Origin of the sequence: Sphingomonas sp. T1, assembly GCF_902506585.1 — a bacterium.
GTDB lineage: Bacteria > Pseudomonadota > Alphaproteobacteria > Sphingomonadales > Sphingomonadaceae > Sphingomonas > Sphingomonas aerolata.
On the sequence record NZ_LR733875.1, the window covers coordinates 2,601,154 to 2,658,824 of the forward strand.

Annotated in this window: 45 protein-coding genes and 2 tRNA genes (2 of these 47 only partly in view); 21 read left to right on the plus strand and 26 right to left on the minus strand. The window is 67.7% G+C overall.

Annotation, left to right across the window (positions count from 1 at the left end; genetic code table 11):
* Positions 1-2,307, plus strand: partial view of an ATP-dependent DNA helicase gene (locus tag GV027_RS11750; RefSeq protein ID WP_236559191.1) — the 3' portion only. The gene continues 423 nt to the left of window position 1, outside the view; 2,307 of the gene's 2,730 nt are visible here — the last part of the coding sequence; its start codon lies off the left edge, out of view; the stop codon is at positions 2,305-2,307.
* Positions 2,308-2,317: 10 nt separating this feature from the next.
* Complete coding sequence (locus GV027_RS11755) at positions 2,318-2,857, plus strand: SixA phosphatase family protein (protein WP_031396398.1); 540 nt, start codon at positions 2,318-2,320, stop codon at positions 2,855-2,857.
* An 18-nt stretch (positions 2,858-2,875) separates the two neighbouring features.
* On the opposite strand, the gene GV027_RS11760 is transcribed toward GV027_RS11755, so the two are convergent.
* On the minus strand, positions 2,876-3,400 hold the full coding sequence (locus GV027_RS11760) for a YceD family protein (RefSeq protein WP_159511986.1): 525 nt from the start codon (positions 3,398-3,400) through the stop codon (positions 2,876-2,878).
* Positions 3,397-3,903: a ubiquinol-cytochrome C chaperone family protein gene (locus tag GV027_RS11765; RefSeq protein WP_107931007.1), complete on the minus strand. Its 507-nt coding sequence runs from the start codon at positions 3,901-3,903 to the stop codon at positions 3,397-3,399. The genes GV027_RS11760 and GV027_RS11765 overlap by 4 nt, the downstream gene beginning before the upstream one ends.
* A gap of 129 nt (positions 3,904-4,032) precedes the next feature.
* On the opposite strand from GV027_RS11765, the gene GV027_RS11770 reads away from it, so the two are divergent.
* The 4 genes from GV027_RS11770 to GV027_RS11785 are packed head-to-tail and all read left to right on the plus strand — an operon-like array spanning position 4,033 to position 8,449.
* The gene (locus GV027_RS11770; RefSeq protein WP_031396395.1) at positions 4,033-4,542 is read left to right on the plus strand and encodes an outer membrane protein assembly factor BamE; all 510 of its coding nucleotides are present in this window, start codon (positions 4,033-4,035) and stop codon (positions 4,540-4,542) included.
* Between the two features lie 57 nt (positions 4,543-4,599).
* Positions 4,600-6,174 carry a lysine--tRNA ligase gene (locus GV027_RS11775; protein WP_159511987.1) on the plus strand — a complete coding sequence of 525 codons (1,575 nt, stop codon included), beginning with the start codon at positions 4,600-4,602 and terminating at the stop codon, positions 6,172-6,174.
* Positions 6,175-6,198: 24 nt separating this feature from the next.
* Positions 6,199-7,203: a histone deacetylase family protein gene (locus GV027_RS11780; protein ID WP_159511988.1), complete on the plus strand. Its 1,005-nt coding sequence runs from the start codon at positions 6,199-6,201 to the stop codon at positions 7,201-7,203.
* Positions 7,175-8,449, plus strand: coding sequence for an MFS transporter (locus tag GV027_RS11785; protein ID WP_159511989.1), 1,275 nt, complete (start codon positions 7,175-7,177; stop codon positions 8,447-8,449). Before GV027_RS11780 ends, GV027_RS11785 begins: the two co-directional genes overlap by 29 nt.
* Positions 8,450-8,452: 3 nt before the next feature.
* Here GV027_RS11785 and GV027_RS11790 read toward each other — a convergent pair whose 3' ends face one another.
* The 3 genes from GV027_RS11790 to gluQRS are packed head-to-tail and all read right to left on the minus strand — an operon-like array spanning position 8,453 to position 11,405.
* Entirely contained in the window at positions 8,453-9,691 is a 1,239-nt protein-coding gene (locus tag GV027_RS11790) for a dipeptidase (protein ID WP_159511990.1), read from the minus strand.
* Between the two features lie 41 nt (positions 9,692-9,732).
* Positions 9,733-10,488, minus strand: coding sequence for an energy transducer TonB (locus GV027_RS11795; protein WP_159511991.1), 756 nt, complete (start codon positions 10,486-10,488; stop codon positions 9,733-9,735).
* A complete protein-coding gene (gluQRS, locus tag GV027_RS11800; RefSeq protein ID WP_159511992.1) occupies positions 10,401-11,405 on the minus strand; it encodes a tRNA glutamyl-Q(34) synthetase GluQRS in 1,005 nt (334 codons plus the stop codon). The genes GV027_RS11795 and gluQRS overlap by 88 nt, the downstream gene beginning before the upstream one ends.
* 74 nt (positions 11,406-11,479) lie before the next feature.
* On the opposite strand from gluQRS, the gene GV027_RS11805 reads away from it, so the two are divergent.
* From GV027_RS11805 to ppc, 3 genes are all read left to right on the plus strand, one after another.
* Positions 11,480-12,046, plus strand: coding sequence for an HNH endonuclease (locus tag GV027_RS11805; RefSeq protein WP_031440448.1), 567 nt, complete (start codon positions 11,480-11,482; stop codon positions 12,044-12,046).
* A gap of 37 nt (positions 12,047-12,083) precedes the next feature.
* Positions 12,084-12,461, plus strand: a complete 378-nt coding sequence (locus GV027_RS11810; RefSeq protein WP_056409745.1) for an EF-hand domain-containing protein — start codon at positions 12,084-12,086, stop codon at positions 12,459-12,461.
* A gap of 105 nt (positions 12,462-12,566) precedes the next feature.
* Entirely contained in the window at positions 12,567-15,260 is a 2,694-nt protein-coding gene (ppc, locus tag GV027_RS11815) for a phosphoenolpyruvate carboxylase (protein ID WP_159511993.1), read from the plus strand.
* Positions 15,261-15,354: 94 nt separating this feature from the next.
* Here ppc and GV027_RS11820 read toward each other — a convergent pair whose 3' ends face one another.
* The 3 genes from GV027_RS11820 to GV027_RS11830 all read right to left on the minus strand — a co-directional run bounded on the left by GV027_RS11820 (position 15,355) and on the right by GV027_RS11830 (position 18,632).
* On the minus strand, positions 15,355-15,753 hold the full coding sequence (locus tag GV027_RS11820) for an acyl-CoA thioesterase (protein WP_201302615.1): 399 nt from the start codon (positions 15,751-15,753) through the stop codon (positions 15,355-15,357).
* Entirely contained in the window at positions 15,750-16,313 is a 564-nt protein-coding gene (locus tag GV027_RS11825) for a DedA family protein (protein WP_159511995.1), read from the minus strand. The genes GV027_RS11820 and GV027_RS11825 overlap by 4 nt, the downstream gene beginning before the upstream one ends.
* 231 nt (positions 16,314-16,544) lie before the next feature.
* Positions 16,545-18,632 (minus strand): S9 family peptidase, encoded by a 2,088-nt coding sequence (locus GV027_RS11830; protein ID WP_236559192.1) that lies wholly within the window; start codon positions 18,630-18,632, stop codon positions 16,545-16,547.
* Between the two features lie 258 nt (positions 18,633-18,890).
* On the opposite strand from GV027_RS11830, the gene GV027_RS11835 reads away from it, so the two are divergent.
* On the plus strand, positions 18,891-20,702 hold the full coding sequence (locus tag GV027_RS11835; protein WP_159511997.1) for an aminopeptidase P family protein: 1,812 nt from the start codon (positions 18,891-18,893) through the stop codon (positions 20,700-20,702).
* A gap of 5 nt (positions 20,703-20,707) precedes the next feature.
* On the opposite strand, the gene GV027_RS21255 is transcribed toward GV027_RS11835, so the two are convergent.
* Positions 20,708-20,857, minus strand: a complete 150-nt coding sequence (locus GV027_RS21255) for a hypothetical protein (RefSeq protein ID WP_201302616.1) — start codon at positions 20,855-20,857, stop codon at positions 20,708-20,710.
* Between the two features lie 89 nt (positions 20,858-20,946).
* Between GV027_RS21255 and GV027_RS11840 the strand changes: the two genes are divergently transcribed.
* Positions 20,947-21,021 (plus strand) — tRNA-Thr (locus tag GV027_RS11840).
* A gap of 204 nt (positions 21,022-21,225) precedes the next feature.
* Positions 21,226-23,211, plus strand: coding sequence for a beta-N-acetylhexosaminidase family protein (locus GV027_RS11845; protein ID WP_236559193.1), 1,986 nt, complete (start codon positions 21,226-21,228; stop codon positions 23,209-23,211).
* A gap of 25 nt (positions 23,212-23,236) precedes the next feature.
* Here GV027_RS11845 and mdoH read toward each other — a convergent pair whose 3' ends face one another.
* The 3 genes from mdoH to GV027_RS11860 form a co-directional block, all read right to left on the minus strand.
* Positions 23,237-25,105 (minus strand): glucans biosynthesis glucosyltransferase MdoH, encoded by a 1,869-nt coding sequence (gene mdoH / locus GV027_RS11850; RefSeq protein ID WP_159511999.1) that lies wholly within the window; start codon positions 25,103-25,105, stop codon positions 23,237-23,239.
* 3 nt (positions 25,106-25,108) lie between these two features.
* Positions 25,109-26,656 carry a glucan biosynthesis protein gene (locus GV027_RS11855; RefSeq protein ID WP_159512000.1) on the minus strand — a complete coding sequence of 516 codons (1,548 nt, stop codon included), beginning with the start codon at positions 26,654-26,656 and terminating at the stop codon, positions 25,109-25,111.
* Between the two features lie 113 nt (positions 26,657-26,769).
* Positions 26,770-27,345, minus strand: coding sequence for a TetR/AcrR family transcriptional regulator (locus GV027_RS11860; protein ID WP_320466530.1), 576 nt, complete (start codon positions 27,343-27,345; stop codon positions 26,770-26,772).
* Positions 27,346-27,473: 128 nt separating this feature from the next.
* On the opposite strand from GV027_RS11860, the gene GV027_RS11865 reads away from it, so the two are divergent.
* From GV027_RS11865 to GV027_RS11875, 3 genes are read left to right on the plus strand one after another with little or no spacing between them, the layout of a single operon-like run.
* A complete protein-coding gene (locus GV027_RS11865; RefSeq protein ID WP_031395481.1) occupies positions 27,474-28,676 on the plus strand; it encodes an efflux RND transporter periplasmic adaptor subunit in 1,203 nt (400 codons plus the stop codon).
* Between the two features lie 6 nt (positions 28,677-28,682).
* Positions 28,683-31,880, plus strand: a complete 3,198-nt coding sequence (locus GV027_RS11870) for an efflux RND transporter permease subunit (RefSeq protein ID WP_159512001.1) — start codon at positions 28,683-28,685, stop codon at positions 31,878-31,880.
* A 4-nt stretch (positions 31,881-31,884) separates the two neighbouring features.
* The gene (locus GV027_RS11875; protein ID WP_159512002.1) at positions 31,885-33,366 is read left to right on the plus strand and encodes an efflux transporter outer membrane subunit; all 1,482 of its coding nucleotides are present in this window, start codon (positions 31,885-31,887) and stop codon (positions 33,364-33,366) included.
* Positions 33,367-33,434: 68 nt separating this feature from the next.
* Here GV027_RS11875 and GV027_RS11880 read toward each other — a convergent pair whose 3' ends face one another.
* On the minus strand, positions 33,435-34,058 hold the full coding sequence (locus GV027_RS11880; RefSeq protein ID WP_056672933.1) for an NADPH-dependent FMN reductase: 624 nt from the start codon (positions 34,056-34,058) through the stop codon (positions 33,435-33,437).
* Positions 34,059-34,179: 121 nt separating this feature from the next.
* Between GV027_RS11880 and GV027_RS11885 the strand changes: the two genes are divergently transcribed.
* The 3 genes from GV027_RS11885 (at position 34,180) to GV027_RS11895 (ending at position 38,416) form a co-directional block, all read left to right on the plus strand.
* The gene (locus GV027_RS11885; RefSeq protein WP_159512003.1) at positions 34,180-36,369 is read left to right on the plus strand and encodes a transglycosylase domain-containing protein; all 2,190 of its coding nucleotides are present in this window, start codon (positions 34,180-34,182) and stop codon (positions 36,367-36,369) included.
* A 116-nt stretch (positions 36,370-36,485) separates the two neighbouring features.
* Positions 36,486-37,487 carry a threonine aldolase family protein gene (locus GV027_RS11890; protein ID WP_159512004.1) on the plus strand — a complete coding sequence of 334 codons (1,002 nt, stop codon included), beginning with the start codon at positions 36,486-36,488 and terminating at the stop codon, positions 37,485-37,487.
* Positions 37,484-38,416: a DMT family transporter gene (locus GV027_RS11895; RefSeq protein WP_159512005.1), complete on the plus strand. Its 933-nt coding sequence runs from the start codon at positions 37,484-37,486 to the stop codon at positions 38,414-38,416. The genes GV027_RS11890 and GV027_RS11895 overlap by 4 nt, the downstream gene beginning before the upstream one ends.
* Here the strand turns inward: GV027_RS11895 and GV027_RS11900 are convergent.
* Together GV027_RS11900 and GV027_RS11905 are read right to left on the minus strand one after the other, a co-directional pair.
* Complete coding sequence (locus tag GV027_RS11900; protein WP_159512006.1) at positions 38,329-39,165, minus strand: NAD(P)-dependent oxidoreductase; 837 nt, start codon at positions 39,163-39,165, stop codon at positions 38,329-38,331. The genes GV027_RS11895 and GV027_RS11900 overlap by 88 nt on opposite strands.
* Positions 39,162-40,916 (minus strand): M28 family metallopeptidase, encoded by a 1,755-nt coding sequence (locus GV027_RS11905; RefSeq protein ID WP_159512007.1) that lies wholly within the window; start codon positions 40,914-40,916, stop codon positions 39,162-39,164. The genes GV027_RS11900 and GV027_RS11905 overlap by 4 nt, the downstream gene beginning before the upstream one ends.
* A 119-nt stretch (positions 40,917-41,035) precedes the next feature.
* Between GV027_RS11905 and pepN the strand changes: the two genes are divergently transcribed.
* Positions 41,036-43,648 (plus strand): aminopeptidase N, encoded by a 2,613-nt coding sequence (pepN, locus tag GV027_RS11910; protein ID WP_159512008.1) that lies wholly within the window; start codon positions 41,036-41,038, stop codon positions 43,646-43,648.
* A 34-nt stretch (positions 43,649-43,682) separates the two neighbouring features.
* Here pepN and GV027_RS11915 read toward each other — a convergent pair whose 3' ends face one another.
* The 8 genes from GV027_RS11915 to GV027_RS11950 all read right to left on the minus strand — a co-directional run bounded on the left by GV027_RS11915 (position 43,683) and on the right by GV027_RS11950 (position 53,755).
* On the minus strand, positions 43,683-44,027 hold the full coding sequence (locus tag GV027_RS11915) for a tRNA-binding protein (RefSeq protein WP_159512009.1): 345 nt from the start codon (positions 44,025-44,027) through the stop codon (positions 43,683-43,685).
* Positions 44,028-44,029: 2 nt separating this feature from the next.
* Positions 44,030-44,704 (minus strand): glutathione S-transferase family protein, encoded by a 675-nt coding sequence (locus GV027_RS11920; protein ID WP_031396481.1) that lies wholly within the window; start codon positions 44,702-44,704, stop codon positions 44,030-44,032.
* Positions 44,705-45,032: 328 nt separating this feature from the next.
* Positions 45,033-49,541 carry a glutamate synthase large subunit gene (gene gltB / locus GV027_RS11925; RefSeq protein ID WP_159512010.1) on the minus strand — a complete coding sequence of 1,503 codons (4,509 nt, stop codon included), beginning with the start codon at positions 49,539-49,541 and terminating at the stop codon, positions 45,033-45,035.
* The gene (locus tag GV027_RS11930; protein WP_031396483.1) at positions 49,538-50,011 is read right to left on the minus strand and encodes a HepT-like ribonuclease domain-containing protein; all 474 of its coding nucleotides are present in this window, start codon (positions 50,009-50,011) and stop codon (positions 49,538-49,540) included. The genes gltB and GV027_RS11930 overlap by 4 nt, the downstream gene beginning before the upstream one ends.
* A complete protein-coding gene (locus tag GV027_RS11935) occupies positions 50,008-50,304 on the minus strand; it encodes a nucleotidyltransferase domain-containing protein (RefSeq protein ID WP_031396484.1) in 297 nt (98 codons plus the stop codon). Before GV027_RS11935 ends, GV027_RS11930 begins: the two co-directional genes overlap by 4 nt.
* Entirely contained in the window at positions 50,301-51,743 is a 1,443-nt protein-coding gene (locus tag GV027_RS11940; RefSeq protein ID WP_159512011.1) for an NAD(P)-dependent oxidoreductase, read from the minus strand. Before GV027_RS11940 ends, GV027_RS11935 begins: the two co-directional genes overlap by 4 nt.
* Before the next feature lie 152 nt (positions 51,744-51,895).
* Positions 51,896-52,705, minus strand: coding sequence for an undecaprenyl-diphosphate phosphatase (locus GV027_RS11945; RefSeq protein WP_031441542.1), 810 nt, complete (start codon positions 52,703-52,705; stop codon positions 51,896-51,898).
* Positions 52,706-52,777: 72 nt separating this feature from the next.
* Positions 52,778-53,755 carry a complex I NDUFA9 subunit family protein gene (locus tag GV027_RS11950; protein WP_159512012.1) on the minus strand — a complete coding sequence of 326 codons (978 nt, stop codon included), beginning with the start codon at positions 53,753-53,755 and terminating at the stop codon, positions 52,778-52,780.
* Between the two features lie 102 nt (positions 53,756-53,857).
* Between GV027_RS11950 and GV027_RS11955 the strand changes: the two genes are divergently transcribed.
* Both GV027_RS11955 and GV027_RS11960 read left to right on the plus strand, forming a co-directional pair.
* Positions 53,858-53,944 (plus strand) — tRNA-Leu (locus tag GV027_RS11955).
* Between the two features lie 585 nt (positions 53,945-54,529).
* Positions 54,530-55,021 carry a MucR family transcriptional regulator gene (locus tag GV027_RS11960; protein WP_031394198.1) on the plus strand — a complete coding sequence of 164 codons (492 nt, stop codon included), beginning with the start codon at positions 54,530-54,532 and terminating at the stop codon, positions 55,019-55,021.
* A 137-nt stretch (positions 55,022-55,158) separates the two neighbouring features.
* Here the strand turns inward: GV027_RS11960 and GV027_RS11965 are convergent, their stop codons facing one another.
* From GV027_RS11965 to GV027_RS11975, 3 genes are all read right to left on the minus strand, one after another.
* Positions 55,159-56,061 carry a flagellar motor protein MotB gene (locus tag GV027_RS11965; RefSeq protein ID WP_031441540.1) on the minus strand — a complete coding sequence of 301 codons (903 nt, stop codon included), beginning with the start codon at positions 56,059-56,061 and terminating at the stop codon, positions 55,159-55,161.
* A gap of 1 nt (position 56,062) precedes the next feature.
* On the minus strand, positions 56,063-56,926 hold the full coding sequence (motA, locus tag GV027_RS11970; protein WP_031394196.1) for a flagellar motor stator protein MotA: 864 nt from the start codon (positions 56,924-56,926) through the stop codon (positions 56,063-56,065).
* Positions 56,927-57,037: 111 nt separating this feature from the next.
* Positions 57,038-57,671 carry the 3' portion of a flagellin N-terminal helical domain-containing protein gene (locus GV027_RS11975; protein ID WP_159512013.1) on the minus strand. The gene runs 260 nt beyond the window's last position, so the window shows 634 of its 894 coding nt (coding positions 261-894); its start codon lies off the right edge, out of view; the stop codon is at positions 57,038-57,040.

A 57,671-nucleotide genomic window follows, 5' to 3' on the forward strand; every position in this document is an offset into this window, starting at 1 on the left:
GAACGGCTGGCCAAGCCGGCGGTCAACGAACGCTGGCTGTTTTCGAAACTGCCCGAATGGGAGGAGCAGGCCCCGCGCCCCGCGCCACGGACGATCGCGATCGAGCCCGGCGATGCCGAGGCGCGGCTCGACGACCTGACCGGGCATGGCGCGGAGGAACGACCGGGGCAGCGCGCCTATGCCGCCGCGGCGACGGCCGCGTTCGCGCCGCGGGCGGTGCGCGATTCGCCCAATCTGGTGCTGGCGGAGGCGGGGACCGGGATCGGCAAGACGCTCGGCTATCTCGCCCCCGCCTCGATCTGGGCGGAAAAGGCGGGCGGCGCGGTCTGGATCTCGACCTACACCAAGGCGCTGCAGCGCCAGCTGGGACGCGAGACAGAACGGCTCTTTCCCGATCCCGCGGTCCGCCGGACCAAGGTCGTCACGCGCAAGGGGCGTGAGAATTATCTCTGCCTGCTGAACCTTGAGGACGCGTTGCAGGGCGGCTTTGCGGGGCGGGCGGCGGTGCTCGCGCAGCTCGTCGCGCGCTGGGCCGCGTATAGCGCGGACGGCGACATGGTCGGCGGCGACCTGCCCGGCTGGCTGCCGACGCTGTTCCGGCGCAACGGATCGACCGCATTGACCGACCGGCGTGGCGAGTGCGTCTATGCCGGCTGCCCGCATTACCGCAAATGCTTCATCGAACGTGCGGCACGCGCCTCGACCGATGCCGACATCGTCATCGCCAACCATGCGCTGGTGATGGTCAATGCGGCGCGCGGACGCGAACTCGCGACGCGACCGACACGCTATGTGTTCGACGAGGGGCATCACATCTTCGACGCCGCCGATTCGATGTTCGCGACCGCGCTGACCGGCGGCGAGACGATCGAACTGCGCCGCTGGATCATCGGTCCCGAGGGCAGCAGCCGGGGGCGGCGGCGCGGACTGGCCGCACGCCTGTCCGATCTCGCCAGCTATGACGAGGCAGGCAATCGCGCGATCGGCGAGGCGGTGGCCGCGGCCGGCGCGCTGGCGAGCGAGGGCTGGCTGCAGCGGATCGGCGAAGGCGCGCCGTTCGGACCGATCGAGGAGCTGCTCGCCGCGGTGCGCGGACTGACCTATGCGCGCGCCGAACAGCCGGGCGATGCGGGCTATGGGCTGGAGACCGAACTCGCCGAACCCGATCCGACGCTGATCGAGGCCGCTGCGCCCGCCGCCGCCGCGCTCGACGCGCTGGTGCGCCCGCTGGTCACGCTCGGCCGGCGGCTCGAGGCGGTGCTGAGCGAGGCCCCCGACTGGCTCGACGGGCCGGCGCGCGCACGCGTGGAGGGCGCGATCGCGTCGATCGGGTGGCGCGCGGAGACGGTGGCGGCCTGGCTTTCATTGCTGGCGCGCGTCGGCGGGCCCGCGGATGCCGATTTCGTCGACTGGCTCGCGGTCGACCGGGTCGAGGGACGCGAATTCGATATCGGGCTGCACCGCCGCTGGCTCGACCCGACCCGGCCCTTTGCGGAGGTCGTGCTGAAACCCGCGCATGGCGCATTGGTCACGTCGGCGACGCTGACCGGGGGCGGCAGCGCGGAGGAAGGCTGGCAGATCGCCGAGGCGCGCAGCGGCGCACCGCATCTCACCCGCCCGGCCGCGCGGTTCGCCGCGCTCAGCCCGTTCGACTATGCGACGCAGGCCGAGGTGCTGATCGTCACCGACGTCAAGCGCGGCGATGTGGGCGCGCTGGCCAACGCCTATGCCCGACTGATCGTCGCCTCGCGCGGCGGGACGCTCGGGCTGTTCACCGCGATCCGCCGGTTGCGCGGCGTGCATGGCCGGATCGCCGACCGGCTGGCGCGCGAAGGGCTGCCGCTGCTCGCGCAGCATGTCGATCCGATCGATACCGGCACATTGGTCGATATCTTCCGCGATGACCCGGGCGCGTCGCTGCTCGGCACCGATGCACTGCGCGACGGGGTCGACGTGCCCGGCGAATCGCTGCGGCTGGTGGTGATGGAGGGCGTGCCCTGGCCCAAGCCGACCGTGCTGCATGCCGCGCGACGGCTTGCCGGCGGCGGTGCCGTATATGACGACCGGCTGATCCGCGCGCGGCTGGCGCAGGCGTTCGGCCGGCTGATCCGGCGTGCGGACGATTCGGGCGCGTTCGTCATGCTGTCCGCGGCGATGCCGTCGCGGCTGCTCAGCGCGTTCCCGCCCGGTGTGCCGGTGACGCGCGTGACGCTCGACGAAGCGGTGACCCGAGTCGCGGCACGGCTTTCCTCGCGCGCCGCCTTGAGGCATGAGGCGGGCGAACCGGCCCGAGGACCCTTATCATGACGCCCGAGCCATGAAGACGCTGACGCTGCTGCGCCATGCCAAGTCGGGCTGGGACGACACGGTCTCGCGCGATTTCGACCGGCCGCTGAACGCCAAGGGCCGCCGCGCCGCGACGATCATCGGGCGGCAGATGCGCACGCTGTCGCTCGCGTTCGACCATGTCGTCGCCTCGCCCGCGGTCCGTGTCGTCGAGACGCTCGACGAGATCGTCGCGGGCTATGGACGCACGCTGGCACCCGACTGGGACCGGCGACTGTATCTGGCGTCGGCGGGGACGATTCTCGACCTCGTCCGCGATCTGCCGCGCGGCGTCGATCGCGCGCTGGTGATCGGGCATAATCCGGGGCTTGAGGATCTCGTCCTGTTGCTGACCCCAGACGTGACCCACCCGTTCCGCGACGCGGTCGAGGACAAATATCCGACCGCAAGTCTTGCCGAGCTGCAGTTCGACATCGACGACTGGGACGATCTGACGAGCGGATCGGCGCGGTTCACCCGCTTCGTCCGGCCGCGCGATCTCGATCCGACGCTGGGGCCCGACGCGGACTGACGCGTCGGGCCGGACTCGTCAGCCCTTGCCCTCGAGCTGGGCCTTCAGCCCCGAAAACGCGTTGACCGGCTGATATTCATCTTCGCTGATCACCCCGGCGGCGCGCAGTGCGGCCGCGGCATTGGGGCCGCGGGGAAAGGGATCGAGCGCGAGCGCGAGCGTCTCGGCCGCCGCTTCCCCCAGATCGACCGCACCGCCATCGATCGGCACAGTGTCGAGCGCATCGTCCGACAATTCGATCTCGCCGTCGACCGCGCCGAAATCATCAACGAAGCGCAGCGCGACGGGTTCGTCGATCGTCGCGGTGAGCGGTTCGTCGGTCACCGAACAGGCCTGCACGACCTTTGCCGTCACATGTCCCTTGGCGACGATCCCACTCGTATCGCGTCGGATCGTGAAGTGCGCCTCGAGCAAGTCGACGGACAGGATCGCAAACCGTGCGGCAAGCTTGCGGCGTTCCTCGGGCGTTGCGGCGAAGGTCACGCTGCGATCGCGCTCGCCAATCGTGTCGAGTCGCTCGGGGCGGCTGAATTCGGGGGTCATGGCAGCTCTCCGGCGAGTAAGGTTGATAGCGGGACACCGGCGAGTGCGGCGTGGAAGTCGGTGAGTGCCGTGCGGACATGCGCGAGCGCGGGGGGCGCGGGCGGATCACCGCGATAGAGGTTGCGGACCAGCGGTCCGTCGAGATCACCGGCCGCGAGCCCGTCGCGATAGGCACCAAGCCGCCCGCCGAGCATGCTCATCATCCGGCCGATATGCTTGCCGACGATGATGTCGCCGATCCCGAGCTCACGAAGCTGCCCGTCCATGTCGTCGACGAAGCGTTCCGCGAGTCGCGCGGCGGGCTCACCACCCGATGGCTCCGATTCCATCCGCAGCATGACGAGCGCGAGCACCGCGGCGATCATGTCGAAGCGGCCGTCGACCGTGTCGGGCACCTGCCCGTCGCGATACCAGTGCTCCGCGCGCGCGCGCTGCACGACCGCGGTATAAAGTGGCAGCGCCTCGTCGTGCTTCTCGCCCAATAGCCTGCCGAACCAGCCCAAATCCTGTCGCCTTCCCGTCGCCAATGCGCGGCGGCTTGTTTGCCTGCGCAACCTCGCATATCGAGGCGATCCGCGGCCGATGCAATCGTGCTGCCGCCAGTATCGCGTGACCCCGCCCCGGGAGAGTATATGAGCGTCCTTTCATTCCGCCTGACACGCCGTACGGCCAGCGTCGCGGCGCTCGCGCTCGTCGGCCTGACGAGCGCAGGCTGCACGCAGCTTCGCTCGCATCAGGGCTATGTGGTCGATGTCGACCTCGTCAACTCGGTCCAGCCTGGCGTCGACAACCGTCAGTCGGTGCTCCAGACGCTCGGCAAGCCGACGCTCGCGGGACAGTTCGACCAGGGCGACTGGTATTATCTGGCGCGCGACAGCCGCAACCTGGCGTTCCGCAACCCGCGCCCGAACGCGCAGATCACGCTGCAGATCAGCTTCGACCAGCAGGGCACCGTCACCGCGATCCGTCGCGGCGGGCTCGATCAGGTCGCGTCGATCAGCCCCGATGGCAAGACGACGCCGACGCTGGGTCGCCAGCGCGGCTTCTTCCAGGATCTGTTCGGCAATATCGGCTCGGTCGGTGCCCCCGGCACGGGCGGCGGCGGTGGCGCCAATACGGGTACGGGCCGCACGCGGCCCTAACGCTACCGGGCGGTCGCGGACTTTGCAGACTCGTACCTTCGCGCTAGGGCGCGGGGCATGACCGACGAGCTCCGCACCGCCGCCCTGGAATCCAAAGCCTGGCCGTATGAGGAGGCGCGCAAACTCCTCAAGCGCTATCCGCAGGGCAAGCAGGGCGCGCCGATCCTGTTCGAAACCGGCTATGGCCCGTCGGGCCTGCCGCATATCGGCACATTCAACGAAGTGCTGCGCACGACGATGGTGCGCAACGCCTTCCATGCACTGAGCGATACGCCGACCCGGCTGATTGCGTTTTCGGACGACATGGACGGGTTGCGCAAGGTGCCCGACAACGTCCCCAATGGCGACATGCTGCGCGAGCATCTCGGCAAGCCGCTGACCCAGATCCCCGATCCGTTCGGCACGCATTCGAGCTTTGCCGCGCATAACAACGCGATTCTGCGCGAATTCCTCGATCGCTACGGCTTCGATTACGAGTTCGCGTCGTCGACTGACTATTACACGAGCGGGCGTTTCGACGAGGCGCTGAAGGGGGTGCTGCGGCATTTCCAGGGCATCCAGGACGTGATGCTGCCGACGCTCCGCGCCGAGCGCCGCGCGACCTATTCACCGGTGCTGCCGATCTCGCCCACCAGCGGCATCGTGCTGCAGGTGCCGATCGAGGTGATCGATGCCGAGGCGGGCCTGATCGCGTTCGACGATGAAGGCCAACGCATCGAGCAGTCGGTGCTGGGCGGCAAGGCCAAGCTCCAGTGGAAGGTCGACTGGGCGATGCGCTGGGTCGCGCTCGGCGTCGATTACGAGATGGCGGGCAAGGACCTGATCGATTCGGTGACCCAGTCGTCGAAGATCGCGCGCGTACTCGGCGGCCGCCCGCCCGAGGGCTTCAACTACGAGATGTTCCTCGACGAGAATGGCGAGAAGATCTCGAAGTCCAAGGGCAATGGCCTCAGCCTCGACCAGTGGCTGACCTATGGCCCGCAGGAATCGCTGGCGTTCTACGCGTATCGCGAGCCGAAGAAGGCGAAGTCGTTGCATATGGGCGTGATCCCGCGCGCGGTGGACGAATATTGGCAGTTCCGCGGCAATTATGCCGGCCAGGACCTGAAGCAGAAGCTCGGCAATCCGGTGCATCACATCCATGACGGCAAGCTCCCCGAGGGCGAGTTGCCGGTGACGTTCGGGCTGCTGCTCAACCTCGTCGGCGTGATGGGCGATGCGAGCAAGGCGCAGGTCTGGGGCTATCTGGCGAACTATGTCCCCGATGCGTCGGCGGAGAGCTATCCCGAGCTCGACAAGCTGATCGACCATGCGCTGGCGTACGGCCGCGATTTTGTCGCGCCGACGCTCAAGCGGCGTGCGCCCGAAGGGGTCGAGATCGCGGCGCTCGAACGGCTCGATGCCGAACTCGCCGCGCTGCCCGCCGATGCGAGCGCGGAGGATGTGCAGAACATCGTCTACGAGATCGGCAAGACCGGCGGGTTCGAGACCCTGCGCGACTGGTTCAAGGCGCTGTACGAGACGCTGCTCGGCTCCGAACAGGGACCGCGGATGGGCAGTTTCATCGCGCTGTACGGGATCGACAATTCGCGCAAGCTGATCGCGGAGGCGCTCGCCCGCCCCGCTGCCTGACATCTCTGACAAGGTAACAGACCGATGCGCATGTTCTTCGACGATCGGCAGCGGGCGCATGCGCCGACGCAGGAGCTGCACAATGGCGGCTTCACGGCCTATGCGGAGATGCCCGCGCGGGTCGATGCGATCCTGGCGGCGCTGGGGCCGGTCGAGACACCGGCAGATCGCGGCGAGACGGCGATCCTCGCGGTGCATTCGCCGGCCTATGTCGCGTTCCTGAAGGACGCGGCGCGTTTGTGGCGCGAGGCGGGGCGAATGGGCGATGCGATACCTTATGCGTTTCCGATTCGCGGGCGGCGACCGCTCGACCTGACGCGGATCGATGCGCTGATCGGGGCGCACAGCTTCGATGCGACGACGCCGATCACCCCCGACAGCTGGGCCGCCTCCTATGGCAGCGCGCAGTCCGCGCTGGCCGCGACGCACGCGGTGCTGGAGGGCGACGGCGCGGCGTTCGCACTGTGCCGGCCGCCCGGCCATCATGCGGGCGCGGACTATTGCGGCGGCTATTGCCATCTCAACACCGCGGCGATCGCGGCACAGGCGGCGCGCGACGCGGGTGTCGCACGCGTCGCGATCCTCGACATCGACTATCATCACGGCAACGGCACGCAGGACATCTTCTACGACCGCGGCGATGTGTTCTACGCCTCGGTCCATGCCGATCCCCGGACCGACTATCCGTTCTTCTGGGGGCATGCGGACGAGACGGGGGATGGCGACGGTCGCGGTGCGACGCTCAACCTGCCTTTGCCCCACGGCACGACGATCGACGCGTTTCGCGCAGCGCAGACGACCGCGCTCGACGCGATCGCGGCGTTCGATCCCGGGCTGCTCGTCGTCAGCTTCGGCGCCGATACGTGGGAGGGGGATCCGATCTCGCACTTTTCGCTGACCACGCCCGATTATGCGGTGCTCGCGCGCGATATCGCGGCGCGCGGCTGGCCGACTGCGATCGTCATGGAGGGCGGCTATGCGGTCGATGCGCTCGGCCACAATGTCGACAGCTTCCTGCGGGGATTCTGACATTTCAGGGACGGGGATCGCGGCGGGCACGCCGGCCTATCGGGGGCTGACGCTGGCGATGTTGTTCGCGGGGTTCTCGACCTTCTCGCTGCTCTATTCGGTGCAGCCCTTGCTGCCGTCGTTCGCCGCGCAGTTCGGGCTGAGCGCGGAGGCGGCGTCGCTTGCGGTCTCGCTCGCGACGGGGCCGCTCGCGATCGGAATCCTGTTCGCAGGCCTTGTGTCCGACCGGCTCGGGCGGCGGCCGCTGATGATCGCGGCGATGTTTGCAGCGGGTGCACTGACGCTCGCGACCGCGCTGGTGCCGGGGTGGAGCGGGTTGCTCGTGCTGCGCTTCCTGACCGGGCTCGCGCTCGCTGGAGTGCCGGCGGTGGCGATGGCCTATGTCGCCGAGGAGGTCGATTCGGCGTCGGTGGGCGGTGCGATGGGGCTGTATATCGCGGGCAGCGCGATTGGCGGGATGGGCGGGCGGCTGGTCGCGAGCCTGGTTGCCGATTTCGGCGGCTGGCGGTTCGCGATCGCCGCGGTCGGGGTCGCGGGGCTGGCGATGGCCGAAGCGTTTCGCCGGCTCGCCCCGCCGTCGCGCAACTTCCATCCCAGCGCGGGCCGCCCGGCGGCGCTGGTCCGCGATGCGCGCGCGCTGTTCGCGGACCGGGCGATGCCGCTGCTGTATCTCGAGGCGTTCCTGCTGATGGGGGTGTTCGTCACCGTCTACAATTATGCAGGATTCCGGCTGATGGGGCCGCCTTACGGGCTCAGCCAGTCGGCGGTCGGCGCGGTGTTCCTGCTCTATGTCCTCGGGTCGATCAGCTCGGCGCGGTTCGGGACGCTCGCCGGCAGGCTGGGGCGGCGGACGATCTTCTGGGTGCCGGTGGTGGTGCTGATCGGCGGTGTCGCGCTGACCGCGATGCAGCCGCTGGCGCTGGTGATCGCCGGGATCGCGGTGGTGACGATCGGCTTTTTCGGCGCGCATTCGATCGCGAGCGCGTGGGTCGGGCGGCGGGCACAGAGCGTCGCGGGCGGTGGCGCGCGCGGGCAGGCGGCTGCGTTCTATCTTTTCTTCTATTATATGGGGTCGAGCGTGCTGGGCTCGGCGGGCGGGTTCGCGTGGACGCATGCCGGCTGGCCCGGCGTGACGGGCTTTTGCCTGGTCGTTGGCGGTGCGGCGCTGGCGATCGGCCTGAGGCTGCGCGCGGTGCCACCATTGCGGATCGAGCCGGTGGCAGCACCGCGGATGCCGGTGCCCTGAACCTCAGCGCGAGGCGATATCGATCGCGTCGCCCGGCGGCAGCGCGGACAGCGACCGCGCGACCGCGTCGGTGGCATCCATGACGCGGAGCATGTTGCCGCCAGCGAGCCTGGCCATGTCGGCATCGCTCCAGCCGCGGCGCGCGAGTTCGGCGAACAGCAGCAGATAGCCGTCGACGCCCGTCATCCCCTCGGGCCCGGTACCGTTGATGCCGTCATAATCGCCGCCGAGGCCGACATGATCGCGGCCAGCCACCCGCGCGATATGCTCGACATGATCCGCAACGGTCGCGGCGGTGACACGCGGTTCGGGATGGTCGCGATCCCAGGCAAGCAGCGGACCGGGCGCGCGGGCGCCATAGATGTTGGCGGGCACGTACTCGCGCTTGGCAAAAGCGGTCCGGTCGGCATCCCAGGCCCGCCACGCGGTTGAGACGAAGGCGGGGTAGAAATTGACCATGACGATCCCGCCGTTCGCGCCGATCGCGGCGAGCAGGTCGTCAGGAATGTCGCGCGGTGCGTCGGTCAGCGCGCGGGCGCTGGAATGCGAGGCCATCACCGGTGCCCTGGCGACGGCGAGGACTGCGCGCATCGTCGCGTCGGAGACGTGGCTGACATCGACGATCATGCCGATCCGGTTCATCTCGGCGACGACCGCGCGGCCGAAATCGGTGAGCCCGTTCGCGCGCGGCGCATCGGTCGAACTGTCCGCCCAGTTCAGGCTCTTGCCGTGCGTCAGCGTCATGTAACCGACGCCGAGCGCGCGGTACTGGCGCAGCACGGAGAGGCGCCCGTCGATCTGGTGCCCGCCCTCGACCCCGATCAGCGACGCGATCCGCCCCGCCTTCTCGATCCGGCGAATATCGGCGGCGCTGGTCGCGCGTTCGAGCGCGGCAGGGTTCGCGGCGACGAACCGGCGGACGATGTCGATCTGTTCGAGCGTCATCTCGACCGCGCGCGGACCGGTCGTGTCGGCGGGGATCCACACCGACCAGAATTGCGCGCCGACGCGGCCCTTGCGCAGGCGGGGAATGTCCGTCTGAAGCGGGCGCGTGTCCTTGGCGAGATCGAGCGATTCGACTCTGGCGCCGTGCACGTCACGGATTTCCCAGGCGAGGTCGTTATGGCCGTCGATCACCGGGGTTTTCCGGAGCACCCGGTCGACGCGCGCGGCGATACGCGGATCGGGGGCGACGGGCACCGCGCTTGCCTGTGCGGCGATCAGGAGCAGGGCGGTGATCATGCCGCGCCATCGTGCCCGCCGCGTCGGGCGGCGGCAAGGGATCAGTCGTCGTCCTCGGGGGGGCCGAGTTCGTTGACCCATTCCTGATTGTGGACGACGGTCGAGCGGACCGGGCGCCCTGCGGCATCGAGCCAGGGGCGATAGCGAAAGCGCAGCTTGATCAGCCGGCAGGTGGTCGCGTCGAGCACTGCATTGCCGCTCGAGCGCGTGATGCTGCACCCGGTGACGCGGCCGTTCGTCTCGACGGTGTAGCGGACACCGACCACGCCACCCGCGCCGATGATCGCCTCCGCATTGGGGAAGTCCCTGTTCCGGAACCGCCCCTTCAACAGCCGCGGCGGGCTCTCGTCACCGCCATCGCCGTCGCCGTCGCCATAACGGCCGCTGCCCGTACCGTTGCCCTCACCGCCCGCGCCGGTGCCGGGCCCCGGGACCGGCGCGGCGCCGGTCGTCGCCGCACTGCCGACGCCGGGCTTGAGCGCGGCGACGATCGGCGGCGGGATGACGGGTGGGACGATCGGGATGGGCGCGACGAGTTCGGTCGCCTTTGACCGGAAATTGGCGGGTGATGCGGCGCCTTCGGGCCGGTGGCTCTTCGCCGGGCGGGGTACGACTTTTTCTAATGGCGGCGGCGGGGGCGGCGGCCCGACCGCGAAGGTCTTGAGCGCGTCGGGGATCGCCGACGGGAGGCTGACGCCGAGGCCGAGGATCAGCGCATAGCCCAATGCTGCACACAGGGCAGCGGCGCCGGCGGCGGACAGGATCCGGTCGCGCGGATGGGATTGGACGCCGTACATGGTTGATATCTGGGGAGGATGGCGCGGGGCGGCAAGCGTTCGGGCCGCGGCGCTGTCCGGGGGTCCCCCGCCAGCATTGCCCGCACCCCCGCCGCAACCGCGAGCCCGTCCTCCCCCCGTTCGCGCATCGCCGCGAGCGAGGGCGCGCCGGTGCGCTTGGCCAGCCGCGCGCCATCCGCCCCCAGCATCAGCGGATGATGGTGATAACGCGGCGTCGGCAGCCCGAGCAGCGCCTGCAACAGCCGGTGCACGTCGGTCGCCGCGAACAGGTCGTCGCCGCGCACCACGTCGGTGACGCCCTGCGCCGCATCGTCGAGCGTCACCGCGAGATGATAGCTGGCGGGCGCATCCTTGCGTGCGAGCACCACATCGCCCTGCGCCACCGGGTCGGCACGCACCCTCCCCGCCCGCGCATCCACCCAGTCGAGCGGTCCCGTGACGCTAAGCGCCGCCGCCATGTCGAGCCGCCAGCAATGCGCCTCCCCCATCCGCGCCGCGACCTCGGCGGGCGCCAGCCGCCGGCACGTTCCCGGATAGACCGCGCCCTCGCCCTCATGCGGCGCCGACAGGCTCGCCGCGATCTCCGCGCGCGTACAGAAACACGGATAGAGCAGCCCGCGCGCGTTCAATCCGCCGAGTGCGGCCTGATAGGATGCGAGCCGCGCCGACTGGTAGGACAGATCGTCCCAGTCCAGCCCCAGCCAGCGCAGATCCTCCACGATTCCCGCGACATGCTCGGGCCGGCTGCGGCCCATGTCGATATCCTCGATCCGCAGCAGGAACCGCCCGCCCCGCGCCCGCGCAAAGTCGTGCGCGCGGATCGCCGACAGCGCGTGGCCAAGGTGCAGCCGCCCGGTCGGACTGGGCGCGAACCGCGTCGTGACGAATTCCGCGCTGTTCACTGGACTTGACCCCATGTCCCGCGCCGTGCTGTCATGACCCTGTCATGCCGGTGCGCGAAAGCGCGTCCGGGACTTTTGTGGGAGGAGCCGTGTTTCACCCCGACCTGATACGCCACCCGGATGGATGTCCGGCGCTCGTGCTCAACGCCGATTATACGCCGCTCTCCTATTATCCGCTCAGCGTCTGGCCCTGGCAGACCGCCGTGAAGGCCGTCTTCCTCGATCGCGTCGATATCGTCGCCAATTACGAACGCGAGGTGCGCAGCGCGAGCTTCGCGCTCAAGCTCCCGTCGGTGATCGCGCTCAAGCAATTCGTCAAACCGTCGCAATTTCCCGCCTTCACCCGTTTCAACCTGTTCCTGCGCGACAAGTTCACCTGCCAATATTGCGGCAAGCTGCGCGATCTCACCTTCGACCATGTCATTCCCCGCGCGCAAGGCGGGCGGACCACCTGGGAAAATGTCGTCACCGCCTGTGCGCCGTGCAACCTCAAAAAGGGCGGGCGCACCCCGCGTCAGGCGGCGATGCCGCTCCATCTCGAGCCGATCCGCCCGACCAACTGGCATCTGCACGAACATGGCCGCAGCTTCCCGCCGAATTATTTGCACGAAACCTGGCATGATTGGCTCTACTGGGACATTGAACTCGAAGCGTGACCGTCCGGCCGCGCAGCATTGTGCGGGAGACGGGTCGATGCGGGTGATGATGGGTGTGATCGCGGCGGGACTGATCGTCGCAGGGTGCGGCGACAAGGACGCGCAGCGCGCAGAGGCGGATGCCGGCGCGGTCGGCTTCGTCCCCCCCTCGGTCACCTCGCGGCTCGATTTCGGCGCCAGCATGGAACGGCGCTTCCGCACGCTCGACCGCAACGCCGATGATCGCATCACCAAGGACGAGCTGCCCTCCCCCAATGCGCGGATCAAGGCGTTCGACCGCAACAAGGACGGCGTGATCACCGAAGTCGAGTGGAGCGAGGGCACGTTGCGATGGTTCGACCGGATGGACCTGAACCACGACGGCACCGTCACCTCCGAAGAGCGCGCCGAAGCCCGCAAGCGCGAGGGGCGGTGATCGCCTGTAACTTTATGTCCTGACCGCACGCCTTCAGGCGCGGATTTCATCGCCGATTGCGGGTTCGGCGGTTGACCTGATCCCTGTCGCAGCGCAGCAAGGCGCATGGCCAGTCTTCCCGCAATCGCGAACAATTCCGACATCCGTTTCCTCGGCACGCTGCTCGGCGACGTCATCCGCAGCTATGGCGGGCCGCGTCTGTTCGAGGCGACCGAGACGATCCGCAAGGCCTCGGTCGAGCGTCACCGCGGCCTCGCCGAGGGACGGACCGACGATCATGCCGCGGTCGATCTCAGCCTCGAAAAGCTCAGCCTCGACGAGACGCTCGATTTCGTCCGCGGCTTCATGCTGTTCTCGATGCTCGCCAATCTCGCCGAGGACCGGCAGGGGATCGCGGCAGAGCATGGCGCCGACCTCGCCTCCGCGATTGCGCAGCTCGAAGCCGAGGGGATCGACCGGACGCAGGTCCGCGCGCTGCTCGACCATGCGCTGATCGTCCCCGTGCTCACCGCGCACCCGACCGAGGTGCGGCGCAAGAGCATGATCGACCACCGCAACCGCATCGCCGAGCTGCTCGCGCTGCGCGATGCGGGTCGCGACACCACCCCCGATGGCGACCGGGTCGACGACGCGATCCTGCGCCAGATCGCATTGCTGTGGCAGACGCGCGTGCTGCGCCGCGACCGGCTCTACGTCACCGACGAGGTCGATACCGCGCTCAGCTATCTGCGCGACGTCTTCCTCCCCGCCTTGCCCGCGCTCTATCAGCGCTGGGACCGCGCGCTCGGCGAACGCACGCCAAGCTTCCTCAAGCCCGGCAGCTGGATCGGCGGCGACCGCGACGGCAACCCCTATGTCACCGCCGATTCGCTCAAGACCGCGCTCGCCCGCGCGAGCGAGGCGGTGCTCGGCTATTATTGCCAGGCGGTCCACGCGCTCGGCGCCGAGCTGTCGATCTCGACCGAGCACGCCGTCGCCGACCCCGCGGTCGAGGCGCTGGCTGCGGCAAGCGGCGACGACGCCACCAGCCGCGCCGACGAACCCTATCGCCGCGCCTTGTCGGGGATCTATGCGCGCCTCGCCGCGACGCAGCAGAAACTGACCGGCAAGGCCGCGCCGCGCCCCGGCCGCCTCACCGGCGCCCCCTATGCGAGCCCCGCCGATCTGCGCGCCGATCTCGTCACGCTCGCGCACGGGCTCGGCACCGCGCTCAAGACCGGCGGCGCGCTCGGCCGGCTGATCCGCGCGGTCGAGACGTTCGGCTTCCACCTCGCCACGCTCGACCTGCGCCAGAACAGCGCGGTCCACGAGCGCGTCGTCGCCGAACTGCTCAAGGTGTCGGGCGTCGAGCCGGACTATCTCGCGCTCGACGAGGACGCGCGCGTCGCGCTGCTCCGCCGCGAACTTGCCAATGCGCGTCCGCTCACCACCCGCTTTGCCGCCTATAGCGACGAGACCGCGGGCGAGCTCGCCATCCTCCAGGCCGCCGCCGACGCGCATGCCGCCTATGGCCCCGCCTGCATCACCAACTACATCGTCTCGATGGCGCAGTCGGTCAGCGACCTGCTCGAGGTGAATTTGCTGCTCAAGGAGGTCGGGCTCTACCGCCCCGGCGACACGCCGACCGCCGCGATCATGGCGGTGCCGCTGTTCGAGACGATCGGCGATCTCGAGGCCGCGCCCGCGGTCATGACCGCCTGGTTCGCGCTGCCCGAGATCGCGACGATCGCCAAGGCGCGCGGTCATCAGGAGGTGATGATCGGCTATTCGGACAGCAACAAGGATGGCGGCTACCTCACCTCCACCTGGCAATTGTCCAAGGCCTCGACCGCGCTCAGGCCCGTGTTCGAGCAGGCAGGCGTCGGCATGCAGCTGTTCCACGGCCGTGGCGGCGCGGTCGGGCGCGGCGGCGGCTCGGCCTTCGCGGCGATCCGCGCCCAGCCCGGTGGCACCGTGCAGGGCCGCATCCGCATCACCGAACAGGGCGAGGTGATCGCTGCCAAATACGGCACGCGCGACGCCGCGATGACCAATCTCGAGGCGATCGCCTCGGCGACCCTGCTCGCCAGCCTCGAACCCGAACGCCTGTCGACCGCCGACACCACGCGCTTCTGCGCCGCGATGGACTGGCTCAGCGACACCGCGTTCCACAGCTATCGCGACCTCGTCTACGGCACTGTCGGCGGCGACGAGCGCGGCTTTCGCACCTTTTTCCGCCAGATGACGCCGATCGCCGAGATCGCCGGGCTCAAGATCGGCAGCCGTCCCGCCAGCCGCACCAAGTCCGACCGGATCGAGGATCTGCGCGCCATCCCCTGGGTGTTCAGCTGGGCGCAGGCGCGCGTCATGCTCCCCGGCTGGTACGGCGTCGGCCAGGCGCTCGCCGGGTTCGACGACAAGGCGCTGCTGCGCGACATGGCGCAGGGCTGGCCGCTCTTCGCCTCCGCGCTCGCCAATCTGGAGATGGTGCTGGCCAAGTCCGACATGGCGATCGCCGCACGCTATGCCGGGCTGGTCGAGGATCCGGCGCTGCGCGACACCGTCTTCGGCCGGATCCGCGACGGCTGGCAGCAGACGCATGACGGGCTGCTCGACGCGACCGGCCAGTCGCGCCTGCTCGAGAAGCACCCCGCGCTCGAGGCGTCGATCCGCCTCCGCCTGCCCTATATCGAGCCGCTCAACCTGCTCCAGATCGAACTCATCAAACGCCGCCGCGCCGGCGAAGAGGATGCCCGTATCGGCGAAGGCATCCTCCTCTCGATCAACGCGATCGCCACCGGCCTGAGAAACTCAGGCTAATCTCCCTCTCCCCCCGGGGGAGAGGGAAGGGGCCCGCGGCCCTTGCCGCGGGAAGGGTGAGGGCCAGTGAGGCCAAAACCCTCACCCAAAATCCTCAGTCCGCCCCATCAAAGAACGGCGCGGCTATCTCCGGCCGCACCCGCAACAACCGCCCGCTCGCCCGGTCGAGCAGCGCCCAGGTCGTCACCGCGTCCAGCTTCACGCGCCCGTCGTCGCCGACGAACCGCACATGCCGGTCGAACCGCGCGCCCTTCGGCCCGCCCTCAACCCAGGTCTCGCCGGTCACCGTCTCGCCCGCGACCACGCTGCCGCGATAGTCGATCTCGTGCCGCGTCACGACCCATACATAGGCGGCCTTGTGCTCGGCGGGCGCGACCGCCTCCCAGTGCGCGGTCGCGATCCGCTGGATCCACTGGACCCAGACCGCATTGTTGACGTGCCCCAGCTCGTCGATATCCGCCTCGGCCGCGGTGATCGTCATCGTGAAGGTCATGCGCTGCGCTCCCGCCATTTTCGCCACGCGAACCAGCCGCCGCCGACCGCCAGCAGCGCCGCCGCGCCGAACAGGATCAGCCGCCCGGTGTCGATCCGCCCCAGCATCTCCTCGATGACGTTGCCGAACGCATCGCCGATCGCGCTGAACACACAGCCCCACACGATCGCCGCGGCGAGGTTCACCGCCAGGAACAGGCGCTGCGAAATCCGGCTCGTCCCGATCGCGATCGGGCTGACCGTGCGGATCCCGTAGACGAAGCGATAGGCGAAGATGAACCGCCGCGGATAGCGTTCGAGCAGGTCGATCGCGCGCGCATAGGCCGACCGCCGCCGGATCGCCGCAACGGGGCGCGATTCGCGGAAATACCGCCCGCCCGCAAAGAACAGCTGGTCCGCAACGAACGACCCGATCACCGCCGCCGCCATCGCGCCCGCCAGCGACACCAGCCCCTGATGCGCCAGCACCCCGCCCGTCACGACCGCCGCCTCCCCCTCGACCCCTGCCCCGAGAAAAATCGCCACGACGCCATAGCGCGCCACCAACGCCTCGATCGTCACGCGGCAAGCGACCTTTGTTCACGCGAAGGCGCGAAGGCGCGAAGATAAGGAGTTTTCACGCGGAGGCGCGGAGGACGCAGAGCAGAAAAGCACGACATTCCAACTATCTCCGCGCCTCCGCGCCTCCGCGCGAACCAATCTTCTTCGCGCCTTCGCGCGAATCAGCCTTCTTCGCGCCTTCGCGCCATCGCGTGAACACCCGCTTCTCGGCGGCGTCACGCGACCTAGGTCTCACCCAGCCACGCCCAATTGCCACAGCACGAACGCATGCTCCTCCGCCGCCTCGCGCAGCGATTCGAACCGGCCCGACTTGCCGCCATGCCCCGCGCCCATGTTCGTCTTGAGCAACAGGACATTGTCGTCGGTCTTCATCAGCCGCAGCTTGGCCGCCCATTTCGCCGGCTCCCAATAGGTCACGCGCGGATCGTTCAGCCCGCCGCTGATGAACATAGGCGGATAGGCCTGCGCCTTGACGTTGTCGTACGGCGAATAGGAGCGGATCAGCGCGAACGCCGCCGGATCCTCGATCGGATTGCCCCATTCGGGCCATTCCCCCGGCGTCAGCGGCAGCTCGGCGTCGAGCATCGTGTTGAGCACGTCGACAAACGGCACGTCGGCGATCACCGGGCCCCAGAGCTCGGGGTCGGAATTGACCACCGCCCCCATCAGCTCGCCACCCGCCGACCGCCCCGCGATCGCGATCCGCCCCGCCGAGGTCCACTTCGCGTCGACCAGCGCCTTTGCGACGTCGACGAAATCGTTGAACGTGTTCTCGCGCTTCTCCAGCTTGCCGTCGAGATACCATTGCTGGCCAAGGTCATCGCCGCCGCGGATGTGCGCGATCGCATAGGCAAAGCCGCGATCGAGCAGGCTCATCCGCCCGGTCGAGAAGCCCGGCGGGATCGCATAGCCGTAAGCGCCATAGGCATAGAGGAACACCGGCGCCGACCCGTCCCGCACGAACCCCGCCGGATAGACGATCGACACCGGAATCTCGGTCCCGTCGCGCGCGGTGATCTTCAGCCGCTCGGTCGCGTATTTCGCCGCGTCGTAACCGCTCGGGATCTCCTGCACCTTGAGCATCGTCCGCTCACCGGTATCGACGTCATAGTCGTACACCGTCCCCGGCGTGACCATCGACTCATAGCCGAGCCGCAGCACGGTCATGTCATATTCGGGATTATCGCCGAGCCCGGCGACATAGCTCGCCTCGGGAAACTCGATCCGCTTCCCCTCGGTCGGCGTCTCGTACCGGTGGATCGCGATCTGATCGAGCCCGTCCTCGCGCCCGTCGACCACGAAGAAGTCCTGATAGCACTCCACCCCGGTCATGTAGAAGGTCGGGCTGGCCGGGATCAGCTCGGTCCACGCGCCCGGCTCCTCGACCAGCGCGGTACACAGGCGGAAGTTGGGATCGACGTCGTTGGTGTGGATGAACAGCGTCCCGTCATGCTCGTCGACGTCATATTCGCGGCCCACTTTCCGCGCGGACACCAGGATCGGTACCGCCAGCGGCTCGTGCGCGGGCAGCAGGTAGATCTCGCTCGTCACATGGTCGCTCGTCGCGATCACGATCCACTTGCGCGAACTCGTCTCGCCGACGCCGACGCGGAAGCCCTCGTCCTCCTCGTGGAACAGCACGACGTCGTCGCTGATCGGCGTCCCCAGCCGGTGGAACCGCGCATTGTCGGTCCGCCACTGCTCGTTCGCCAGACCGTAGAGGAAGCCTGCATCGTCCGCGGTCCACACGATCTCGCTCAGCATGCCGGGGATGACGTCGGGCAGATGCTCGCCGGTGTTCAGGTCCTTGACCCGGACCTCGAACCGCTCGCTGCCATTGTCGTCGATCGCATAGGCGAGATAGCGCCCGTCATTGCTGACCGAGAACGCGCCGAGCCGGAAATATTCATGCCCCTCGGCCAGCGCCGGCTCGTCGAGCAGCAGCTCGTCGTCACCGCCCGCAACGGGCTTGCGCCACCATTTCTTGTACTGGCCGCCGGTCTCGTAGGCGGTCCAGTAAAGCCAGTCGCCGTCCTTTTGCGGGACCGAGGATTCGTCCTCCTTGATCCGCGCCTTCATCTCTTCGTACAAAGTGTCGGTCAGCGCCTTGTGCGGCGCCATCTGCGCCTCGAAATAGGCGTTCTCGGCGGCGAGATACGCCAGCACGTCCGCGTCATCGACCTCGGGATATTTGGGATCCTTCAGCCACGCATAGGGATCCTCGATCGTCACGCCATGCGCGGTAAAGCTGTGCGGCCGCTGCTCGGCACGCGGCGGTACGGAGGGGGTCTCGGGCGAAGCGATAGCAGGGGAATTCATGGTCATCCCCCCTGTTACCGCCCCGACGACCGGAAGCCAACGCACCACGCCCCCTCCCCGCAAGCAAACCCCGCTGTCCTACACGCCGCGTTTCTGTCACAATACGCGCCATGCCCCTCCCAAGGCCCTGTCCCGGCCCCAATCGCCCGCACACGCCCCGCCCGCGCGGCACCCGACAGGCACGCTGGACCTGACAACGCCGCATTTTTTGCTGCCAGCGTCTCAACATTCACAACATTCAGATCGACGAAAGCCCCGATGACCCGATCCAGCCCGACCCGACTCACCGCCCTGCGCGCCCATCTCGATGCCGCCGGCCTCGACGGCTTCGTCGTGCCGCTGACCGACGAGCATATGAGCGAATATGTCGGCGGCTATGCGCAGCGGCTCGGCTGGCTGACCGGCTTCCAGGGCTCGGCGGGCAGCGCCGCGGTGCTCGCCGACCGCGCCGCGATCTTCACCGATGGCCGCTACACGCTCCAGGTCCGCGAACAGGTCGATGGCGATCACTGGGAATACGCCCCCGTGCCGCAGACCAGTGTTGCCGCCTGGCTCGGCACCCACGTCGCCGAGGGCGCGCGGATCGGCTATGACGCGTGGCTGCACACCAGCGCCTGGGTCGCCGAAGCCAGCGCGATCCTCGCCGATCGCGGGGCTGAGCTCGTCGCGGTCGACGCCAACCCGATCGACGCGATCTGGACCGACCGCCCCGCGCCCTCGCCCGCCAGGATCACCATCCAGCCGGACACGTTCGCCGGCGCCTCGTCCGCCGAGAAGCGCGCGCGGATCGCCGACTGGCTCGCCGAACAGCGCGCCGACGCGGTCGTGCTGTCCGCGCTCGATTCGATCGCCTGGACGCTCAACATCCGCGGCGACGACGTCAGCCACACCCCCGTCGCGCTCAGCTATGCGATCGTCGGCGCCGACGGGACCACCGACCTGTTCGTCGCACCCGAAAAGCTCGACGACACCGTCCGCCAGCATCTCGGCAACGCGGTCCGCGTCCATAACCGCGCCGCGTTCCAGCCCGCGCTGCGCGACTTCGCAGGCAAGCGCGTCGCCGCCGACCCCGAACGCGCGGTCGCCGCGATTTCCGACGCACTGACCGCCGGCGGCGCCAAGGTGCTCGCGCTGCGCGATCCCGTCGTGCTCGCCAAGGCGCTCAAGAACCCGGTCGAGATCGCCGGCCACCGCGCCGCTTCGGTCCGCGACGGCGCCGCGCTCGCACGCTTCCTGCGCTGGGTCGAGACCGACTGCGCCGACGGCAGCCAGACCGAATTGTCCGCGACCGCGAAGCTGCTCGCCTTCCGCGAGGCGACCGGGCTGCTGAAGGACACCTCGTTCGACACGATCTCGGCGACCGGCGCGCACGGCGCCAGCCCGCACTACCACTGCACCGAGGAGTCGAACGTCCCCCTCGAGCCTGGCCAGCTCTATCTGGTCGATTCGGGCGGGCAATATGCCGACGGCACCACCGACGTGACGCGCGTCATGCCGATCGGCGCGCTGGCACCCGAACAGGGCAGGGAGATCCGCGACCGCTTCACCCGCGTGCTCAAGGGCCATATCGCGATCGCGACCGCGGTCTTCCCCGACGGCACGCTCGGCGGCCAGATCGACGCGTTCGCACGGCGTCCGCTCTGGGAGGCGGGGCTCGATTTCGCACACGGCACCGGCCACGGCATCGGCGCCTATCTGGCGGTGCACGAGGGGCCACAGCGGATCGCCTCGCCCAACTACCCCGGCGGCGCGGCGATGGAGCCGCTGCGTGCGGGCATGATGCTGTCGAACGAGCCCGGCTATTACAAGGCCGGCGAATACGGCATCCGGATAGAGAATCTGCTGCTGATCGAACCGCGCACGATTCCCGGCGCGGACCGCGCGATGCTCGGTTTCGAGACGCTGACCTTCTGCCCGATCGAGCGCACGCTGATCGAGCCGTCGCTGCTCACCCACCCCGAGCTCGCGTGGCTGAACGCCTATCACGCGGAGGTGCTGGACACGCTCTCGCCCGAAATGACCGGCGACGACCTCGCCTGGCTTCAGGCAAAATGCGCGCCGATCGGCTGACCGCCTCAGTCCACAGGCGGCTCGTCCGTAGGGGGAGCCGCGGCGGGCTCGACCGCCGCGGCACGCGCCTGCGCCTTGCGACGGCGCAGATTCTCGCGCAGCGCGGCGGCCATGCGGGCTGCTTTTTCCGCCGCTTTTTCATCGTTCGATTGCATAATAACGCCCTACATCGTCGCGCGACGCCTTGACAATCGCCCCGCCCTCGTCTCTTAGCCCCACTCCGCCGACAGCGATGTCGACGAGTGCTGCCGTAGCTCAGTGGTAGAGCGCATCCTTGGTAAGGCTGAGGTCGTGAGTTCAATCCTCACCGGCAGCACCAGCTTTTTTCATCCGACCGCCGCGTGGACCCGACGTCCCGCCGGCCCTGCGATAGGGGCCCAAGGTCGGTCACCCCATCCTGACCAAAGTCTGTCGGCAATGGCCGCCATGGCAGCGACGCCTTGCCGTGACGCCGTCCTGTGCCTAAACCGCTCTCATAATACCAATGAAATACCGGAGAGCTGTTATGACGCGATGCATGGCCATGACGGGGACGTACGCGGCCCTGATCGCGACGGGCTTGGCGACCACGGTCTCCGCGCAGGGTGCCGCGCAGCCGGTGACGATGCCCGCCATCTTCCCCGCGCCGACGTCGGTCGCGCTTCAGGCCGGCACGATAACGCTCGGCCGATCGGTGGTGCTCGTCGCCCCCGCCGGCACCGACGGTGACAGCGTCGCGCTGGTCCGCGAGATCCTGCGTGCCGCCGGAGTCACGACGATCACGACCGCGCGGCGGCTGCCCGCCGCCCCCGATCGCCCGCACATCCTGCTCGGCACCGGCGACACCGCGATCGTCCGCGACGCGCTCGCCCGCGCCGGTACCGTCCGCGACACGCATCCCGAAGGCTATACGATCGCCACGCTCGCGGCGGGCAGCAGCGGCATCATCACGCTGGCGGGCCAGGACGCGGACGGACTGTTCCACGCCGTCCAGACGTTCCGCCAGCTCGCGGCACGCCCCGTCCTCCCCGCGCTGGTGATCCAGGATCATCCCGCGATGCCGATGCGCGGCACGATCGAGGGCTTTTACGGCAAGCCCTGGACGATGGCGGACCGGACGAAGCATCTCGAATTCCTCGCCACCGTCAAGGCGAACACTTATGTCTACAGCCCCAAGGACGATCCCTATGCGCGCGACCGCTGGCGCGAGGCCTATCCCGCGGCAACTTTGTCCGCGCTCGGCACGCTGGTCGCGACCGCACGGCGCAATCATGTCGATTTCGTCTATGCGGTCTCGCCGGGCCCGTCAGTGTGCTTCTCAGACCCCGCCGATGCTCAGGCGCTCGAACGCAAGTTCGCCGCGCTGCGATCGATCGGCGTCCACAGCTTCTATGTCGCGCTCGACGACATCGAATATACCAAGTGGAATTGCGAGCGGGACAAGGCCAGTTTCGGACCATCGGGCGCCGAAGCCGCAGGCATCGCGCAATCGCGCCTGCTGAACGCGGTCCAGGCTGATCTCGTCGCGAAGGATCCGTCGTCGCGACCGCTGATCATGGTGCCGACCGAATATTACGACGCGAAGGAAACCCCTTACAAGGCGGCGCTGCGCAAATATCTCGATCCCCGCGTCGTGGTGCAGTGGACCGGCACCGATGTCGTCCCGCCCGCGATCTCGATCGCCGATGCGAAGACCGCTACCAAGGCCTTTGGGCGCAAGACGCTGCTGTGGGACAATTATCCGGTCAACGATTATGCCCAGACCACCGGGCGGCTGCTGCTCGCGCCCTATGCGCGGCGCGAGGCGGGGCTGGCGGGCGAACTGACGGGGATCCTGTCGAACCCGATGAACCAGGAGGCGCCGAGCCGCGTCGCGGTGACCGGCGTTGCTGCGTTCGGCTGGAACGACAAGGACTATGACGCGGACCGCACGTGGCAATTCGCCGCCCGCGAGCTGGCGGGCGGCGATCCGCGCGCGACCGCGGCGCTGCTGAGCTTCTTCGATACGCAGCACCTCGCCCCGACCTTCGGCAGCCAACCCTGGCAGCCCCAGGCGCCCAGGCTCAAGGCGCAGCTCGACGCCATCCGCCTCGCGCTGGCGGAGGGCGACGCGGCGGCCCGCGGTCTCGCGCTCGCCGATCTGGCCAAGGCGGCCGATACGCTAGCGGCGGCCCCAGACACGATCCGCTCGGGCACGATCGATCCGGGCTTTGCGGACCAGGCACGCCCCTGGCTCGATGCGATGCAGCTCTGGGGCCGCGCGTTGCAGATGACCGCCGCCGGGCTCGACGCCGCAAACCGCGACGGCGCGGCCGCCCCCGGCTATTTCGCCGAAGCGCGCCGTCTCGCCGCACAGGCCGCGGCCGTCCAGACCATCCCCGGTGCGACGCGGTTCGACGGTGCGATCCGGGTCGCCGACGGCGTGCTCGACCGGTTCGTCGCGGAGGCCCCGACGCTGATCGTCGCCGCGTCCGCCACCGCCACCGCCCCGGCCCCCACCACGTCGGCCTCCGCCGAAGCCGTGCGGTAGCGTCGGCGGCGCCGCGCGTGGCGCCTCAGTGCGCGATCGCGCGGAGCGCCGACGCCTCGGTCGCGGGTAGCTGGTCGATGCCGCTGGCGGGCACCTGGAACAGGCCGCGCGCGTCAGCGCGGCTCCCCGCCGCGTTGCTCGCGCTCCATTTGGCGAGCCACGGCGACAGCAACAGCCCCAGCGTCACCGGCGCCAGCCACAGCGCGGTGATCGGAACGGCGGGCGAGATCAGGAGCAGGGCGACCCCCGCCGCCAGATGCCAGCGATAGCGCGGCACGACATCCGCGATCGACAGCCCGTCGCGATCCCGGTTCTGCGGGCTCCAGCCCGAGGGCTGGCCGCGGAAGATGCTGATCAGGTCCATCGTCTGCGTCAGCATGATGACCGGCGCGGACAGCATCGACAGCGGGATCTCGGCAATGGCGGACATGATGATCGCCCGCGCGCCCCCGAACGCCGCGCGCCGGCTCCGGTCGGACACCGCCCAGATGATCCCGAGCAGCTTGGGGCCGAATAGCAGGATGACCGTCAGCGCCAGCACGCGCGCCGAGGTCGTCGCCTCGACCAGCTTGCTTTCGCCGGCAAAGGCCTGCGCGATGGTCGTCAGGATCAGGACCAGCCAGGCGGGCGAGGTCATGTACGCCGACGCCCCGATCGCCAGCTGCAGCCGGTTGACCGGGTGGAACCCGTCCGACCCGAGCAGCTTCAGATGCTGGATATTGCCCTGCGCCCAGCGCCGGTCGCGCACCGCCATGTCGATCAGCGTCGGGGGAAACTCCTCATAGCTGTCGTCGATCATGATCAGGTGCACCGCCCAGCCGCGCCGCCGCAGCAAGGCGGCCTCGACCATGTCGTGGCTCATGATCGCGCCGCCGAACGGCGGGCCGCCGGGCAGCACGGGCAGGCCGCAGCTTTCGGCAAAGGCCCGGGTGCGGATGATCGCATTATGCCCCCAGAAGCTCGCCTCCGACCCCGACCACCAGACCAGACCGGCGGTCGAGATCGGACCGTACAACCGGCTGTTGAACTGCATCCAGCGCTGGAACAGCGTGGTCGCGCCGCGGATCGTCGGCACCGTCTGCAACAGGCCGACCGAGGGGCGGCGCTCCATCACCTGCGCCATGCCGATCATCGCGTCGCCGCTCATCAGGCTGTCTGCGTCGAGCACCAGCATGTGATCATAGCCGCCGCCGAAGCGCCGGACCCAGTCGGCGACATTGCCCGGCTTGCGCGCGACATTGTCGGTCCGGCGGCGATAATAGAGCGGGACGCGCGATCCGGGGGCGAGCACCTCCCACGCCGCGACCTCCTGTGCGCCCGACTCTTCGCCCGAATCGCTCAGCACGAAGAAGGCGAAGCTCCCCGCCTCGCCCGCAGCCTCGATCGCATGCATCATCCGCGCGATCCGGCCGAACACCGCGTCGACATCCTCGTTATGGACCGGGATCAGCACCGCGGTCTGCCCGGTCAGCGGCTGACGGTTCTGCGGGACCGGCACGAAGCCCGGATGCATCCGCGTCATCAGCAGAACGAACCCGATCAGCGCGTTGAGAAATCCGAACGCGATCCACGCGAACAGCGGGAAGAACAGCACGAGCAGCGCGACGTCCCACAGGTCGATGCCGTCGCCGAGCAACGAATCCTGGACCGCCGCCGAGGCGGTGGTGGCGAGCAGCATCGTCAGCAGGAACAGGAGCAGTCGCCGCGACGACATGCCCTCGGGCGAAGTGAGCGTGTCCGAGCCATTGGACGGTCCGGCCAGCGGGTCGGGTGTCGGCCCGCCGCCGGTGCCGCGCGCCCGGAAATTCTGCAGCGGCATGTCGATCGGGACGTCGGCGGGCAATCGTGCCGGAAGTGCGGGATGACCGGGGCGGCCCGGGCTGTCCACGGTCATGGCTCAACCCACCTGCGTCAGCACGGTTTCGCTGAGCGACTGCCCGCCGCGCTTCAGGAACAGCCGGACATCGGCCAGGACGCCGCGTTCGGGGGCGACATCGAGCGTGACGCGCCAGCGGTTCGGCTGGCCGACGACCGGATAGGCGGCGCTGGCGAGGATCCGGCCACGGCTCACATCCGCCTGCACCGTCACCCCGCTCGACCGGTCGAGACCGGCGAGCGTCGCACCGACGAAATCGACGACGACCTTCCGCGCGCCCGGCGTCGGCTCGGCGCCCGGCCGGCCGGCCGAGCCACGCCAGTTCTCGACCGCATGCGCGGCCTGCGCGACCGACGGATCGCGCGACGACCAGGTCAGGCGATAGTCGAACTGCATCGTCTTCCCCGCGGTCGCCGGCGCGGCGGGCACCCAGAAGGCGGCGATATTGTCGACCGTCTCGCTCGCGGTCGGGAAGGCGTACAGCGTCACCGCCCCCTTGCCCCAGTCGCCCTTCGGCTCGATCCACAGGTTTGCTCGGCGATCGTAGAAGGCACCGTCGTCTTGGTAATGATCGAACGCCCGGTCACGCTGGATCAGGCCGAAGCCGCGCGGATTGTCGTCCTGGAAGCTGTCGAGCGTGGGGGTCGCGGGATTGGCGAGCGGACGCCAGATCCGCTCGCCGGCACCGGTCGCCATCGCCAGCCCGTCCGAATCGTGGATTTCGGGGCGCCAGTCGATCGCCGCGGCGCGGTTGCCCTCGCCATACCAGAACATGCTCGTCGCCGGCGCGATGCCGAGCCGCGCGACGTCCTTGCGCAGCGTGATCGTCGACGAGACATCCTGGACGACGCCGCCATCGGTCCCGTCAGTGTAGCGGCACACGAAGCGGTACGCGCCGGTCACGCTGGGCCCGTCGAGAAGCGCATAGACGGTGTAGCTCTGCGCGCCCGTCGCCTCGATCCAGAAGGCGGTGAAGGCAGGAAATTCCTCCTTGCCGTCGATCCCGGTGTCGATCGCGATACCGCGCGCGGACAGGCCATATTGGTCCTGCGAACCGGCGGTACGGAAATAGGAGGCGCCGATAAACGCCATCCAGTCGCTCTTGCCATCACTCGACACCGCGCGAAAGCCGGCGATGCCGAGGGCGGCGTGATGCCCGGACTCGGTCTTGAAGAGATCCGCGGCAAAATCGACCGCGCGCGCCTGCCCGCGTTCGACGACATGGATTGCGACCGGGGTCGGCGCATAGCGGCCGAGCGGGAACAGGCGGATGCCCCCCGCCAGCGTGCGCTCGGGTCGATAGCTGATCGAGCCGACCGCATCATAATCGATCGCCTCGGCCGCCGCGACCTTGGCCGGCGCGCGGTAAGGCGCGCGCGCCAGCGCGGCGGCGCGCTGTTGCAGCGCCTCCCAGGAAAACGACTCGGGCTTGCCCAGCGCGGGGGCGGTCGACGCCGCGGTGCCGCGCCTGCGGGGGGTGCCCGCCCCCGTCTGTGCCAGTGCCGCCGCCGGCCACAGGCCCGTGGCCGCAAGGGCAATCATGATGTCGCGTCGTGTCGTTTCGGTCATGCACCGCTTATCCGACTTCGCGCGCCGCAGTGCAACAATCGGTAATGCCCCGCGCCGCCGCCCGCCCGCCAAACGGGGCCGCCTGCCCCGTCGTCAGGACACCGTGTCGTGTCTCAGAGCGCGTGGAGCGCCGCGAGGATCATCCGCCCGGTGACCTCTGCGGTTTCGGTCTCGGACAGCCGCGGACAGGACAAGGTCCGGTGCCCCAGCCCGAACATGCACGCCAGCACCAGCTCCTCCGCGCCGTCGAGCGCATTTGCCGACAGCGCGGGATTGGCGACGCAGGCGAGATCGCGCACCACCGTGCGAAACCCGGTGCAGAGCGAGCCGATCGTGTCCGCGACCTCGCCGTTGCGATGCGCTTCCGCCATGATATCAAACGACAGTGCCTCGTCCCCCTTGGCGAGAGACCGCCGCGCGAGCTCGACAAATCCGCGCTCGATCGACAGCCGTCCCGTCGACACGTCGTCGGTCAGCTTGCGCAGGTCTGAGAGTTTGGCCTCGGCATCCTCGAGGATCAGCGCCTGGATCAGCGCGTTCTTGCCGGTGAACAGGCGATAGATCTGGCCGACGCTGACGTCCGCAGCGGCAGCCAGTTCGGCCATCGACGTCTGATGGAATCCCTGCGTCGCATAAAGATGCCGGGCCGCATCAACGATGTGCGAACGCGCCGACTTCTCATGTTGCACTGCACTCAAAATTCCACTCCGGACGACGTTTTAACTTGACCCGGCGTTTGCACGTCCATAGCGGCGGCGCAAGCGGAATGAACGTTCATTCCGGTGAACTCTTCTGCACGGACGTCGGGATGCTCAACATGCAGCGATTGAATCTCAAGGGATCGGTGGCCCTGGCCGCGCTGGCGCTGATGGCGGCGTGCAGCAAGGAAGAGGCCCCCCCGCCCCCGCCGACGCCCACGGTCGGCGTCGTGACGGTTGCGCAGGAGGCGGTGACGCTGACCACCGAGCTGCCCGGCCGAATCGCCGCCGTGGAGACGTCGGAAGTCCGCCCGCAGGTGTCGGGCGTCATCCGCCGTCGCCTGTTCACCGAGGGCGCGATGGTCCGTTCGGGCCAGGTCCTGTACGAGATCGAGGACGCCCCCTATCGCGCCGCGCTCGGCACCGCGCAGGGCCAGCTCGGCGCCGCCCAGTCGCAGATCAATGCGACCCGACTCCAGGCGCAGCGTTACGGCCAGCTCGTCGCGCTGAACGCGGTCAGCAAGCAGGAGGCGGACAACGCCACCGCGTCCGCACAACAGGCGCGTGCCAATGTTGCAGCGCAGCGTGCAGCGGTCGAAGCCGCGCGCGTGAACCTCAACTTCACCCGCATCAAGGCGCCGATCTCGGGTCGTATCGGCCGGTCGATCTTCACCGCCGGCGCGCTTGTCCAGACCGGGCAGACCGACGCGCTCGCGACGATCCAGCGGACCGATACCGTCTATGTCGACGTCACCCAGTCGGCAGCGCAGCTGCTCGACTTGAAGGCGGCGATGGCGTCGGGCGGCGTGACCCGCGGCGACGGTACCGCACGCGTCCAGCTGATCCTGCCCAACGGCCAGACCTATCCGATTGAGGGTCGCCTGCAATTCGCCGAAGTCACCGTCGATCCGGCGACGGGCGCGGTCACGCTGCGCGCCAGCTTCCCCAATCCCAACGGGCTGCTGCTGCCGGGCATGTATGTCCGCGCCAAGCTGGTCGAGGGTATCCGCAGCCAGGCGATCATGGCCCCGCAGGAAGGCATCACGCGCGATCCGCGCGGCAAGGCGACCGCGATGGTCGTCACCGCGCAGAACAAGGTCGAGCAGCGCAATGTCGTCACCGACCGCGTGATCGGCGACAAGTGGATCGTCACCAGCGGGCTGAAGCCTGGCGACAAGCTGATCGTCGAGGGGCTGCTCAACCTGCGCCCCGGCACGACCGTCAAGCCCGCCGCTCCGCAGCAGGTCGGCAAGGCCGGTGGCAAGGACGCCGCCGGGAATGCCACGGCTGGCGGCGCCGCCTCCACGCAGGCCGGGAAGTAACGCCTCATGTCACGCTATTTCATCGATCGACCCATCTTCGCATGGGTCATCGCGATCATCCTGATGCTGGCCGGCGTCCTGGCGATCCGGTCGCTGCCGATCGCGCAGTTCCCCGAGATCGCCGCGCCCAAGGTGACGGTCGCGACATCCTATCCGGGTGCCGACGCGCAGACGCTCGAGAACACGACGACGCAGATCATCGAGCAGCAGATGAAGGGGATCGACAACCTTCGCTACTTCGCCTCGACCAGCGACGGCGCGGGCAATCTCGCGATCACGCTGACCTTCGAACAGGGCACCGACGCGGACATCGCGCAGGTCCAGGTGCAGAACAAGCTGCAACAGGCGACCCCGCTCCTGCCGCAGGAAGTGCAGCAGGCCGGGCTTCGCGTGACCAAGGCGACCGCCAACTTCCTGCTCGTGATCGCCGCCTATTCGCAGGACGGCAGCCATGATCAGGTCGATCTCGGCGATCTGATCGCATCCAAGCTCCAGGATCCGCTCAGCCGGATCAAGGGCGTCGGCGACACGCAGGTGTTCGGCGCACAATATTCGATGCGGATCTGGGTCGATCCCTTCAAGATGTCGAACCTCGGCGTCACCGTCACCGACATCACCGCGGCAATCACCGCGCAGAACGCACAGGTTTCCGCCGGTCAGGTCGGCAGCCTTCCCGCGGTCAAGGGCCAGGCGCTCAACGCGACCGTGACTGCGCAGTCGCGGCTGCAGACTCCGGAACAGTTCCGCCAGATCATCATCCGCTCGGCCACCGGCGGCGCCACCGTGCGCCTCGCCGATGTCGCCCGGGTCGAAATGGGCTCGGAAAACTACAGCTTCCAGGCGCGCTACAACGGCAAGCAGGCTGCAGGCTTCGGCGTGAAGCTGGCGCCGGGTGCCAACGCGCTCGACACCGTCACGCTGGTGAAGGCGGAGGTCGAGAAGATCGCCAAGCAGTTCCCGGCCGACGTCAAGATCGCCTATCCGGTCGACAATTCGACGTTCGTTCGGCTGTCGGTCGAACAGGTGGTCCACACGCTGATCGAGGCGATCATCCTCGTCTTCCTCGTGATGTTCCTCTTCCTCCAGAACTTCCGCGCCACCCTCATCCCGACGATCGCGGTGCCGGTCGTGCTGCTCGGCTCGCTCGCCGTGCTTCAGGTCGCGGGCTTCACGATCAACACGCTGACGCTGTTCGGCATGGTGCTGGCGATCGGCCTGCTCGTCGATGACGCGATCGTCGTCGTCGAGAATGTCGAACGCCTGATTCAGGAAGAGGGGCTGAGCCCCAAGGAAGCCGCCAAGAAATCGATGGACGAGATCAGCGGCGCGCTGGTCGGCATCGGCCTGGTGCTGTCTGCGGTGTTCCTGCCGATGGCGTTCTTCAGCGGCTCGACCGGCGTGATCTTCCGCCAGTTCTCGATCACCATCGTTTCGTCGATGGTGCTCTCGGTGCTGGTCGCGCTGATCCTGACGCCCGCACTCTGCGCCACCATCCTGAAGCCGTCCAAGCAGGATCACGGCGACAAGAAGGGCTTTTTCGGCTGGTTCAACCGGACCTTTGATCGCGGCGTCGACCGATATGGCAAGGGCCTGCGCCGCGTTGAAAAGGGCTGGGTGCGGACGATGATCGTCTATGCGGTCATCGTCGGCGCGATGCTGTTCGTCTTCCTGCGACTGCCCTCGGGCTTCCTGCCCGAAGAGGATCAGGGCCTGATGTTCGCGCAGGTGTCGATGCCTACGGGCACGACGATGGAAGAGACCGCGCGGACGATGGACAAGCTGCGCGATCACTTCCTGGTCGACGAAAAGGCCAACATTGCGGGCATCTTCACGATCAGCGGCTTCGGCTTTGTCGGCCAGGGCCAGAATGTCGGTCTCGCCTTCATCCAGCTCAAGCCGTGGGAGGATCGCGAAGGCGACGCGAACACCGTCGCCGCGGTCGCGCAGCGCGCGAACCAGGCGCTCGCCGGGATCCGCGCCGGCATGGTGATCGGCTTCGTGCCGCCCGCCGTGCAGGAACTCGGCAACGCCAACGGCTTCGACTTCATGCTGAAGGACAATGCCGGCGTCGGCCACGACAAGCTGCTCGAGGCCCGCAACATGCTGCTCGGGATGGCCAGCCAGGACAAGCGCCTGATGCAGGTCCGTCCGAACGGCCTGGAGGATGCGCCACAGCTCAAACTGAACGTCGACCAGGCCCAGGCAGGCGCGCTCGGGCTGAGCCAGGCGGATATCAACACCACCGTCAGCACCGCGTTCGGCGGATCCTACATCAACGACTTCATCGACCGCGGTCGCGTGAAGAAGGTGTTCGTCCAGGCCGACGCGCCGTTCCGCAAGTCGCCTGCCGACCTCGGCAACTTCTATGTCCGCGGCGCGACCAACGCCATGACGCCGATGTCGTCCTTCTCGACCACCGACTGGACCTACGGCCCCGCGCGTCTCGAACGCTATAACGGCGTCGCGTCGTTCGAGATCATGGGGTCGCCCGCACCCGGCGTCAGCAGCGGCACCGCGATCAAGGCGATGGAGGAAATGGCGGCCAAGCTGCCCCCCGGCATCGGCTATGAGTGGACCGGCCTCAGCTATGAGGAACAGCTTTCGGGCGGGCAGTCGACCTATGTCTATGCGCTGTCGCTGCTGATCGTGTTCCTCTGCCTTGCTGCGCTGTACGAGAGCTGGTCGATCCCGATCGCCGTGCTCCTCGTCGTGCCGCTCGGCGTGCTCGGTGCGGTGCTCGCGGCGATGGTCGCGGGGCTGAACAACGACATCTATCTCCAGGTCGGGCTGATCACGACGATCGGCGTGGCGGCGAAGAACGCGATCCTGATCGTCGAGTTCGCCGAGGAGAAGATGGGTGACGGGATGAATGCGGCCGATGCCGCGGTCGAGGCCGCCAAGCTGCGTCTTCGCCCGATCCTGATGACCTCGTTCGCGTTCATCTTCGGTGTTCTCCCGCTCGCACTGTCGAGCGGTGCGGGTGCCGGCGGCCAGAATGCGATCGGCTGGGCGGTGGTCGGCGGCATGCTGTCCGCGACCGTGCTCGCGATCTTCTTCGTGCCGCTGTTCTTCCTGCTCGTGAAGCGCGTCTTCAAGCAGGACAAGCCCGGCCAGCAGGACGGAGACCGCCACCGTGATGACACACGTGACGACACCCGTGACGGTGACACCACGCCCCACGACCAGCGGCCGCAGGAGGCCTGATCCGATGTTCTCGCGCAAAATCGCTCTGACGTTCGCCGCCGGGCTCACGCTCGCCGGCTGCAACCTGGCCCCGAAATATGTCCGGCCCGAGCTTCCGGTGGCTCCGTCAACGCCGACCGGACCGGCTTATGCGGCGACCGATGCGGCGGGTGCGATCATGCCCGCGGACACCGCATGGGAGGCGTTCTTTACCGACGACCGCCTGCGCCGCGTCATTCGCACCGCGCTCGACAACAACCGCGACGTCCGGATTGCGGTTGCCAATGTCGCGCAGGCGCGGGCGCAATATCGCGTCCAGCGCGCGGACCTGTTCCCGACGCTGGGTGCGACGGGCAGTGCGACCTATCAGAAGTCCCCCTTTGGCGCCGTCGGTGGCGGTACGGGCGGCACCACGGGCGGCGGTACTGGAGGCGGCACCGGCGGCGGCACCGGTGCCGGGGCGGTCGCCGGCGGCGGCCGCTTCGATATCTATTCGGCCAATCTCGGCGTCTCGGCCTGGGAGATCGATCTGTTCGGCCGGGTCCGCAATCTGACTCAGGCGCAGCAACAGGCCTATTTCGCCGCGGAGGAAAACCGCAACGCCGCGCAGGTGTCGCTGATCGCGGAAACCGCGACCGCCTGGCTGACGATGGCGGCGGACCAGGATCGGCTGAAGATCGCGCAGGACACCGAACGGGCCTTTGGGGAAACGCTCAAGCTCACGCAGGATCGGTTCCGCATCGGCATCGCGTCCGAACTCGAAGTGCGCCAGGCGCGGACGACCTATGACCAGGCGCGCTCCGACATCGCCGACGCGACGACGCTCATCGCGCAGGACCAGAACGCACTCAACCTGCTCGCAGGCACGACGCTGAGCGCCGACCTGCTGCCGGCCCGGATGCCGGAGAAGACGCCGACGCTGGAAAACCTGCCCGCCAACCTGTCCTCCGAAGTCCTGCTGCGCCGCCCCGACGTCGCGGCCGCCGAGCATCAGCTGATCGCGGCGAACGCCAATATCGGTGCGGCGCGTGCGGCGTTCTTCCCCAATATCTCGCTGACCGCGTCGCTCGGCACGCTGAGCCTCGGCCTGTCGAACCTGTTCGGCAAGGGCAGCGAATCCTGGTCGGTCGCGCCGTCGATCACGCAGCCGATCTTCGACTTCGGTCGCAACAAGGGCAATCTGGACTACGCCAAGGCCTCGCGCGACGCGATGCTCGCTACCTATGAGAAGAGCGTCCAGACCGGCTTCCGCGAGGTCGCCGACGCGCTCGCGCGGCGCGGCACGATCAACGGCCAGCTCGAAGCGCAAACGTCGCTGCGCGACAATGCGGCGGGCGCGTTCAACTTGTCGCAACTCCGCTTCCGCGCGGGGATCGATCCGTTCCTCAACACGCTCGATTCACAGCGCTCGCTCTACACCGCGCAGCAGAGCCTGCTCGCGACGCGGCTGGTCCGCGACACCAACGCGGTCGAGCTCTATCGCGCGCTCGGCGGCGGGCTGCGCTAACACCGGGCCGTCACGCCCGCCGCGTCATCTAGGGCCAGGCCCGGGTAACGCGGCGGTGCGACGCGCGGTCAGTTTGCCGGTTCGGACAGCGGCGCGAACCGCGCGACCTGCCGGCCGACCAGGCGAAGCTGCTCGAGGACCGCGGGATCGCTCGCCCCGCCCTCGGCATCGAATTTCGTCACCTGCGTGTTGATCGCCGCCGCGAATGGCGTCGGCCAGCCGCGCAAGGCATGGACGATCGAGCGCAGCGCCGCGATCGTGCTGCCCGTCGCCTGCCAGCCATAGGCGGTCGCGATCAGTCCGACCGGCATGTCCGCCAAATAGGGCCGGTCGGGATCACGCGCGGTTTCCTCGAGCAGGTCGAGCGCGTTCTTCACCACGCCTGAGATGCTGCCATGATAGCCCGGGCTGGCGATGATCACTGCCGATGCCGCGCGCACCGCCGCGACAAAGGCACGCTCGTCCTCGGTCCGCTCGGTCGCCTTCGGATCGTAAAGCGGCAGCCGGGCCATGTCCGCGCCACCGAACATCTGCGTCCGGTATCCGTGTCGTTCGACCGAATCGAGCGCGATCCGCAATGCGCGCTCGGTCGACGACACGCCGCCGATCGTCCCGCCAATGCCGACGACAAGCGGCAGGGAGGGCGATAGAGAGTCGGTAGCTGCCACGGTGTCACCCTGTTCGAACGTCATCGATACGCTCTTCCCCGTTTCGTCCGGTGATGACAACAGGCCAATGCTGTCGCTCAGCGCATGTACACGTTAAGCGTGCGCATAGGCTTGTCCGAACTGTCATAGAACGATAACACACCAGATGCCCGACCGCTGGAACGATCCGATGCGCCCCGATCCCTTCGACCCCGCCCGATCCGGTTCCGGCATGTCCGGCGAACGCGAGCCCTATGCCTATGAACGCGAGCGGTTGATCACCGAGCGCGAACGCCTGCGCGAGAAATATGAGCACGAGCGACTGGGCGAGGATCCGGTCGGCGATTACGATCCCCGCCAGGACGATGGCTACCCCCAGCCCGCGACACCGCGGCGCAGGCGGGGCGGGATCGGCCGGTGGATCGTGCGCGGCACCGGTATCGGCATCATCCTGCTGGTGATCGCGATAATCTGGCTGGCGATCACGGCGCCTTTGTCGAAATCGCTGCAGCCGCCGACCCCGCCCTCGATCACGCTGACCGCCGATGACGGTACGCCGATCGCCCGGCGTGGCGCGATCATCGGCAAGCCGGTCGACGCGGCGACGCTGCCACCGCACGTGCGCGAGGCGTTCCTCGCGATCGAGGACCGCCGCTTCTATTCGCACTGGGGTATCGACCCGCGCGGCATTGCGCGCGCGGCTTGGGCGAATCTCGGGTCGGGCGGGGTGCGCCAGGGCGGCAGCACGATCACGCAACAGCTCGCGAAGAACGCGTTCCTCGATTCGGACCGCACCGCGACGCGCAAGATCCGGGAGGCGATGATCGCCGTCTGGCTCGAGGCATGGCTGTCGAAGGACGAGATCCTCTCGCGCTATCTGTCGAACGTGTATTTCGGCGACAATACCTATGGGATCAGCGCCGCCGCCAAGCATTATTTCGGCCGGACACCCGCCGCGCTGAACGTCGGCCAGGCAGCGATGCTCGCCGGGCTGGTCAAGGCGCCGTCGCGGCTTGCCCCGACCTCCAACCTCGAGGGTGCGCGAAAGCGCGAGGCCGTCGTCGTCGGCGCGATGGTCGCCGCAGGCTTCCTTACCGAAGCGGAGGGCGATGCGGTCCGCCCGCAACGCGTGCTGTCGAACCGCCCGACGCAACTCCCCAACGGCACCTATTTCGCCGACTGGATCCTGCCCGAGGCGCGCGACCAGGCGGGCGAGGTGAAGACCGAAACGACCGTCCGGACCACGCTCGATCCGCGGCTGCAACGTGCCGCCGAACGCACTGTCGCGCGCGCCGGACTGCGCGAGGCGCAGGTCGCGCTGGTGGCGATGCGCCCCGATGGCCGCGTCGTCGCGATGGTCGGTGGCAAGGATTACCGCAAGAGCCCGTTCAACCGCGCGACGCAGGCGCGTCGCCAGCCCGGATCGACGTTCAAGCTGTTCGTCTATCTCGCCGCGATGCGTGCGGGAATGACGCCCGATTCGACGATCGAGGACCGCCCGGTGACGATCGGCGACTGGACGCCCAAGAACAGCGACGGGCGCTATCAGGGGACGATCACGCTGCGCCAGGCATTTGCCCGCTCTTCCAACGTTGCCGCCGCCCGGCTGACGCAGGAAGTCGGCGTCCGGGCGGTGATCAAGGCCGCGCGCGACCTGGGAATTTCCACGCCCATTCCGAACGAGGCGACGATCGCTCTCGGCACCTCGACCGTGTCGCTGCTCGAACTGACCGCCGCCTATGCCGCGATCGCGCGCGAGACCTATCCGGTGCAGCCGCGCGGGCTCGCCGATGTTCGGGAAAAGGGCTGGTACCAGTCGCTGACCGGGGGTTCGACCGCCCTGCCGCCGAAGATCCATGACGAGATGCTCGACCTGCTCGCCGCCTCGATCCGCAACGGAACCGGGCGGAGCGCCAACCTGACGGTCGATGCGTTCGGCAAGACCGGGACGACATCGGACAACAAGGATGCGCTGTTCGTCGGCTTCGCACGCGACCTGGTGGTCGGCGTATGGGTCGGCAACGATGACAACAGCTCGAATCCCGGCCTGTCTGGCGGCGGCATCCCTGCGCGGATCTGGCGCGACTTCATGCAGTCCGCGCTGGGCATCGCCCCCGTCGCCGCCCCCGCGCCGCCGGTCGAGGAAATCGACCCCGATGCACTGCCCCCCGAAGACGGGGACAACAGCGTCCTGCCGCTCGGCGGCGAGATCGAGGGGCTCGGCTTCAACCTGAAGATGGGCGAGGACGGGACGATCTCGGTCGGCCCCGCACGCCGCGATCGACCGGAGGATGGGCCACCACGCGACGATCGCCGGCCGCCCGAGGAGGAACCGGGGTTTGACGAGGGGCAGTAGTTCGATCCCCCGCCGTCATCCTGACGAAAGTCAGGCCCCGGGATGACGACGTAGAAGGGGGCGACCATGACGAAGCGCCCGTTGACGCCATCACCGCATCGCAGCATGTCCTGACGATGCGCTTTTTCTCCGACAACGCCGCCAGGATCCACCCACAGGTCATGGCCGCGATCGCCGCCGCCGACACGCTCGACACCGCCTATGCGGGCGATCAATGGAGCCAGCAGCTCGACGGCCGCCTGTCGGCGCTGTTCGAAACCGAGGTGGCGGTGCTGTGGGTGCCCACCGGCACCGCCGCCAACTGCCTCGCGCTCGCCGCGCTGTGTCCGCCGCATGGCGGCATCGTCTGCCACCGCGACGCGCATATCCAGAATGACGAGGGCGGCGCGCCCGAATTCTACACGCACGGTGCCAAGCTGTTCCTCGCCGATGGGGACGGCGCGAAGCTGACGCCCGCGACGATCCGCACCGTCCTCGACGCGATCCCCGACGACGTCCACCGCGTCCAGCCGCACGCGATCTCGATCACCAACGCCACCGAATATGGCCGGGTTTACCGTCCCCACGAGGTTGCCGAGATCGGCGCGCTCACAAGGGAGCGCGGGCTCGGCTTCCACATGGACGGCGCGCGTTTTGCGAACGCGATGGTCCATGCGGGATGCTCGCCCGCCGACATGACGTGGCGCGCGGGCGTCGACGCGCTGAGTTTCGGGTTCGTCAAGAACGGCGCGATGAGCGCGGAGGCGCTGGTGTTCTTCAAACCCCAGCTCGCCGCCGTCACCCAGTATCGCCGCAAGCGCGCGGGCCTCCTGCTGTCAAAGGGGCGGTATCTGGCCGCACAGATCCTCGCGATGCTCGAGGACGACCTGTGGCTCGCCAATGGCGAGGCCGCGAACCAGGCTGCCACGCGACTGGCCGCGGCCGCGGGCGACCGCCTCGTCCATCCAGTCGAGGCCAACGAGGTCTTTCTCCGCGCGACCCCCGACGAGGCCGCCGCGCTCCGCGCGCAGGGGTTCGATTTCTACGACTGGGCGGCAGGCGAGATCCGGCTGGTGACCGCGTGGGACACGCCGGTCGGTCCGGTCGATCAGCTCGCGGACGCGATCCGGTCGTTATGACCGGGCCGTCCGGTTCGCCGCACCCCCCGATCCAGTCGACGCGTGCGGCGGTGCTCGTCCCGTTCGGGATCGTCACGCTGATCTGGGGGTCGACCTGGCTCGTCATCCGCGACCAGATCGCGGTGGTGCCGCCGAGCTGGTCGATCAGCTACCGCTTCCTCATCGCCGGCATCGCGATGGCGATCTATGCGCGGGTGAAGCGTGAAAGCCTCGTGCTCGACACCCGCGGCTACGCCTTTGCCGCGGTCATCGGCACCGCGCTGTTCGCGTTCAACTTCAACTTCGTCTACCGTGCCGAGCATTATGTGACGTCGGGGCTGGTCGCGGTGGTCTTCGCGTTGCTGCTCGTCCCCAACGCGGTGTTCGGCCGCATCTTCCTGGGGCAGAAACTCGGGCGACAATTGATGCTCGGGTGTGCCGTGGCGATGGCGGGCGTCGCATTGCTGTTCGTCAACGAGGCGCGGGTCGATCCGCATGGTCCGCAGTCCGCGACCATCGGCATCGCCCTGACGCTGGGCGGCGTCCTGGCCGCGTCGATCGCCAATGTCATGCAGGGCAGCGCGTTTGCCAAACGCTATCCGATGGCCCCGATGCTGGCGATCGCGATGCTGATCGGCGCGACGCTCGACGCGACCTTCGCCTGGATCACCACCGGACCGCCGGTGTTCGAGCTGCGGCTGGGCTATATCGCCGGGATCCTCTATCTCGGCATCTTCGCCTCCGCGCTCGCCTTCCCGCTCTATTTCAACGTCATCCGCGCGATCGGGCCTGCCAAGGCGGCCTATTCGGGGGTGATCGTGCCGGTCATCGCGATGATCTTATCGACGATCTTCGAGCATTATCACTGGTCGACGCTAGCGGTGGCCGGTGCGGTGCTCGCCGGTGCCGGGCTCGTCATCGCGCTCAGCGCCCGCAGACCCGCCCGGTAATCCGGCCAGGTCGGCGTCCAGCGCAGGACGCGCTTCGCCTTGCCGTTCGCCACCCGCCGGTTCTCGGCATAGAAACCGCGCGCCATCGCCGACAGCTGCTCGATCGTCACGAACGGCGGCGCGGGCAGACCGAGCAGTGCTGCGGCGAAGGCGACGACGTCGTTCTGCGACGCGGGGACGTCGTCCGCCAGATTATAGGCGCCCGGCGGCGCATCGAACGCGGCGATTACGCCCGCGCCGATATCGTCGACATGCGCGCGACTGAACACCTGTCCCGGCTGGTCGATCCGGTGCGCCTTGCCCTCGCGTACGCGGTCGAGCGGCGACCGGCCGGGGCCGTAAATGCCGGGCAGGCGAAACGTCCGCGCGCCGATCGCGAGCCAGTCGGCATCGGCCGCTGCCCGCGCGCTCCGGCGTCCGCCGCCGATCGGCGCGGTCTCGTCGACCCAGGCACCACCGGCATCGCCGTACACGCCGGTCGACGACAGATAGCCGAGCCACGCCCGCGTCCGCAGCAGCGCCGATCCGTAGCGCGCCAGCACGGGGTCGGCGTCATGCTCTGGCGGGACCGAGGACAGGATATGCGTCGCAGCGGCGATCTCCGTCATGACCGCAGCGGCGTCGTCGAACCGGATCGTGTCGCCGCGACCGTCGCGCGACGTGCCGACGACATGCCACCCGTCCCCGGCCAGCTGGCGTGCGATCCGCGACGCGGTATAGCCGAGGCCGAAAACGAGCAGCCGGCTCATTTCGCGGCCGCCGCCCGGCCCATCGGCCCCTTGTAGAGCGTGCCGAAATAGTCGCCCGAATTCCAGACCGGCCGCTCCGCGCCATCGGCGATCTCGCGCGCGATCCGGTAGTTCGCATCGACGAACCGCACGCCCTGATCCCACAGGATCGGCTGCGACAGATCGTCAGACGGCTTGTGATAGTTGTTCGCCATGAAATAGGCGACCGCGGCCTTGCCCGGCCCCTTCTGCCCCGGCCACAGGAACACTGCCGGGATCCCCTTCTGGACGAAGCGGAAATGATCCGAGCGGACGAAGATTCCCTCTTCGGGCATCGGATCGGGCGACAGGCCGACACCGATCGCCGCGACCGCCTTTTGGACAATCGGGCCGAGCGTCGATCGCTCCGCGCCGAACACCACCATGTCCTCGAACTTGTAGGTCAGGATCGGCATGTCGAGGTTCACGTCCGCGACGATATTGGCGAGCGGCACGGTCGGGTGATTGGTGAAATAATCGCTGCCGACCAGCCCCTTTTCCTCGCCCGTGACCGCGAGGAAGATCAGCGTGCGCTTCGAGCCCTTGCCGCTGGTCGTGAAGCGCTTGGCCTCCTCGATCAGGCTGGCGATGCCGATCGCATTGTCGAGCGCGCCGTTGTTGAGCGCATCGCCGTCCTTCGCGCCGTTCGCGGGCCGGGTGATGCCGATATGATCGAGATGCGCGGACAGCACGACGACCTCCTTGCCGAGCACCGGATCGGTGCCGGGGATGACGCCGACGACGTTGCTGCTTGCCGCCGGCGCGAAGCTCGTCTTGGTCGCGACTGTCAGCATGCCCGCAAGCGGCGCCGACTTGAACTTCGCATTGTCCGACCGCGCCTGCTTAGCAATCGCCTTCCACGACGCGCCGAACAGCTTGGTCGCGCCTGCGACGCTCAGCGTGCCGAGCGACGGCGCGCCGGGCGCGTCGACCTTGCCGGTGCCGTCTGGGTTGGCCCAGGTCATCCGGGCGGCGTCGTAGAATTGCGCCGAGCGCGCGAACGGGCGGGCCTTGGCGGTGCGAGGGCTTTCGAGCGTGATCACGCCGACCGCCCCCTTGCTTTCGGCGGTCCGGGCCTTGGTGCCGCCGGATCCGAAAAAGGCACGCTCCTCGCCGCCGAAGCGCGCCGGCGCACCGCCGAAATAGGCGACGATCTTGCCGCGCACGTCGACGCCGGCATAGTCGTTCTGGCCGTATTGCGGGGCGTCGATGCCATAGCCGACGAACACGATCGGCGCCGACAACGCGGTATCCGCCTTTGCACCGTTTGCAGCGGGGACATAATCTGCCGCGAACACCAGCGGCTGCGCGGCGCCCGACTGCGGCGTCCAGATGAAGCTGCCCTTGTCCGCGGCCTTGTAGCTGACCAGCGGCACGCGCTGCAGATAGCCGGCATCGTCACCGCCCGGCCGCAGACCGGCGGCATAGAATTGCGCCGCGACATATTGCGCGGCGATGTCGAACTCGGGGCTGCCCGCCTCGCGCCCCTTCATCGCATCGGAGGCGAGGAACAGGACGTGCGCCTTCATCGCCGCCTGATCCGCCGGCAGTGGCGCTGCGAGCCGTGCATTGAGGATCGCCGGATCGGGCTTTGCCGCCGGGGTGGCCGCCGGGGTGGCCGCCGATGCGGCTGCCGGTGTCGGCGCGGCGGCTTTCGGTTGCGGGGCCGACGTCTGCGCCAGCGTCGCCGTGGAGAGGGCGAGCACCGAGAGCGCGCCGATGAACCGATACATGCCGAAATCCTTGCAAGACGAACGTGTTGCAGCCGGGTAGCACGCCGGCCGGGACACGCAAGCACAGCCCGGCAAGCTTTGGCTGGCGGAGCCCGCGACGGCCCCTATATTCGACGTCTATGCTCGACATCCAACACAGCCTCGCCCAGCCCGACATCGCTGCCCCGGTCGCCATTCGCCGGGTCGATTATACGGCGCCGGCCTGGCTGGTGCCGACGACACGGCTGGAGTTCACGCTCGATCCGTCCGCGACACGCGTCATCGCGACGCTGTCCGTCACCCGCAACGGTGACCACCGCGATCCGCTGAAGCTCGATGGGGCAGGCCAGCGACCGCTGTCGATCATGGTCGACGGCGTCGCGGTCAACGACTGGCATTTCGAGGGCGAGCAGCTGGTGATCCCCCTGTCGGGCGACGCGCATGTCGTCGAGACCGAGGTCGAGATCGCCCCCGACCGCAACACCCAGCTGATGGGGCTCTATGCCTCGGGCGGCAATCTGTGCACGCAGTGCGAGGCGGAGGGGTTTCGCCGCATCACCTATTTCCCCGACCGTCCCGACGTGCTCAGCCGCTATTCGGTGCGGATGACGGCGGACAAGGCGCGCTTCCCCGTGCTGCTGGCGAACGGCGACCCCGTCGCACAGGGCGATCTCGCCGATGGCCGCCACTGGGCGGAATGGAACGACCCCTTCCCCAAGCCCTCCTATCTCTTCGCGATCATCGCCGGGGATCTCGCGGTCAATTCGGGCCGTTTCACGACGATGTCGGGGCGCGAGGTGTCGCTCGGCATCTGGGTGCGCAAGGCGGACCTCGCCAAGACCGATCATGCGCTCGAGGCGCTGGCGCTCTCCATGGCCTGGGACGAGGCGACCTATGGCCGCGAATATGATCTCGACGTGTTCAACATCGTCGCGGTCGATGACTTCAATTTCGGCGCGATGGAGAACAAGGGCCTCAACATCTTCAACTCGCGCTACATCCTGGCCGACCCCGATACCGCGACCGATTACGACTATGACGCGATCGCCGCGGTCGTCGCGCATGAATATTTCCACAACTGGTCGGGCAACCGGATCACCTGCCGCGACTGGTTCCAGCTGTCGCTGAAGGAGGGCTTCACGGTCTATCGCGACCAGGGTTTCTCCGCCGACCAGGGCAGCCGTGCGGTCAAGCGGATCGAGGACGTCCGCGGCCTGCGTGCGTCGCAGTTTCCCGAGGATTCAGGGCCGCTCGCGCATCCCGTCCGCCCCGAATCCTATCAGGAGATCTCCAACTTCTACACCGCGACGATCTACAACAAGGGCGCCGAGCTGATCCGCATGATGGCGGCGATCCTCGGGCCGAAGAACTTCCGGGCGGGGACCGATCTGTATTTCGACCGCTTCGACGGCACCGCCGCGACCTGCGAGGATTTCGTCGCCAGCATGGAAGAGGCGAGCGGGATCGATCTGACGCAGTTCCGCCTCTGGTATTCGCAGGCAGGCACTCCGCGTCTCTCGGCAAGCCTGTCGCATGATCCCGCGGCGCGGCGCGCGACGCTGACGCTGGCGCAGCATGTGCCCGCCACGCCGGGCCAGCCGGACAAGGCGCCGATGGTCCTGCCGCTCGCGATCAAGCTGTTCGGCGCCGACACGGGCACCGCCTTGATCGACGAACGGCTCGTCCTGCTCGACGGGCCGGGCGAGACGATCCGGTTCGAGGGGATCGACGAACGCCCGGTCCTGTCGATCAACCGCGGCTTTTCCGCGCCGGTCGTGGTCGAAAGCGATCGCAGCGCGGCGGACCTCGCCTTTCTCAGCGCGCATGACGACGATCCCTTCGCACGGTACGAGGCGATGCAGCAGCTGATGCTCGAGACGCTCGTGGCCAGCGCGAGCACGGGTCGGGCGGAGCATGACGGCGTCATCGCCGCGGTCGCCCGGACGCTGGAGGATCCCGAGCTCGACCCCGCCTTCATCGCCGAAGCGGTGATGCTGCCGTCCGAGAGCTTTATCGGCGACCAGATGCGGATCGTCGATCCCGACGCCATCTTCCGCGCACGCGACGGCCTGCGTCGCGATCTCGGCACGCAGCTCGAACGCCAGTGGCGCCAGGCGCATGCGCGCGCCGGTTCGGCACCCTTTGCCTATACGCCGGAGGGCAAGGGCCTGCGCCGGCTGCGCTCGGTCGCGCTCGGCTATATCATGGCGAGCGACGCCCCCGACGCTGCCGAACTGGCACTCGCGCAGTTCGAGGGGGCGGACAACATGACCGACCGCCAAGGCGCGCTGACCGCGCTCGTCAGCTCGACGGCGGCACAGCGCGACACGGCGCTCGACCGCTTCTACGCGCGCTACAGCAGCAATCCGCTGGTGCTCGACAAGTGGTTCCAGACCCAGGTCCAGTCGTCACGCGACGATACCGGCGCGGTCGTCGCGGCGCTCGCCCGCCATCCCGACTTCACGCTGACCAATCCGAACCGGGCGCGCGCGCTCATCGGCGCGTTCGCGGCAAACCAGCGCGCCTTCCATGCGATCGACGGCAGCGGCTATCGCTTCCTAGCGGATCATCTGATCGCGCTCGACCGGCTCAATCCGCAGACGGCAGCAAAGCTCCTGCCGCCGCTTGGTCGCTGGCGCCGGTTCGACGCCAAACGCGCCGCGCTGATGCGCGCGGAACTCGAGCGGATCCTGCACACGCCCGGCTTGTCGCGCGACATGGTCGAGCAGAGTTCGAAAAGCCTCGAGGGCTAGGCGCCGGGCCGTATCCGGCCCGGACGGCGGCGCGTCAGAAGAGGCGGCCGCCGTTCGGGACGGCCTCGGACGGTGCGATCAGAACGACCTTGCCGTCGGCATCGGGAAAGCCCAATGTCAGCACCTCGGACATCATCGGCCCGATCTGCCGCGGCGGAAAATTGACCACCGCAGCAACCTGGCGGCCGACGAGCGTCTCCGGCGAATAATGGTCAGTGATCTGGGCCGAGGATCGCTTGATCCCGATCGTGTCACCGAAATCGATCGTCAGCTTGAACGCAGGCTTGCGGGCTTCGGGAAACGGCTCGACCGCGATGATCGTTCCGACCCGGATATCGACCCTGGCAAAGTCGTCGAACGCGATCACGGGCTCAGCCATCGTCAGAAGTCCACATTGTCGTAATGTGCGGGCGGTGCGATCAATTCCATGCGTTCGCTCAGCAAAGGACGGAAGCTCGGCCGGCTCTTGAACCCGCGATACCAGCGTGCCGTCTGGTCGTGCCCCTTCCAGTCGATGCCGCCGAGATAATCCGTGACCGAGATCTGCGCCGCGGCGGCCAGATCGACCAGGCTCATTGTCGCGCCGCCCAGCCAGTTGCGGTGATCGAGCAGGTAGTCGGTGTAATCCAGATGTCCCACCGCTGCCTTCATCGCCTCGCGCAGGCCCTTGGCATCGGGTGCGGCGCGGTGCGCGAGGCGCTTGACCATCCGCTCGTGGAGCAGCGGGCCGGTCACGTCGCGGTAGAAATGCGTGTCGAACCACGTCACCAGCCGGCGGATCTCCGCGCGGTTGGTCGCGGTGCCGTTGATCATCGCCGACTTCTCGACGGTTTCCTCGAAAAATTCGCAGATCGCCATCGAATCGATCAGCGGTGCCACGCCGCGCGACGCATCGACCATCACCGGCGTCTGACCCGCGGGGTTCATGTCCATGAACTCGTCACGCCGCTCCCAGGGCGATTCGCGGACGAGCTCGTAGCCGATGCCCTTCTCGCCTAGCAGCAAGCGCACCTTTCGCGAGAAGGGACATAAGGGGAATTGATAAAGCTGCCACATAGCGTCCGTTTAGGCGGCATCGGGCGGGTGTGTCACTAGCGCGGGTTTGCCGGTGCGTAAGAAGATTGGGTTCGCGCGGAGGCGCGGAGGCGCGGAGGTGTCGCGCTCGCTATGAGCGAAGCTCCTTCATCAGCAGTCGCGATCAAGAAGCATCAGAGGGGATTCAAGCTCCGCGGCTCCGCGTCTCCGCGTGAACCCCCTTCTTTCCCCCTCCCCAGCGAAGGCCGGGGCCCAATTGGCGGCCATAGGTAACGAAGCGCGGCGCTCCGTTGCTGCGACCTTTCCAACTGGGCCCCGGCCTTCGCCGGGGTGGAATACGCGGCAGACGCTATTCCGCCGCGACCAGCTCCGCGCTGTCGTCCAGCGGATGCGGCAGGCGCGTCAGCATTTCCTTCGGGACGATCTGCCAGAAATGCGGTACCACCCGGTCCCAGTCCTCGAGCAGGCCCTTCGACCATTTGCTGTCGGTCGTATCCGCATGGTCGCGCACCAGGTCGAGCAGGACATCCGCCCAGTGGAGCGACTTCACCCGGTCCCAGGTGATGTTCTCAGGGTTGGCGCGCTTTGCGAACAGGCCATCGGGATCATAGACGAACGCCATCCCGCCGGTCATCCCCGCGCCGAAGTTCGCCCCCACCGCGCCGAGCACGACCGCAATTCCGTTGGTCATATACTCGCAGCCGTTCGCGCCGCAGCCCTCGACGACCACGGTCGCGCCCGAGTTGCGGACTGCGAACCGCTCGCCCGCCTGGCCCGCCGCGAACAGCCGGCCGCTGGTCGCGCCATAGAGCACGGTGTTGCCGATGATCGTGTTGTCCTGGCTGGCGAGCGGCGAGCTCACTGCGGGCCGGACGATGATCGTCCCCCCCGACAGTCCCTTGCCGACATAGTCGTTCGAATCGCCGAACACCTCGAGCGTGATGCCCTTGCAGAGGAACGCGCCGAGCGACTGGCCCGCCGAGCCCCGCAACCGGATCGTGACGTGATCGTCCGCGAGCGTCGACATGCCGAACTTGCGCGTGATCTCGCTCGACAGCCGCGTGCCCACCGCGCGGTGCGTGTTGCGCACCGAATAGGTCAGCTGCATCTTCTCGCCGCGCGAGAACACCGCCGCAGCATCCTTGATGATCTGCGCGTCGAGGCTGTCGGGCACTTCGTTGCGGAAGGTCGAGAGCGAGAAACGCCGCTCGGCATCCGAGGCGTCGACCTTGGCGAGGATCGGGTTGAGATCGAGATCGTCGAGATGCTCGGCACCACGGCTGACCTGCCGCAACAGCTCGGTACGGCCGATCACGTCGTCGAGGCTCTTCACGCCCAGCCGCGCGAGGATGTCGCGGACTTCCTCGGCGATGAACGTCATCAGGTTGATGACCTTCTCGGGCGTGCCGACGAACTTCTGCCTGAGCGCGTCATTCTGCGTGCAGATACCGACCGGGCAGGTGTTCGAATGACACTGGCGGACCATGATGCAGCCCATCGCCACCAGCGACAGCGTGCCAATCCCGAACTCCTCCGCGCCGAGGATCGCGGCGATCACGATGTCGCGTCCGGTCTTGAGCCCGCCATCGGTGCGCAGCCGCACGCGTCCGCGCAGGCCGTTGAGCGTCAGCACCTGGTTGACCTCGGACAGCCCCATTTCCCACGGCGTGCCCGCATATTTGATCGACGTCTGCGGCGACGCGCCGGTGCCGCCGACATGCCCCGCGATCAGGATCACGTCGGCATGCGCCTTCGCGACGCCCGCCGCCACGGTGCCGATTCCCGCCGAGCTGACGAGCTTCACACAGACGCGCGCGCGCGGATTGATCTGCTTCAGGTCATAGATGAGCTGCGCCAGATCCTCGATCGAGTAGATGTCGTGATGCGGCGGCGGCGAGATCAACGTCACGCCGGGCGTCGCATGACGCAGCTTGGCGATGAACTCGGTCACCTTGAAGCCGGGCAGCTGGCCGCCCTCGCCGGGCTTGGCGCCTTGCGCCACCTTGACCTCGATCTCCTCGCACGCGTTCAGATATTCCGCGGTCACGCCGAACCGGCCGCTCGCGATCTGCTTGATCGTCGAGTTCGCGTTATCGCCGTTCGCGTAGGGTACGAAGCGCGACTTGTCCTCGCCGCCCTCACCCGACACCGCTTTCGCGCCGATCCGGTTCATCGCGATCGCCAGCGTTTCGTGCGCCTCGGGGGAGAGCGCACCGAGCGACATGCCCGGCGTCACGAACCGCTTGCGGATCTCGGTGATCGCCTCGACCTGGTCGACGGGCACGCCCTCGGCCGGGAAGTTGAACTGGAGAAGGTCGCGCAGATACACCGGCGGCAGGTCGGACACCCCGCGCGAGAATTGGAGGTAGCTCGTATAGCTGTCGGTCGCGACCGCGGTCTGGAGCAGGTGCATCAGCTGCGCCGAATAGGCATGCGTCTCGCCGGTGTGGCGCTGGCGATAGAAGCCGCCGATCGGCAGCGTCGCGACCGCCGGATCGAACGCCGCCTCGTGGCGATCGGTCGCGTTGACGTGAAGCGAGGCATAGCCCTCGCCGCTGATCTTCGCGGGCATGCCGGGGAACAGGTCGTTGACCAGGCTGCGCGACAGGCCGACCGCCTCGAAATTATAGCCGCCGCGGTAGGACGAGATGACCGCGATGCCCATCTTCGACATGATCTTGAGCAGCCCCTCCTCGACCGCGACGCGGTGGCGGCGGAGGCATTCGGCCAGATCGAGATCACCGAACAGCCCGCGGCTCTGGCGATCGACGATCGCGGCCTCGGCCAGATACGCGTTCACGGTGGTCGCGCCGACGCCGATCAGCACCGCGTAATAATGCGTGTCGAGGCATTCCGCGGTGCGCACGTTGATCGACGCATAGGAGCGCAGGCCGCGACGGACGAGATGCGTGTGCACCGCCGCCACCGCGAGCACGCCGGCGATGCCGACGCGGTCCTCGCCGATCGCCTCGTCGGTCAGGAACAGTTCGCTCTTGCCCTGGCGGACCGCCTGCTCGGCCTCGTTGCGGATCCGCTGGATCGCCGCGCGCAGCTTCTCCGGGCCGCCGCCGGCATCGAAGGTGCAGTCGATCTCGGCGACCGCGCCGCCGAAATGCGCCTTCAGCCGCGCCCAATGCTCACCCGTCAGCACCGGTGAATCGAGCACCAGCACGCGCTCGCGCTGGTCGCGCACGTCGAGGATGTTGGCGAGATTGCCGAACCGCGTCTTGAGCGACATCACGTGCCGCTCGCGCAGAGGATCGATTGGCGGGTTGGTCACCTGGCTGAAATTCTGGCGGAAGAACTGGCTGATCAGCCGCGGCTTGTCCGAAATGACCGCGAGCGGCGTGTCGTCGCCCATTGATCCGATCGCTTCCTTGGCCGATTCGACCATCGGCGACAGGATCAGCTCCATGTCCTCGATCGTCTGCCCGGCCGCGACCTGGCGTCGTGCCAGCTCGGCGCGATCGTAGCGGACTACGGCATCCTCGACCGACGGCAGGTCTGCCAGCGTGTGGAACTCGCCGATCATCGCGGCATAGTCCGCCTCGCCGGAGATGCGATCCTTGACCGCGCGGTCCTGCAGCAGCCGCCCTTCGTCGAGGTCGACCGCGATCATCTCGCCCGGCCCGAGCCGCCCCTTGGCGATGATCGTCGATTCGGGGACGACGACCATCCCGCTTTCCGATCCGACGATCAGCAGCCCGTCGACGGTCAGCGTATAGCGCAGCGGCCTGAGCGCGTTGCGGTCCATGCCCGCGACGGCCCAGCGGCCATCGGTCATCGCCAGCGCGGCCGGGCCGTCCCATGGCTCCATCACCGACGCCAGATACTGGTACATCGCGCGGTGCTCGGGCGGCATGTCGGGGCTCGCAGCCTCGGGCACCAGCATCAGCTTTGCGGTCGGCGCGTCGCGACCCGAGCGGCAGATCGCCTCGAACACCGCATCGAGCGCGGCGGTATCGGACGCCCCCGCCGGGATCACCGGCTTGATGTCCTCCGAATTGTCGCCGAAGGCGAGGCTCGCCATCCGGATCTCGTGGGACAGCATCCAGTTCTTGTTGCCGCGGATCGTGTTGATCTCGCCGTTATGCGCAAGGCACCGGAACGGCTGCGCCAGCCACCATTGCGGGAAGGTGTTGGTCGAATAGCGCTGATGGAAGATCGCGACGCGGCTCTCGAACCGCTGGTCGCACAAATCGGGATAGAAGACCGACAGCGATTCGGCGAGGAAGAGCCCCTTGTAGATGATCGAGCGGCACGACAGCGAACAGATGTAGAAGCCCTGGATCTGCGCCGCGATCACGCGCTTCTCGATACGCCTGCGGACCAGGTACAGCGTCTTTTCGAATTCGGCGGCGTCCTGCTCGTCGGGCAGCGGCCCGGCGATCATGATCTGCTCGATCTCGGGGCGCGTCGCCTGCGCCTTCTGGCCGATCACCGACACGTCGACGGGCACCTGGCGCCAGCCATAGATGGTATAGCCCGCCTCGATGATCGCGCTCTCGACGATCGTCCGGCAATCCTCCTGCGCCCCCAGATCGGTACGCGGCAGGAAGATCATGCCGACCGCGAGCCGGTTCGGCCGCACCTTGTGCCCCGAAGCGGCGACCGCGTCGTCGAAGAACTTGAGCGGAAGGTCGATGTGAAGACCTGCGCCATCGCCAGTCTTGCCGTCCGCATCGACCGCGCCGCGGTGCCACACCGCCTTCAGCGCATCGACCGCGGACTGCACGACGCGCCGCGACGCGCGGCCATCGGTCGCGGCGACGAGCCCGACGCCGCAGGCATCACCCTCGAACTCGGGACGGTACATGCCGTGCTCGGCGAGACGGGCGCGTTCGGTTTCGTTGGTCATGCCAACCATTCCTTCTTGTCGACGTAGGTGAGCGCGCGCTGGGCAGCGGCGCGGAGAGTCTCGGTGGCCCGGGCCGCCTCGACCAGCTTGGCGAACCGCGCCTCGCGGGTCAGCGGATAGTCGTGGACCAGACGATTGCGCAGCTTGACGACCGCCATCCAGTCGTCGGCGCTGTCGATGATGCGCAGCGATTCCATCCGGTTGGCAACATCACGGGCATAGAGGTCCTTCGTATTGACCGCGCGTGCCTGAAGGATGGTGCGAAACAGCCGCATCAACTGGTCTTCCAGCTGCTCGACCGTTTTTAGCAAGGCGCGCGATCCGACGCGGCCGTGTTCCGTCATGGCGTTGAACGCGGTGAGATCGGCCGGGACGGTACCGAGCAGCCGCATATCCTCGTCCAGGGCGGTGATGAGCGACTGCACGCGATCGCAGATGACGGCCAGAATATCGTTTTCGGGCGCCGTCACAGCACGATCCCGTCGCGGTAGGCGATCCGTTCGAAGCCGTGCGGCGTACCGCCACGGATCGTCAGCACGACATCGACCTTCTGCGGATCGATCCTCTGGAAGAGCCTGTCCTCGAATAGCCCGCGCGCACGGCCCTCGTCGGCGACCGCGTCGACCTCGATGTGAAGGTCGATATCACCACCGCGCTCGGTGTCGTCGATCCGGCTGCCGAACAGACGCACGACCGCGGATTCACCGAACGTCTCCGCGGCCGCGTTCTTGATCGCCGCGACCTCGTCGGGCTTCAACCTCACGCCGCGACCTTCGCGCTGGCCGCCTTCGCCTTCAGATATTTGTGCATCGTCGCCGCCACGTCACGCCCGTCGCGGATCGCCCACACGACCAGGCTCGCGCCGCGGACGATGTCGCCCGCTGCGAACACGCCGTCGAGGCTGGTCATCAGCGTCTTGCCATCGACCAGCACGGTACCCCAGCGGCTTACCCCCAGTTCGGGCGTCGCGAACAAGGTCGGCAGGTCCTCGGCATCGAAGCCCAGCGCCTTGATGACCAGGTCGGCATCGACCGAATAGTCACCGGCAGGATCGGGTTCGGGCGTCCGGCGACCGCTCGCATCGGCCGCGCCCAGACGCATCTTGCGCACCCTGACGCTCGACACGCTCTCGCCGCCGTCGAAGCTCTGCGGGCCCGACAACCAGACGAACTCGACGCCCTCCTCCTCGGCATTGGCGACTTCGCGCTGCGACCCGGGCATGTTCGCGCGGTCGCGGCGATAGAGGCATTTCACCGACTTGGCGCCCTGGCGGATCGCGGTGCGGACACAGTCCATCGCCGTATCGCCGCCGCCGATCACGACGACGTCCTTGCCCTCGGCATTGAGGCTGCCGTCGTCGAACGCGGGGACCGCATCACCGAAACCCTTGCGGTTCGACGCGACGAGGAAGTCGAGCGCCGCCACCACGCCGTTCGAGCCGCCACCGGGCAGGTCCATCGCGCGCGCCTTGTACACGCCGGTCGCGATCAGGATCGCGTCGTGGCGCTGGCGCAGCTCGTCGAGGCTCGCATCGTCGCCAACCGCAAAGCCTTCATGAAACACGATCCCCGCGGTCTTGAGTCGCTCGACCCGACGCATGACGATCGGCTTTTCGAGCTTGAACCCGGGAATGCCATAGGTGAGCAGACCGCCCGCGCGGTCGTAACGATCATAGACGTGCACGTCATAGCCGTGGCCGCGCAGATATTCGGCGGCGCTCAGCCCGGCAGGCCCTGCCCCGATCACGCCGACCGACTGTCCGCGCGACTTGCCGGGGATCAGCGGCTCGACCCAGCCATTCTCCCAGGCGGTGTCGGTGATGAACTTCTCGACCGAGCCGATCGTGACCGCGCCGTGGCCCGTGAACTCGATGACGCAATTGCCCTCGCACAGCCGGTCCTGCGGACAGATGCGACCGCAGATCTCGGGCATGGTCGAGGTCGCGTTGCTCAGCTCATACGCCTCGCGGAGCCGGCCCTCGGCGGTCAGGCGCAGCCAGTCGGGGATATGGTTGTGGAGCGGACAATGGACCGAGCAATAGGGCACGCCGCATTGCGAACAGCGCCCCGCCTGCTCCTCGGCGGGTTCGACCGCATAGCGCGCAGCGATCTCGCGGAAATCGTCCGCGCGTTCCGCCGCATTACGCTTGTCGGGATAGGATTGCTCCCGCCCGACGAATTTGAGCATCGAATCGTTCGCCATGTATGCCTCCGACAATCGCGTTATTGCGTCGTCGGAGGTTTGTCACGGCAAAAACGCCTATTAGGTCAGCTAGGCTGACCTATAAATTGCGCCAAATCTCGTAGGCCGGGGGATATATTCACAAATCTCACCGAATATATCCCGACTCGGACCTATTTCGATAGGAGCCATACCAGCGCGGCGGAGCCCGCGGCGATGCGATACCATGCAAACGGCACAAACCCGTGCTTTGTGACGATCCCGACGAACCATTTGACCACCAGCAACGCGACGACGAACGAAACGAGCGCGCCGATCGCGATCGACAGCAGGCCGACACCCTCGCCGCTGGTCAGCGCCGCATGGTTCTTCATCAGTTCGAGCCCGCTCGCCCCCAGCATCGTGGGGATGGCGAGGAAGAAGCTGAACTCGGCGGCGGTGCGCCGCTCGACGCCGAGTGCCAGCGCCCCGAGAATCGTTGCGCCCGAGCGGCTGACGCCAGGGATCATCGCGAGGCACTGGAGCAGGCCGATCCCGACGACGGTGCGCAGCGGGATGTCCGCGACACCGCTGATGTCGCTGCGCGGTGCGAACCGCTCGACCGCCAGAATGGCGAAGCCGCCAACGACCAGCGCGATCGCGACCACCTCGGCATTGCCGAGCAGCGCCTCGATATAATGGTGCAGCGCCAGCCCGATCACCGCGGCAGGGATGAAGGCGACCACCAGATTGCGCAGGAACAGCCAGGATTTCGGTTCGCGGCGAATGAGGCCCATGCCCACCGCCCAGAAGGTCCGCCAGTACAGGACCACGATCGCGAGGATCGCGCCGAGCTGGATGACGACGTTGAACACCTCCCAGCGCCCCGCATCATAGCCGAGCAGCCGCGTCGCGAGGATGAGATGGCCTGTCGACGAGACCGGCAGGAATTCGGTGATCCCCTCGACGATGCCGAGAAGGATGACGGTAAGAAGTTCGGACACGCAAAAGCTCCCGCAGCGCGGTGAATCAGGACTGGTCGATCAGTGTCGATGGCGGCTGGACCCGCATCGGGATCAGACCACGTGGGTCGCCGAATGCGTGTCCACCCCAGTCTCGACACGAGTCTCGGCGCGGCGACCGAACCGCCCCGCCTTGCGGAAACGGACGAGCCACCCCGGCGCGACCGTCGACATCGGCGTCGCCTCGATGCCCATCGCCTTCAGCCCGTCGACCCCGGTGACAATATTGTCGCTCTGCAGCATCCGCCACTGATCCTGGGTGATCGGCGCGCCTGGCAGGAACCCGGCCTTGGCGATCAGTGCCCCGGCAAAATCGGGCAATTCGACGATCGACGGTTCGCGGCCGATCGCGGCGGCGATCCAGCGGATCAGGTTGCCCATGGTGATGACGTCCGGTCCGCCGATCTCCAGCGTCTTGCCGCCGAACGTCTCGGGAGCCGCGGCCGCGGCGACGATCGCGTCCGCGACGTTGCCGACGAACACGGGCTGGAACTTGGCCCCTGCGCGCAGCACGGGCACGACCGGCGCCTTGGCGATCATTCCGGCGAAGCGGTTCACGAACTGATCCTCCTGCCCGAAGATGATCGACGGCCGCAGGATCGTCGCGGTGGGGAAGGCCGCGCGGACCGCCGCCTCGCCATCGCCCTTCGACTTGCCATAGGCCGAGTCCGATGCGGCGTCCGCGCCGATCGCCGAGACATGGACCAGCGCGCCGACCCCCGCCTTGGCGGCGGCCTCCGCCACGGTCCGCGCGCCGAGCGCCTGGACGCCGTGGAAATCACCCGCCAACACCCCGACCAGGTTCACGACGATGTCCGCACCCTGCACCGCCTGTGCGATCGTCGCGGGCTTGGTCACGTCGGCGCCGACGAATTGCGTCTGCCCGAGCCCGCCGAGCGGCTTGAGAAAAAACGCCTGTCGCGGATCGCGCTGTGCGATCCGGACCCGCGCACCCGACGCCAGCAGCGCCTGCGCGACATAGCGGCCGACGAAACCTCCGCCTCCGATCAGCGTCACCAGTCTGTCGTTCATCGCCCGTCCGTCCAATTCTTTATGCCTGCCCGCCCTTTGCCCCAGCAAGAGGGTTGTTGACAAGCATCGCAACCCTCCACTAGAGGCGCCCTCCTACCCCGTGCCCGGATGGCGGAATTGGTAGACGCACCAGCTTCAGGTGCTGGCGATCGCAAGGTCGTGGAGGTTCGAGTCCTCTTCCGGGCACCATTCTCGCCAGGTGGGTGAGACGACGGTCAGCGCCTTGGGCGGACCGTCGGGCAGCCGATTGGCAACGCCCCAAGCAATCAGATCTTAGCTCACATATTGCCGACCACCTCGGCAACCGAAGCCCGGTCCGCCCCCGTCAGATCAGCGCTCCAGCGCTAGGCCTGCTACCCGGGTTCGATGCACTGAGGCACACGCGTCCGGCTTGAGCCGACCGACCTCAGGCGCACGCCGCCCCAGACTTCGGAAGGACCGTCAAAGACAGTGAGGGATTAGGGTCAACCGTCCTTCCTCCGCAGTAGCATTCAGGTCCATGGTATCGGTCCCATATTCATTCCACGGATCAATCAGGCCTGATCTGCATCATAGTTAATGAAGATATGGGACATTATCCCCTATAGTAAGTGTCTGCCCGGACCACTTCTCGTTCTTCCTCGAGACTGCATCCATGCCGGGGAAATTGCGTCTTGAGACCGTGCCGCACGGCTTTTGGAAGAAAATGCATAGCAAATGGCATAATAGGTTCAAATCGGATGTTGATTATAGGGTGCTATAGGCGTAGGCGTCGATCAAAGACTGGAGCATATCATGTCCGAAGACATTATTGAGCTGAACGCTGTTGAATTGGCGACCGAACTGACGATCGCGTGGCTGACAAACCCCAATACGCGCACGTCCGCCGAAGAGGTTCCGTCGTTCCTCGGCAAGATGCACGACACCGTGTCTGCATTGCTGGGCACGTCGACGGAAGAGCCCGTGGTCGAGCCCGTCGCCGAATACACCCCGGCAGTCTCGGTCCGGAAATCGCTGGCATCGAAAGATCACATCATCTCGATGATCGACGGCAAGCCGTACAAGACACTGCGCCGTCACCTGGCGACGCACGGCATGACGCCGATCGAATATCGCGAACGCTACGGGCTGAAGCCGGACTATCCAATGGTCGCCGAGACCTATTCGGAAAGCCGCCGTGCCATGGCCAAGAAGATCGGTCTCGGTCGCAAGCCCGGCGCCCGCAAGACCGAAGCCCCGGCTGCTGCGCCGCAGCGCAAGCGCAAGGTCGAGGCTGTCGCCGAATAAGCAACGCGGGTCGATCGATGCGAGCGCCTGCAGGGGCCGGTGGTTCGCCACCGGCCCCTTTTCGCATTAGGCAGGTCGCACGCGCCGTTGCCGCCCCTCACCACCCCGGCGGACACCGGCCGGGTTGTCGCGCCGGGCTAGCTGCCGAAACGACCCCGACGGTAGAGCAGGGTGATCGCGACGCGCCGGTTGCGCGGATCGCTCGGGTTCTTGACGATCAGCGGCTCGCGGTCCGCGACACCCTCGATCCGTTCGAAGCGCGCCTCGGGCGTGCCGCCGGCGAGCAGCCGCCGTCGTGTCGCCTCGGCGCGGCCCGACGAGAGCATCCAGTTGTTCATCGCGCGCGGATCGCCATAGGGCACGCTGTCGGTGTGCCCGCGGATCATGATCGGGTTGGCCGACCCGGCGATCGATCCCGCGATCATCCCGATCAGATCGCCTGCCCTGGCATCGAGCGCCGTCGTGCCCAGCGCGAACATCGAATAATCGGCATCGTCGATCAGGTCGATGCGCATCCCGTCCTGCGTCGGCACGAAGCGGATGTGGCTCGCGAGACGCGACAGGTTCTTCGACTGTTCGATCTGGCGGAGCACCTTGCGGCGCATCGCGTCGAAATTGCGGCGATCCTCCGCATTCAGCGCGTCGAGCCCCTTCTTGTTGCCCTTGGGTCCGGTGCCGGTGTCCGCGCCGCCCGCGCCCGCATTCGGAATGGCGATCTGCGGCAGGCTGGTCTGCCCCGCTTGCGGACCGATCTTGTTCTTCGACAGGATCGATTCGCCACCGAGCAGCGCACCGCCGCCGATCCCCAGCGTGTGCGTGTCGATCAGCGTCGGCGCGAAATAGTCGGCAATGCCCTTGCGCTGTTTCTCGGTCGTCGCGCCGAGGATCCACAGCAGCAGGAAGAACGCCATCATCGCGGTCACGAAATCGGCATAGGCGACCTTCCAGGCACCGCCATGATGGCCGCCATGGCCCTCGATATAGACCTTCTTGACGATGATCTTGGGCGGCTGGTTCGCCCCGTGCGGCGCGCGTGCCATCCTACTTCCCGCGCAGCCCGTCAAAGACTTCGGCGAAGCCCGGCTGATTGCGGTGTGCGATCCCCGAGCGCGCCGCCTCGATCACCAGCGGCTGCGGATGGCCGTGGAGCGAGGCGATGATGATCTGCTTCACAACGCCGTAGATCGAGGCATCGGCGTCGAGCACCTGCTTCAGCCGGTTCGCGAGCGGCGCGACCATGCCATAGGCCAGCAGCACGCCCATGAACGTGCCGACCAGCGCCGACCCGATCATCGAGCCGAGGACCGACGGCGGCTTGTCGATCGATCCCATCGTCTTCACCACGCCGAGCACCGCCGCGACGATACCGAGCGCGGGCAGCGCATCCGCCAAGCTCGTCAGCGTGCCGTGCGCACTTTCCTCCTCGTGATGATGCGTCTTGATCGACTGGTCCATCACCTCCTCGACCGCGTGCACGTCGAGTGTACCGCTCGACACCACGACGAGGCGCAGCGTGTCGGCGATCAGGTTGATCAGCGCGTGGTCCTTCAGCAGCTTGGGGTATTCGGCGAAGACCGCGGAGGAATTGGGATCCTCGACATGCGGCTCGAGCGCGATCGGCCCGTCGACGCGCAGCATCTTCATCAGCTTGCTGACGAGGAAGATGACGTCGAGATAATCCTGCTTCTTGTATTTCGGGCCCTTGAACACCTTCATCAGCCCGCCGCCGAGCCCTTTGAGCTCCTTGCCCGAATTGCCGATGATCAGCGCGCCGGCGGCCGCACCGCCGATGATGAGCATCTCGTGCGGGATCGCCTCAAGCACGGGGCCGAGCGCCCCGCCGGTGAACGCGAAGCCGCCGAACACCATGACGAGCAAAACGACGATGCCGATAATCGGAAACATGGTGTTGGAAATTCCCCCAAAGCCCGGAACGCCGGCCCTGTCACCGGAGGATTAACCGGATTTCGTAGCTATCCGGTTACCGGACCCGCCCGATCCGCTCTATAAATGCGCTCAGCGAAGATAATCGAACAGCGACAGCGCGCTGAGCTTCGAGAAGCTCGCCTGAGTCGCCGACAGGATCGTCATCGTCTTCTGCAATTCGGTGATCGCCGTCGTGATGTCGGTGCCCTCGATCGACTGGCGGGTATCCTCGCGGTCGACCGCGACGTCCTTCAGCCGGGCGGTTTCCAGATCGACGCGCGACGCGCGCGCACCGAGCGACGCCTGGATCGACGACACCTGTTCCGACGCCGCTGACAGATCGTCGAGCGCGGTATCGAGCGAGGCGGGATCATAGCTTTCGGCCTGGAGCGCAGTCGCGATCGCGCTCAATACCGCCAGCGTATCCTTGCCGTCGGCGCGCAGCACGCGCGACGCCGATTCGTTCGCCTGGACGCTCGCGCCATCGCCGACCGGGATCGGCGAGACGCTGGTCGCGGCCAGCGCATAGCTGCCATCGGCCTGCTTCACCGCCGCGGGACCGCCGTCCGCGCCGCCGAAGATCGGCTGGCCGCGCAGATCCTTCACGTTCGCGAGACTCGCGATCGTATCGACGATGCCCGCGATTTCGACACCGATCGCCTTGCGCGCATCGCCGCTCAGCGTGCCGTTGCGCGCCTGCACCGTGAGTTCGGACACGCGCTGC

Bases quoted from the DNA above. Each gene is read 5' to 3' on its own strand.
- GV027_RS11755 (WP_031396398.1), top strand. From the start codon at position 2,318: ATGAAGACGCTGACGCTGCTGCGCCATGCCAAGTCGGGCTGGGACGAC.
- GV027_RS11760 (WP_159511986.1), bottom strand. From the start codon at position 3,400: ATGACCCCCGAATTCAGCCGCCCCGAGCGACTCGACACGATTGGCGAG.
- GV027_RS11770 (WP_031396395.1), top strand. From the start codon at position 4,033: ATGAGCGTCCTTTCATTCCGCCTGACACGCCGTACGGCCAGCGTCGCG.
- GV027_RS11775 (WP_159511987.1), top strand. From the start codon at position 4,600: ATGACCGACGAGCTCCGCACCGCCGCCCTGGAATCCAAAGCCTGGCCG.
- GV027_RS11780 (WP_159511988.1), top strand. From the start codon at position 6,199: ATGCGCATGTTCTTCGACGATCGGCAGCGGGCGCATGCGCCGACGCAG.
- GV027_RS11785 (WP_159511989.1), top strand. From the start codon at position 7,175: ATGTCGACAGCTTCCTGCGGGGATTCTGACATTTCAGGGACGGGGATC.
- GV027_RS11790 (WP_159511990.1), bottom strand. From the start codon at position 9,691: ATGATCACCGCCCTGCTCCTGATCGCCGCACAGGCAAGCGCGGTGCCC.
- GV027_RS11795 (WP_159511991.1), bottom strand. From the start codon at position 10,488: ATGTACGGCGTCCAATCCCATCCGCGCGACCGGATCCTGTCCGCCGCC.
- gluQRS (WP_159511992.1), bottom strand. From the start codon at position 11,405: ATGGGGTCAAGTCCAGTGAACAGCGCGGAATTCGTCACGACGCGGTTC.
- GV027_RS11810 (WP_056409745.1), top strand. From the start codon at position 12,084: ATGCGGGTGATGATGGGTGTGATCGCGGCGGGACTGATCGTCGCAGGG.
- ppc (WP_159511993.1), top strand. From the start codon at position 12,567: ATGGCCAGTCTTCCCGCAATCGCGAACAATTCCGACATCCGTTTCCTC.
- GV027_RS11820 (WP_201302615.1), bottom strand. From the start codon at position 15,753: ATGACCTTCACGATGACGATCACCGCGGCCGAGGCGGATATCGACGAG.
- GV027_RS11830 (WP_236559192.1), bottom strand. From the start codon at position 18,632: ATGAATTCCCCTGCTATCGCTTCGCCCGAGACCCCCTCCGTACCGCCG.
- GV027_RS11835 (WP_159511997.1), top strand. From the start codon at position 18,891: ATGACCCGATCCAGCCCGACCCGACTCACCGCCCTGCGCGCCCATCTC.
- GV027_RS21255 (WP_201302616.1), bottom strand. From the start codon at position 20,857: ATGCAATCGAACGATGAAAAAGCGGCGGAAAAAGCAGCCCGCATGGCC.
- GV027_RS11845 (WP_236559193.1), top strand. From the start codon at position 21,226: ATGACGGGGACGTACGCGGCCCTGATCGCGACGGGCTTGGCGACCACG.
- mdoH (WP_159511999.1), bottom strand. From the start codon at position 25,105: ATGACCGTGGACAGCCCGGGCCGCCCCGGTCATCCCGCACTTCCGGCA.
- GV027_RS11855 (WP_159512000.1), bottom strand. From the start codon at position 26,656: ATGACCGAAACGACACGACGCGACATCATGATTGCCCTTGCGGCCACG.
- GV027_RS11865 (WP_031395481.1), top strand. From the start codon at position 27,474: ATGCAGCGATTGAATCTCAAGGGATCGGTGGCCCTGGCCGCGCTGGCG.
- GV027_RS11870 (WP_159512001.1), top strand. From the start codon at position 28,683: ATGTCACGCTATTTCATCGATCGACCCATCTTCGCATGGGTCATCGCG.
- GV027_RS11875 (WP_159512002.1), top strand. From the start codon at position 31,885: ATGTTCTCGCGCAAAATCGCTCTGACGTTCGCCGCCGGGCTCACGCTC.
- GV027_RS11880 (WP_056672933.1), bottom strand. From the start codon at position 34,058: ATGACGTTCGAACAGGGTGACACCGTGGCAGCTACCGACTCTCTATCG.
- GV027_RS11885 (WP_159512003.1), top strand. From the start codon at position 34,180: ATGCCCGACCGCTGGAACGATCCGATGCGCCCCGATCCCTTCGACCCC.
- GV027_RS11890 (WP_159512004.1), top strand. From the start codon at position 36,486: ATGCGCTTTTTCTCCGACAACGCCGCCAGGATCCACCCACAGGTCATG.
- GV027_RS11895 (WP_159512005.1), top strand. From the start codon at position 37,484: ATGACCGGGCCGTCCGGTTCGCCGCACCCCCCGATCCAGTCGACGCGT.
- GV027_RS11900 (WP_159512006.1), bottom strand. From the start codon at position 39,165: ATGAGCCGGCTGCTCGTTTTCGGCCTCGGCTATACCGCGTCGCGGATC.
- GV027_RS11905 (WP_159512007.1), bottom strand. From the start codon at position 40,916: ATGTATCGGTTCATCGGCGCGCTCTCGGTGCTCGCCCTCTCCACGGCG.
- pepN (WP_159512008.1), top strand. From the start codon at position 41,036: ATGCTCGACATCCAACACAGCCTCGCCCAGCCCGACATCGCTGCCCCG.
- GV027_RS11915 (WP_159512009.1), bottom strand. From the start codon at position 44,027: ATGGCTGAGCCCGTGATCGCGTTCGACGACTTTGCCAGGGTCGATATC.
- GV027_RS11920 (WP_031396481.1), bottom strand. From the start codon at position 44,704: ATGTGGCAGCTTTATCAATTCCCCTTATGTCCCTTCTCGCGAAAGGTG.
- gltB (WP_159512010.1), bottom strand. From the start codon at position 49,541: ATGACCAACGAAACCGAACGCGCCCGTCTCGCCGAGCACGGCATGTAC.
- GV027_RS11940 (WP_159512011.1), bottom strand. From the start codon at position 51,743: ATGGCGAACGATTCGATGCTCAAATTCGTCGGGCGGGAGCAATCCTAT.
- GV027_RS11950 (WP_159512012.1), bottom strand. From the start codon at position 53,755: ATGAACGACAGACTGGTGACGCTGATCGGAGGCGGAGGTTTCGTCGGC.
- GV027_RS11960 (WP_031394198.1), top strand. From the start codon at position 54,530: ATGTCCGAAGACATTATTGAGCTGAACGCTGTTGAATTGGCGACCGAA.
- GV027_RS11965 (WP_031441540.1), bottom strand. From the start codon at position 56,061: ATGGCACGCGCGCCGCACGGGGCGAACCAGCCGCCCAAGATCATCGTC.
- motA (WP_031394196.1), bottom strand. From the start codon at position 56,926: ATGTTTCCGATTATCGGCATCGTCGTTTTGCTCGTCATGGTGTTCGGC.